The sequence below is a fragment of the Streptomyces sp. NPDC002640 genome (assembly GCF_053592575.1).
In genome coordinates this window covers 1-57,671 of record NZ_JBSFVZ010000035.1, presented here as the reverse complement: position 1 = coordinate 57,671, position 57,671 = coordinate 1, and the positions used below count along the sequence as shown (strand labels likewise).

Below are 57,671 nucleotides of genomic sequence, written 5' to 3'. Positions count from 1 at the left end.
ACGGCATACCCATGATCCCGGCGCTGCGCTGGGAGGAACCTCCGGAGGGGCCGGTTCTGGTGCTCCTCGACCAGACCCGGCTGCCGGCCGAGGAGTCGGAGCTGGTCTGCACGGACGCGTCCGCGCTGGTCGGCGCGATCCGTTCGCTGGCCGTGCGGGGGGCGCCGCTGCTGGGGATCGCGGGGGCGTACGGGGTGGCGCTGGCCGCGGCCCGCGGGTTCGACGTGGAGCAGGCGGCGGCGGCGCTGGCGGGGGCGCGGCCCACCGCGGCGAACCTGGAGACGGGGGTGCGGCGGGCCAAGGAGGCGTACGACGCGGCTCTGGCGGCGGGCGGCGACGCGGCGGCGGCCGCACTGGGGGCGGCGCGGGCGCTGCACCGGGAGGACGCGGAGGCGTCGGCGGTGATGGCGGAGCGCGGGCTGGCGCTGCTGGACGAGTGGCGGCCGGGTGGCGGGCACCGGATCCTGACCCACTGCAACACCGGGGAGCTGGTGTCGGGCGGTGAGGGGACGGCCTTCGCGGTGGCGCTGGCCGCGCACCGGGTGGGGCGGCTGCGGCGGCTGTGGGTGGACGAGACCCGGCCGCTGCTGCAGGGGGCGCGGCTGACCGCCTGGGAGGCGGCGCGGCAGCGGATGGCGTACACGCTGCTCGCCGACGACGCGGCGGGTTCGCTGTTCGCGGCCGGGGAGGTGGACGCCGTGGTGGTGGGCGCGGACCGGATCGCGGCGGACGGGTCGGTCGCCAACAAGGTGGGGACGTACCCGCTGGCGGTGCTGGCGCGGTACCACCACGTGCCGTTCGTGGTGGTGGCGCCGTGGACGACGGTGGACGTGGGCACGCCGGACGGGGCGTCGATCGAGGTGGAGCAGCGGGCCGGCCGTGAGGTGACGGAGATCGGGGGCGCGGTGGTCGCGCCGCTCGGCACGCAGGCGTACAACCCGGCGTTCGACGTGACGCCGCCGGAGCTGGTGACCGCGCTGGTGACGGAGCGGGGGGTGCTGTCGCCGGTGACGGCGGAGGGGGTCGCCAGGCTGGAGGGCCGGGCGTAGGGTCCCGCGAGGCGCCCCGGTACACCGGGCGCGCACGGTCCCGGAGCCGCTCGCGGAGGGCGCGGGTGCCCGCTCCGGGGGACCGACACACGTGACCTCGCTCACCAAGCGTCCCGGTCACCGTTATCGGAATGGGATGATGTGGTTTATGAAGGGACGAGTCCTTGTCGTCGATGACGACACCGCACTGGCCGAGATGCTCGGAATCGTGCTGCGAGGGGAAGGCTTCGAGCCTGCGTTCGTGGCCGACGGCGACAAGGCGCTGGCCGCTTTCCGGGAGGCGAAGCCCGATCTGGTGCTGCTGGATCTGATGCTGCCCGGCCGGGACGGCATCGAGGTCTGCCGCCAGATCCGGGCCGAGTCGGGCGTGCCGATCGTGATGCTGACCGCGAAGAGCGACACCGTCGACGTGGTGGTGGGCCTGGAGTCCGGGGCCGACGACTACGTGGTCAAGCCGTTCAAGCCGAAGGAGCTGGTGGCCCGTATCCGGGCGCGGCTGCGGAGGTCGGAGGAGCCCGCTCCGGAGCAGCTGACCATCGGCGACCTGGTGATCGACGTGGCCGGGCATTCGGTCAAGCGGGACGGTCAGGCGATCGCGCTGACGCCGCTGGAGTTCGACCTGCTGGTGGCGCTGGCGCGCAAGCCGTGGCAGGTGTTCACCCGTGAGGTGCTGCTGGAGCAGGTGTGGGGGTACCGGCACGCCGCCGACACGCGCCTGGTCAACGTGCACGTGCAGCGGCTGCGGTCCAAGGTCGAGAAGGACCCGGAGCACCCGGAGATCGTGGTGACCGTGCGTGGTGTCGGCTACAAGGCCGGACCCAGCTGACATGCCGAAGGCTCTGCTCGCGGGCGGACTGCTCCAGGGCGGCGTCCAGGGCAGTCCGGTCCTGAGGCTCGTGCTGCGCTGGGTGCGGAGGCCGCTGCTTCCGGTCATACGGCTGTGGCGGCGCAACATCCAGCTGAAGGTCATCGTCACCACGCTGCTCATGTCGCTGGGCGTGGTGCTGGTCCTGGGTTTCGTGGTGATCGGGCAGGTCCGCAACGGCCTGCTGGAAGCCAAGGTGAACGCGGCGCAGAGCCAGGCCGTGGGCGGTTTCGCCGCGGCCAAGCAGCGTGCCGACGAGGTGGCCGGCCTGGCGTCCGGCGCCGGGGCGGCGGAGGCCGCGGGCGAGGGGGAGACGGTCTCCCCGAGCCCCATCGAGTGGAACAGCAACCTGGTCGACTCGCTGTCCAGCGGCGGTCAGGGCGCGTTCGACGTGGTCACGCTGCCGGTCGCCGACGCGTTCGCGAGTCCGCGGTCCTCCGGGACCGTCGACCCCGACGCCTCCATACCCAAGGGCCTGCGGGAGCGTCTGGAGAGCAGCCCGCAGGCCGCGCAGAGCTACACGCGGGTGGTCTACGAGGCGGGGGACTCCCAGCCCGCGCTGGTCATCGGCAAGCAGATCAACGACCCGGACGGCGAGCCGTACCAGCTGTACTTCCTCTTCCCGCTCACCCAGGAGGAGAAGTCGCTGAGCCTGGTGAAGGTCTCGCTGGCGACCGCCGGGGTGTTCGTGGTGGGACTGCTCGGCGCCATCGCCTGGCTGGTGGTGCGTCAGGTGGTCACGCCGGTGCGGATGGCCGCCGGGGTCGCCGAGCGGCTGTCGGCCGGGCGGCTGCAAGAGCGGATGAAGGTCACCGGCGAGGACGACATCGCGCGGCTCGGCGAGGCCTTCAACAAGATGGCGCAGAACCTCCAGCTGAAGATCCAGCAGCTCGAGGACCTGTCGCGGATGCAGCGGCGGTTCGTCTCCGACGTCTCGCACGAGCTGCGCACCCCGCTGACCACCGTGCGGATGGCGGCGGACGTCATCCACGAGGCGCGGGCGGACTTCGACCCGATGACCGCGCGGTCCGCGGAACTCCTCGCCGATCAGCTCGACCGGTTCGAGTCGTTGCTGGCTGACCTGCTGGAGATCAGCCGGTTCGACGCGGGCGCGGCCGCGCTGGAGGCGGAGCCGACCGACCTGCGGGACGTGGTGCGGCGTGTGGTGGGCGGCGCGGCGCCGCTCGCCGAACGCAAGGGCACCCGGATACGGGTGGTCGGGGACCGGCAGCCGGTCGTCGCCGAGGTCGACGCGCGGCGGGTGGAGCGGGTGCTGCGGAACCTGGTCGTCAACGCGGTGGAGCACGGCGAGGGCAAGGACGTGGTGGTGCGGCTGGCCGCGGCGGGCGGCGCGGTCGCCGTCGCGGTGCGCGACTACGGCGTGGGGCTGAAGCCGGGCGAGGCGACCCGGGTGTTCAGCCGGTTCTGGCGGGCCGACCCGGCGCGGGCCAGGACCACCGGAGGCACCGGTCTGGGCCTGTCGATAGCTCTGGAGGACGCCCGGCTGCACGGCGGCTGGCTGCAGGCCTGGGGCGAGCCCGGCGGCGGTTCGCAGTTCCGTCTGACGCTGCCGCGCACCGCGGACGAGCCGCTGCGGGGTTCGCCGATACCGCTGGAGCCGCGCGACTCGCGGCAGTCCCGCCGCGCCCGTGAGACGGCGCGGGCCCGGCAGGCCGTGGACGCGGCCGGTGCGGCGTCGGCGTCGGCCGGTGCCGGCGGCGGTGCGGGGGTGCCCGTCCAGCCGGCCGGGGACCGGCTGCCGCCGCGGGGGGCGTCCGTGGTGCGGCAGCACGGCCCGGTGGCCGATCCGGCCGCCCTGCCCGGCAGCAGCGCGCGGGTGGTGTCCCGCCCGTCGGTCCCCGTCCAGCCGACCGGGGACCGGCCGGTGGGCGGGAGGCCGGGCGACGGCGAGGCCGGAGGGGAGCCCGGTGCCGGTGCGGGAGGCGCTTCCGGAGGCGGGTTCGCCGGTGGCTCCGCCGGGGGCTCCGGCGGCTCCGCCGGGGGCTCCGGCGGCTCCGCCGGTGGCTCTTTCGGTGGCTCCGCAGGTGGACCGGCCGGTGGTTCCGCCGGGGCCTCCGCCGGCGGACCGGCCGGTGGCTTCTCCGGGGGCCGGGCGGACGGCGGTACGGACACGGCGGGACCGCGGAGGCCGCAGGCCCGGCCGGACTCGGCGGCGGAGCAGGAAGAGGCGACTCGTGGGGGCTGAGAACGTGGGGAAGGGCCGCCGTCGCGGGGGGCGGACCGCCGTGGCCGCGGCGTGCGGGGTGGTGCTGCTCGCCGGGTGCGCCTCGATGCCGGACGGCGGGCACCTGCAGGACGTGGAGTCCACGCCGCGGCAGGACACGCAGGTCCGTGTCTTTGCCGTGCCCCCGCGTCCGGGGGCCACGCCCGAGCAGATCGTGGAGGGCTTCCTGGAGGCGCTGACCAGCGACGACCGGCAGTACCAGACGGCGCGGAAGTACCTGACGCCGCGCACCGCCCGGACCTGGCGGCCGGAGCGGTCGATCACCGTCCTGGCCAACGGGCCGACCCCGCTGCCCGGTCTGCCCGGCCCGCGGGAGAACTCCGACGAGCTCAACTACACGCTGGCCGGCACCCGGGTGGCGCTCGTGGACTCCCAGCAGGCGTTCCGGCAGGCCGACGGCGAGTACCAGGAGGTCGTCACTCTCCGCCGGGACGCCGAGAGCCGGGAGTGGCGCATCGACCAGGTGCCCGGGGGCGTCGTCATGGGCCAGTCCGACTTCGCCCGCAACTACACCTCGGTCAACCGGTACTACTTCCCGGCTGGTACCGAGGGCGGAGGCGGCCGTCCCGCCGCCGTGGCCGATCCGGTGTACGTGCGCAAGGTGGACCCGCTGACCGGGATCGTGCGCTCGCTGCTGGCCGGGCCCACCGACTGGCTGGCGCCGGCCGTGCGCACCGCGTTTCCCGCCGGGACCGGGCTGAGGCAGGGCGTGCGCTCGCTGACGCCGGACGACGAGGGGCGGCTGACCGTCCCCCTCGACAAGGACGCCGGGCGGGCGTCCCACAGCGGCTGCGAGGAGATGGCGGCGCAGATGCTGCTGACCCTCCAGGACTACACCCCCACCGGCGTGAAGTCGCTGGAGCTGACGTCGGGCGGGCAGCGGCTGTGCGGGGTCGACGAGCAGCGCGCCGAGCTGTACGCGCCGTACGGCAGGACCCATCAGCCGGACTACCTGTACTTCGTCGACGGAAAGCACCGCCTGGTGCGTATCCCCGCCGAGTACCAGCCCGTGCCGGAGCTCAAGGCGGAGAAGGACGAACCGGCCGACGAGGACGCCGGGCCCGACGGGCCCGGCGGGGGCGAGGCCGGCGACGGCCAGGACGCCGGAGCCTCCGCCTCGCCCGACGAGGACGACGCCGCCGCCGAGGACGCCGCGCGGGCCGAGGCGGCGGGCGTCGAACCGGTGCCGGGGGCGTTGGGCGAGGGGAAGACGCCGCTGCGGTCGGTGGCCGTCTCCCGCAACGAGCACAACGCCGCCGGGGTCCACCTGGACGGCAGCCGGCTGTACGTCGGACCGCTGACGGCGGACGGTGAAGGCGTCGGCGAAGGCGTCGGCGAGCCCGTGCTGAAGAGCGCGGGCGCGTCGGAGAGCGACCGGCTGACGGCGCCGAGCTGGGACGCGCGCGGTGACCTTTGGATCGCCGACCGCGACCCGGACGCGCCGCGGCTGCTGATGCTGCCGGGCGGGAAGGGCAAGCCCGTGGAGGTGGGGGTCCCGCAGCTCGACGGCCGGATCGAGGAGGTCCGGGTGGCCGGCGACGGCGTGCGGATCGCGCTGGTCGTCGCCAAGGGGAACAAGCGGTCGTTGTGGGTCGGGCGTATCGAGCGCGGCGGCACCCAGGACCGGCCGGTCGTGTCGGTGCTCGACCCGCGTGCCGTCGCGCCCCGCTTCCAGGACGTCACCGCCATGTCCTGGGCGGGCGCCGGCCGGCTGGTCGTCGCCGGACGCGAACAGGGCGGCGTGCAGCAGATGCGGTACGTGCGCGTCGACGGTTCGGCGGTCGTCGGTATGGCGCCGGCCGCGCTCTCCGGCGTGCGGGAGATCGCCGCGTCGGAGGACGAGGAGTCGCCGCTGACGGTGTACTCCGGGACCGACGGGCTGGTCCGGTTGCCGTCCGGGGCGCAGTGGAAGCAGATCGTCACCAAGGCCATGAGTCCGGTATATCCCGGCTGAGCGACGGGGCCGGAAGTTGTCCACAGGGGTGCGGGCGCGGGGTCGTCCTCACCCCTCCGGTTGTCCACAGGCCGGTTGTCCACAGGCCTGTTCGGAGACCGGTGTCCGGGCGCACAGTGGCGGCATGAGGGACTGGTGGCGAGCACTCGCCGAACTGATGCTGCCCGGCGAGTGCGCGGGCTGCGGGGCGCCGCGCACGGCGCTCTGCGAGGAGTGCCGACGGGCCGTGTGCCGCGGATCGCCCCGGCCGGTGCGGCCGGGCGGCGCCCCGGACGGTCTGCCGCCGGTGTGGGCCGCGGTGCCGTACGCCGACGCGGTGCGGTCGGTGCTGCTCGCGCACAAGGAGCGCGGGGCGCTGCCGTTGGCGGCCCCGCTGGGTGAGGCGCTGGCCGCGGCGGTGCGGGCCGCCCTCGCCGGGGCCGATGCGGGGGCCGGGGTGGGCATGGGCGCCGGGGGTGTCGCCGCCCGGGACGGGCCGGTGGTGCTGGTGCCGGTGCCGTCGGCGCGGCGTGCGGTGCGGCGGCGGGGGCACGATCCGGCGCGGCGGATCGCCCTCGCGGCGGCGGCCGCCCTGCGCGGTACGGGGACGCCCGCGCGGACCGCGGCGGTGCTGCGGCAGCGGCGGGCGGTGGCCGACCAGACGGGGCTGTCCGCCGCGGCGCGGCTGGCCAATCTGGGCGGCGCCCTCGAACTCAGACCCGGCGGGGCGGAACTGCTGCCCCCGAGCGGGCGCCTGCTGGTGGTCGACGACGTGACGACCACCGGTGCCTCGGTCGCCGAGGCGGCGCGCGTCCTGCGGACGGCCGCCGAAACGAAAGGAACACCCGTTCCCTTTGCCGCGGCGGTTGTCGCCGGGTCACCACCTTTCTTCGTCTGAAACCGGAATCGAATGAATTTCTCCGCATGCACGCCATTGGTTGAAGCACCAACGGAACACGGGGTGACCAGCGGATACGACAGGGTTAATTCGTCGGAACGGAGGTATGTGGCGGTAACGGGTGACGACATCAGGCCGGGCGAGATATGTTCGGTAGTGAGGGAAAAGGCGCAGGCCATGCCCCTCCTGTCGCAGTGCCGAGCCGCGGGAATCGAGTCCCGTCCCGGGTGACCCGGGATGGTCGACGCGCCTGCGGGGGAGGAGGAGGTGGAGTCACCGAGTCCGAGGTTCCGGTGACGATCCGGAACCTGGTGCGAATGGGAGATGTTCCGCCGGTGAGGCGGGCGATCCGGGAACGGAGTTCTGCGTGGACATCGTCGTCAAGGGCCGCAAGACCGAGGTGCCCGAGCGGTTCCGTAAGCACGTGGCCGAGAAGCTGAACCTGGAGAAGATCCAGAAGCTCGACGGCAAGGTGATGAGCCTCGACGTCGAGGTGTCCAAGGAGCACAACCCGCGTCAGGCGGACCGCAAGGACCGTGTGGAGATCACCCTCCGCTCCCGCGGGCCGGTCATCCGGGCGGAGGCGTCGGCCAGCGACCCCTACGCCGCTCTGGACCTGGCGGCGGAGAAGCTGGGGGCCCGGCTGCGCAAGGAGCACGACAAGCGGTACACGCGGCGCGGAGTGGGCCGGGTCTCGGCGGCCGAGGTGGCCAGCCACGTGCCGGACGCCGCGACCCTCGACCCCACCGGTGCGGTGGTGCCGTCCACCGAGGAGTCGGAGGCGGTGCCCACCAAGCGCATCGGCCCGCTGGAGGTCCAGGGCGAGGGCCCGCTGGTGGTGCGCGAGAAGACCCACATGGCCGCTCCGATGAGCCTCGACCAGGCGCTCTACGAGATGGAGCTGGTCGGCCACGACTTCTACCTCTTCGTCGACTCCGAGACCAAGGAACCCAGTGTCGTCTACCGGCGGCACGCCTACGACTACGGCGTGATCCACCTCCGCACCGACCCGATGCTCGGGGGCGGCGAGCCCTCCCCCGACGCGGGCGGGACGCTCGGCGGCTGACCGGCCGGCGGTGCCCGGTGTGCCCCTGGGGCGCGTGCGACGCGCCCTCAGGGGCACCGGTGTGCGCCCCCGTGCGACGGGCGCGGCGGTGCGACCGGACCGTCCGCCGGTCCGGGCATGGAATCATGGCCACACGGCCCAACGGGCTGTTCACCGCCGCAGATTGACGCGGCGGCGGGACGGACAGGCCTCAGCCTCATGGGGGAGGAACGATGGTGGACACCTTCGGACCGATGCGGGACGGGGGCGCCGGCGACAGCACGCCCGGCGGCGAACCGGCCGCGGAGGGAGGGCGTGCGGAGCCCATCCGGGTCCTGGTGGTGGACGACCACGCGCTCTTCCGGCGCGGCCTGGAGATCGTGCTCGCGGCCGAGGAGGACATCCAGGTCGTGGGCGAAGCCGGGGACGGCGCGGAGGCCGTCGACAAGGCCGCCGACCTGCTGCCCGACATCGTCCTGATGGACGTCCGCATGCCGCGCCGCGGCGGGATCGAGGCCTGCACCTCCATCAAGGAGGTCGCCCCCAGCGCCAAGATCATCATGCTGACGATAAGCGACGAGGAGGCCGACCTCTACGAGGCGATCAAGGCCGGCGCCACGGGCTACCTGCTCAAGGAGATCTCCACCGACGAGGTGGCCACCGCCATCCGCGCGGTCGCCGACGGGCAGTCCCAGATCAGCCCGTCGATGGCCTCGAAGCTGCTCACCGAGTTCAAGTCGATGATCCAGCGCACCGACGAGCGGCGGCTGGTGCCGGCGCCCCGGCTCACCGACCGGGAGCTGGAGGTCCTCAAGCTGGTCGCCACGGGGATGAACAACCGGGACATCGCCAAGGAGCTGTTCATCTCCGAGAACACGGTCAAGAACCACGTGCGGAACATCCTGGAGAAGCTGCAGCTGCACTCCCGGATGGAGGCCGTGGTGTACGCGATGCGGGAGAAGATCCTCGAGATCCGCTGACCCCCCGGGGTGAAGGTGCCGCCGAGGGGGCCGTGGACGGCTTCGGGGTTCGGCCCGGTCAGGCCGTGAGCGCGGCGAGTTCGGCGACCAGGGGGTCGCGGAGTTCCGGCGCGTCCACGCGTTCCACGCGGACGTCGGCGCAGTCCACCCAGCTCGCCGCCTCGACCAGGGCGCGGGCCACGTCCGGGACCGCGCGGCGGTCGGCCAGGGTCACCTGCCGCGCCACCAGCGTGCGGCCGGCCCGCGCCGGGTCCACCCGGCCCACCAGCCGCCCGCCCGCCAGCACCGGCATCGCGAAGTAGCCGTACACCCGCCGGGCCTTGGGCACGTAGGCCTCCAGCCGGTGGGTGAAGCCGAAGATCCGCTCCGTGCGCGGCCGTTCCCAGATCAACGAGTCGAACGGGGAGAGCAGCGTGGTGCGGTGGCGGCCGCGCGGCGCGGTCGCCAGGGCCGCCGGGTCGGCCCAGGCCGGGCGGCCCCAGCCCTCGACCTCGACCGGGACCAGACCCGAGTCGGCGAGTACCGCGTCGACCTGGTCGGCCCTCAGGCGGTGGTAGTCGGCGATGTCGGAGCGCGTGCCGACGCCCAGCGCCTGCCCGGCCTGAACGACCAGGCGGCGCACGCACTCGGTGTCGTCCACGTCGTCGTGGAGGAGGTCGCCGGGGATCGCGCGTTCGGCGAGGTCGTAGACCCGCTTCCAGCCGCGGCGCTCGACGCAGACCACCTCGCCGTACATCAGCGCGCGCTCCACCGCCACCTTGGAGGCGGACCAGTCCCACCACTCGCCGGTGCGCTTGGCGCCGCCGAGTTCGGTGGCGGTCAGCGGGCCCTCCGCGCGGAGCTGCTTGATCACCTGCTCGTAGGAGCCCTCGGGGAGGTCGTGGTTCCACTGCGGGCGGGCGCGGTAGGCGCGGCGGCGGAAGGCGAAGTGCGGCCACTCCTCCAGGGGAAGGATGCAGGCGGCGTGCGACCAGTACTCGAACGAGTGGGGACGGCCGTCGCGGTCCCTGTTCCAGTACGCCGCCTCCACGGCCCCCCGGCCGACGGCGCCCAGGCGGGCGTAGGGGACGAGTTCGTGGGAGCGGGCCAGGACGGAGATGGTGTCCAACTGGACCGCGCCCAGGTGCCGGAGCGTGCCGCGCACGCCGGAGCGTCGGTCGGGGGCGCCGAGCAGGCCCTGGGCGCGGAGGGCGATGCGGCGGGCCTCGTCGGCGGAGAGGGTGACGGTGGGGTGCGGACCGGTCATGGGGCGCCACGATAGAGGGTGACGCCGACAGCGGGGGGCGCCTTGGAGCGACTGCCGCGAGCGGAGCACCCCCACCGTGCCGCGCCCTGCGCCCCTGCCGTGCTGCGCCCCGCGCCTCCGGCGCGCACGCGCCCTGCGCCTGCCCCGCACCTCCGCGGGGCCTCGCCCGCCTGCTCCGCGTCCGGCGCCCCCGCCGTGCTGCGCCCCTGCCGTGCTGCGCCCCGCGTCCCCGCCGAGCCGTGCCCCGAGTGCGTCCCGCGGCGTCAGTGCCCGGTGTCCTGCGGCAGCAGGGAGGCGATCCAGGCGTCGTGGCGTGTGCCGCCGCTGACGAGCGCCTGGCGCAGCACGCCCTCCTGGACGAACCCGCAGCGTTCCGCGACCGCGCGGGAGGCGGTGTTGCCGACCCCGGCGCGCCACTCGACGCGGGCGGCGCCCAGGTCGGTGAAGGCCCACCGGCACAACGCGCGGGTGGCCTCGGTGACGTGACCGTGGCCGCGGTGTTCCCTCACGGCCCAGAAGCCGATCTCCACGGTGTCCTGGCCCCGCACCTTCAGGCCGAGCATCGCGACGAACGGCCCCTCCCGGCGCTCCGGTCCGCCCTCCGCGGTCTCCTCGGTGAGGAAGGCGCCGAAGACGTACTCGGTGTCGGCGGCCCAGGCCTCGGTCACGTATCCCCCGACGAAGGTGCGGGCGTGCTCCGGCAGGTAGGGCGAGGGGACGGCGGTCCAGCGCCGGATGTCGGGGTCCTGGCAGGCGGCGAGGACGGCGTGGGCGTCCCCCGGGGCCGGCGGGCGCAGGATCAGACGTTCGGTGGTGAGGATGACGGGTTCCATCCGCCCGAGGATGCGGGACGGGCGGGCGGGTGGCCAGAGCTTTTTCGCCATCGGTGACGCCCTCGGTGACATCCGTGCCGCGGACGGCGTTTTCCGGCAATTCGGTCGGCCGTCGCGGCACTATCGGCCACTCCCGCACGTTGTGTCCTGTGGGAAGCAGCTCGCGGCGGTCCCGTGCCGCGAGGTTCTCCGTTCCACGAGGGCGAGGCCAGACCTCCCGGCGTGGCGGGGTCCTCGCATACGATGGCCGTTGCTCACCAGTATCAGTAGGCCAGTACCAGCAAGCGACCGTCCCAGGCCCGACCGGCAAGGAGACCAGCCCCCGTGTCCGTCCTCTCGAAGATCATGCGTGCAGGCGAAGGCAAGATCCTGCGCAAACTGCACCGCATTGCGGACCAGGTCAACTCCATCGAAGAGGACTTCGTCAACCTCTCCGACGCCGAGCTGCGGGCCCTCACCGACGAGTACCGCCAGCGGTACCAGGACGGCGAGAGCCTGGACGACCTGCTCCCCGAGGCGTTCGCCACCGTCCGCGAGGCCGCCAAGCGCGTCCTCGGCCAGCGGCACTACGACGTGCAGCTCATGGGTGGCGCGGCCCTCCACCTCGGCTACGTCGCCGAGATGAAGACCGGTGAGGGCAAGACCCTCGTCGGTACCCTCCCCGCCTACCTCAACGCGCTCTCCGGCAAGGGCGTCCACCTGATCACGGTGAACGACTACCTCGCCGAGCGCGACTCCGAGATGATGGGCCGGGTCCACAAGTTCCTGGGCCTCGAGGTGGGTTGCATCCTGGCGAACATGACGCCGGCCCAGCGCCGCGCGCAGTACGCCTGCGACATCACCTACGGCACCAACAACGAGTTCGGCTTCGACTACCTGCGCGACAACATGGCGTGGTCGAAGGACGAACTGGTGCAGCGCGGCCACAACTTCGCCATCGTCGACGAGGTCGACTCGATCCTGGTCGACGAGGCCCGTACCCCGCTGATCATCTCCGGCCCGGCGGACCAGGCGACCAAGTGGTACGCCGACTTCGCCAAGCTGGTCACCCGCCTCAAGCGCGGTGAGCCCGGCAACCCGCTGAAGGGCGTCTCCGAGACCGGCGACTACGACGTCGACGAGAAGAAGCGCACGGTCGCGATCCACGAGTCCGGCGTCGCCAAGGTCGAGGACTGGCTGGGCATCGACAACCTCTACGAGTCGGTGAACACCCCGCTGGTCGGCTACCTGAACAACGCCATCAAGGCCAAGGAGCTCTTCAAGAAGGACAAGGACTACGTCGTCATCGACGGCGAAGTCATGATCGTCGACGAGCACACCGGCCGTATCCTCGCCGGCCGCCGCTACAACGAGGGCATGCACCAGGCGATCGAGGCGAAGGAAGGGGTGCCGATCAAGGACGAGAACCAGACCCTCGCCACGATCACGCTCCAGAACTTCTTCCGCCTCTACGACAAGCTCTCCGGCATGACCGGTACGGCCATGACCGAGGCCGCCGAGTTCCACCAGATCTACAAGCTCGGCGTGGTGCCGATCCCGACCAACCGGCCGATGGTCCGCAAGGACCAGTCCGACCTCATCTACCGCACCGAGGTCGCCAAGTTCGACGCGGTGGTCGACGACATCGCCGAGAAGCACGCCAAGGGTCAGCCGATCCTGGTCGGTACGACCTCGGTGGAGAAGTCCGAGTACCTGTCGCAGCAGCTCTCCAAGCGCGGCGTCCAGCACGAGGTGCTGAACGCCAAGCACCACGAGCGCGAGGCGGTGATCGTCGCGCAGGCCGGTCGCAAGGGCGCCGTCACGGTCGCCACCAACATGGCCGGCCGTGGTACCGACATCAAGCTCGGCGGCAACCCCGAGGACCTCGCCGAGGCCGAGCTGCGGCAGCAGGGCCTCGACCCCGAGGAGCACATCGAGGAGTGGGCCGCCGCCCTCCCGGCCGCCATGGAGCGCGCCGAGGCCGCGGTCAAGGCGGAGAAGGAGGAGGTGGAGCGCCTCGGCGGCCTCTACGTCCTCGGCACCGAGCGGCACGAGTCGCGGCGTATCGACAACCAGCTCCGCGGTCGTTCCGGCCGTCAGGGCGACCCGGGCGAGTCCCGTTTCTACCTGTCGCTGGGCGACGACCTGATGCGGCTGTTCAAGGCGCAGATGGTCGAGCGCGTGATGTCCATGGCGAACGTGCCGGACGACGTGCCGATCGAGAACAAGATGGTCACCCGCGCCATCGCCTCCGCGCAGTCCCAGGTCGAGCAGCAGAACTTCGAGGCGCGCAAGAACGTCCTCAAGTACGACGAGGTGCTCAACCGGCAGCGTGAGGTCATCTACGGCGAGCGCCGCCGTGTCCTGGAGGGCGAGGACCTGCGCGAGCAGATCCACCACTTCATGGACGACACCATCGACGCGTACGTCGCCGCGGAGACCGCCGAGGGCTTCCCGGAGGACTGGGACCTGGACCGCCTGTGGGGCGCGTTCCGCCAGCTGTACCCGGTGAAGGTCACCGTCGAGGAGCTGGAGGAGGCGGCCGGCGAGCGGGCCGGCCTGACCGCCGACTTCATCTCCGAGTCCGTCAAGGACGACATCCACGAGCAGTACGAGGCGCGTGAGACGCAGCTCGGCTCCGAGATCATGCGTGAGCTGGAGCGCCGGGTCGTGCTGTCGGTCCTGGACCGCAAGTGGCGCGAGCACCTCTACGAGATGGACTACCTCCAGGAGGGCATCGGCCTGCGGGCGATGGCCCAGAAGGACCCGCTGGTCGAGTACCAGCGCGAGGGCTTCGACATGTTCACCGCCATGATGGAGGGCATCAAGGAGGAGTCCGTCGGCTACCTGTTCAACCTGGAGGTCCAGGTCGAGCAGCAGGTCGAGGAGGTCCCGGTCTCCGACGCCGCGCCGTCGCTGTCCAAGGGCGACGCGGTTCCGGCGGGCGCCCGCCCGGAGATCCGCGCCAAGGGCCTGGAGGCGCCGCAGCGGCCGGACCGGCTGCACTTCTCGGCGCCGACGGTCGACGGCGAGGGCGGGGTCGTCGAGGGCGACTTCACCAGCGACGGCGAGCCGGTGCGGTCCGCCGCGGACGGTCTGACCCGCGCCGAGCGGCGCAAGCAGGCGAAGGCCTCGGGGCGTCGCCGCAAGAAGTGACGGCCGCCGGCCGGTGACGGGCGGGAGGTGACCGCAGGGGCCGGACGCGCGCAGCGTCCGGCCCCTGCGGCGTCCGTGGCCCCGGTGTCCGTTCGGGCCGGTGCGGTGGCGCTGTCCGTCCTCGCCCACCGGCGTGGGGTGCGGGGTTCGGCGGTGGGTCAGGACTCCGCGAGGCGTTCGACGAGGTGCTCGGCGAGGGTGACGGCCTCGGTGAGCGTGTCCACGACGGGGACGCCCGCCTCCTCCAGGCTGGCCCGGCTGTGCGAGCCGCCGGTGTAGAGCACCGCCCGGGCCCCGGCGCTCTCGGCGGCCAGCGCGTCGTCGACGGCGTCGCCGATCACCACCGTGGTCGCGGGGCGCACGCCGTGGTCTCCGAGGGCGGCCAGGTGGCGGACCATGTGCTCCGCCTTGGTGCCGCCGGAGGGGCCCTGGCGGCCGTCGACCCGCAGGAAGTGCGGCTCGATGCCGAAGCCGCGGACCAGCGGGAGCAGTTCCTCGTGACCGTGCATGCTGAGGATCGACTGGCTGCGCCCGGACGCGTTCCAGCCGTGCAGGAGTTCGCGGACGCCCTCGGTGAGGTCGCAGGCCGGCAGGTGGGTCTTGTAGTGCTCGTGGAACAGGCCGTCCATCACCTCCCACTCGCGTTCGGTGGGCAGGCGGCCCATCAGCCGTTCGTAGAAGCGGGGGACCGGGACGCGGTAGAGCGCGCGGTACTGCTCGAGGGTGACCGGTGACAGGCCCACCTCCGCGAAGGCGGCGTTGGTGGCCCGGATGACGGCGTCCATGTCGTGGAAGAGGGTGCCGTTCCAGTCCCAGACGATGTGCGGGAGCGGGACGGTGGAACCGGGGGCGGCCGGTGGCCGCGGGTCGGATATCGCGGTCATGCGCGCCCCTCCTTCCCGTCCTCGTCGCCGCCGACCAGGGCGGGGATCTCCTGGGTGGCGAACCACAGCAGGTTGTGCTCGTCGGCGAGGTCCACGGTGTTCATCGCCTCGGTGTCGTCCCGGTCGGCCGCGTCCAGGGCGTCCGCGGCGGCGGCCACGTCCTGCCGGGCCTCCTCCGCGTCGACGTGCACGGCGGCCGCCTTGGCGAGGCGGAGCGGGCCGGGGACGAGGGCCTCCCCCATCGCCTCGGGGGACAGGTCCACGACGCCGTCGGCGACGTCCACGGCCACGACCACCCGGCGGCGCGGCGCGGCGGGGTCCAGGGCCAGCAGACGCAGCGAGGCGTGGGCGGCGAGTCCGAGGGCGGCGTACTCCAGCTCCTCCTCGTCCTGGGACTCGTACCAGTCGGCCAGGAGGGGGGTGGCGGCGTACACGCTGACGCGGTCCGCGCCCAGCTCGCCCGTGCGGTGCGCCTCGGCGAGCCCGGGGAGGGTCAGGGGTACGTAGACGCGCATGCGGCCGCCGCTTTCGCTCGGGGACGGGTGGTCAGCTCAGGATACGTGCGGGGCGCGGGGGCGGTCCCCTTTCGGGGCGGGGGTGGGGCCGGGCGCGGGGGTGCGGGCGGGGCCGCCGGTGGCGCCCGGGGCGGTGCGGGGCGGGGGCCGTGCGGGGCGATTGGGCCTGATAGGTGAATCGCGGGGACGGGTGCGGGCGTCGTGTCGGTCTTTGCCCGGGGGCGTGGACGGCTCTACAAGATCCGCAACGGCGTGGTTACTCGCCGGTATCTCTCTCGCGGAACGGGGATCGCTGTGAACAAGGTCATGACGCGAATGCGGGGCGGCGGCGCCGGGGAACGGCCCGGGGCGGCGGGACGGAGAAGGCCGCCGGGCAGGCGGGACGCGCGGCGGCCCGGCGGTGGCGCCGGTGCGGGGACGGTGACGCGCAGGCCGTCGGCCCGGACGGCCCCGGCTCCGGCTCCGGTGCCGGCTTCGGCTCCCGCCCCGGCTCCGGTGCCGGTGCGGCCGACGGACGTGTTCGCGGAGCGGCTGGTGGGGGTCCTGAGCGGGCAGTCGCCGGTGCACTCGATGCTGCGGCACACCGTGGGCCGCGCCTACGACGACCTCGCGCTGCTGGCGGAGCGGGGGGTGCTCCGGACCCGGGGCGGGGTCCGGCCGGTGGTGCGGGACATCGGGTACTACGTGGCGCGGGCGGGGGCGCTCGAGGTGTTCGTGCGGGTGGGGGCGGGTGACCGGGTGCGGGCGCTCGCGTTCCGCCTGGAGCAGGGGGACGACCGGCGGTGGCGCTGCGTGGCCGTGGAGGCGGGTCCCTGACGCGGCGCGCCCGCCTCCACGGTGGCCTCCGGCGGGGCGGCTCCGGCTCCGGCTCCGCCTGGCCGGGGCCCGTCGGGGAGCGGGGCCCGCGCGGTGTGGGGCGGAGCTGCGGCTCCCGCGAGCGCGGGTTCGCGGGCCGGGCCGTCCCCCATGGCCGCTCGCGCGCGGTGGCCGGCGGGGGCACTGGGCAGCGCGGTCTCCGGGGTCGGGCTGGGCGGGGGCCACGGGAGCGGCTTCCCGCCGCTCCGGAGGGGCGGCCGACCGCTCGCCACGCCCGCGACTGTTGCGCGGGCCGGTTGCGCGGGCCTGGGGGTGGTGTCCTGGTGTCCGGGGTCGGCGGGTCCGGACCGGGCGGGCCCGGCGTGGGCCGGGGCGGAGGGGAGGAGGGCAGGGAGCCCCGCCGTCCCTGTGGTCCTTCCCGGGCGCCTTCCGGGCCCGCAGCCGCACAGAGGTCGTCGCCCCGCGCATTGCGGGGCGGTGTCGCCCCTGTGCGTGGCGGCGTTCGATGGCCGATGGCCGAGGGCGGCTGCGGGTTGCGGGCAACTGGGCTGGCCTGCGGCCCGAGGTGAAGCGGGGCCCGCGGCTTGCCGGAGGGGGCTGTGGCGCCCGTCGGGCCGGGGGTCGGTCGTGTCGGGGGTCGTGGGCCTGCGGGGGCCATCGTGCTCGCCGACAGCTGGGCGGTGTGGGGCGGGCGCCGGCCGTGGTCCAGGCCCCGCCGTGCCCCGGGGGCAACGGGACCGTGGCCGCGTGTGGCCGTGCCCGGGGGTTGCGCACCGTGCGCGGCGGTGGCCGTCGGTGGCGGGGGTCAGAGGGTTCTCAGGGCCGCGGTGGTGGCGCGGGTGAGGGTGGGGAGGTGGGTCTTGGGCAGGCGGGGCTGGCGGAGGATGACCGTGCGCCAGTACAGGGGGCCGGTGATGAGGTCGAGGGCGATGTCCTCGTCCAGCCCGCGCCGCAGCTCGCCGCGTTCGACCGCCGCCGCGATGATCCGCAGCGCCACGCTCTCCTGCCCGGACCGCACCGCCTTGCGCAGGGCCTCGTCGATCTCCGGGTTGCGGGCCGCCTCCGCCTGGAGGTCGGGGATGATCTGCGACGCCACCGGGTGCCGCAGCGCCCGTGACGTGAACTCGTAGAGCAAGCGCAGGTCCGTCTCCAGGGATCCCGTGTCGGGCGCCGGGAGGCCCTGCACGGCCAGCGCGGACACGATGTCCAGCACGAGGTGCAGCTTGCCGCGCCAGCGCCGGTAGACCGCCGTCTTGCCCACGCCCGCGCGGCGCGCGATCCCCTCGATCGAGGTCCGCGCGTACCCGACCGCCGCCAGCTCCTCCAGCACCGCCGCGCGGATGGCCTCCGTCACGTCGGGGCGCAGTACCGCAGCGCCCGCCGGGGCCCTCCGGCGCGCGGAACGGCCCGCGGAACGGCCCGCGGCCCCCGCGGCGGCATCGGCGGGTTCCGCGGCGGCTCCGGTTCCGGCGACCGCTCCGGCTTCGGCGTCAGTCATGCCGACCAGCATAGGGCGAACGGCGGCGTTACGACGGGACGGTTGCGTTCCGGCGTGCCCCGGCCTAGGCTCCGGGTGCAACGACGATACGGTTCCGTTCCGTCGTAACGTCGCCCCCCTCGCCCCCTCCCGCTCGACGAAAGGCCGCGGATGTGAGCCAGGTCCTCGACGCACCGCACGCCGGCCCGGCGGCCCCCGACCACGGGGACCTCTCGGCACTGGCCGCACGGCACGGCCTCACGGTCAGCGGGGCCCGCCCCGGCCTGGCCGCCTACGTCCGGCAGCTCATGGCCCGCCGGCACTTCATCACCGCCTTCGCCACCGCCAAGCTCACCTCCCAGTACAGCCAGGCCAAGCTGGGCCAGCTCTGGCAGGTGCTCACGCCGGTGCTGAACGCCGCGGTGTACTTCTTCATCTTCGGCATCCTGATGGGCACCTCCCGCGGGGTGCCGGACTTCGTGCCGTTCCTGGTCACCGGCGTCTTCGTGTGGACGTTCACCCAGACCTCGCTGATGACCGGCACCCGCTCCATCGCCGGCAACATCGGCCTGGTGCGCGCCCTGCACTTCCCGCGGGCCTCGCTGCCGATCTCGTACTGCCTCCAGCAGCTCCAGCAGCTGCTGTTCTCGATGGCGGCGCTGGTGGTGATCCTGCTGGTCTTCGGCGTGCCGGTGGCCTGGTCGTGGCTGCTGGTGGTGCCCGCGCTGATCCTGCAGTTCGTGTTCAACACCGGACTGGCGATGGTCCTCGCCCGGCTCGGCGCGCACACCCCGGACCTCGCGCAGCTGATGCCGTTCGTCCTGCGCACCTGGATGTACGCCTCCGGCGTCATGTTCAGTCTCGCGCAGGTGGCGCAGCGCACCGACCTGCCGCAGTGGGTCTTCAACCTCCTGCAGTGGAACCCCGCGGCCATCTACATCGACCTGATGCGGTTCGCGCTGATCGACAGCTTCACCGCGAGCCAGCTCCCCGACCACGTGTGGATGATCGCCACCGGGTGGGCGCTGCTCGCCGGCGTCGGGGGCTTCGTTTTCTTCTGGAAGGCTGAGGAGACCTACGGCCGTGGCTGAGCAGCGGATGGACCTCGCGAGCGGGGAGGCGGTCCCCACGGTCGTCGTCGACCACGTGGACATCGTCTACAAGGTCAACGGCGCGGGCGGCGGACGGGGCGCGGCCACGGCGGCGCTGAGCCGGATGGTGCGCCGCAAGGAGAAGGTCGAACGCGCCTCCGGGGTGCGGCGGGTGCACGCCGTGCGGAACGTGACGTTCGTGGCGCACCGCGGCGAGGCGATCGGGCTGATCGGCACCAACGGGTCCGGCAAGTCCACGCTGCTGAAGGCGGTGGCGGGGTTGCTGCCGGTGGAGAACGGCCGCATCTACACCGACGGCCAGCCCTCGCTCCTCGGCGTCAACGCCGCGCTGATGAAGGACCTCACCGGCGAGCGGAACGTGTACCTGGGCGGGCTGGCCATGGGCATGTCGCGGGAGCAGGTCGCGGAGCGGTACGGGTCGATCGTGGACTTCTCCGGGATCAACGAGAAGGGCGACTTCATCAGCCTGCCGATGCGGACGTACTCCTCCGGCATGTCGGCGCGGCTGCGGTTCTCGATCGCGGCGGCCAAGGACCACGACGTGCTGCTCATCGACGAGGCGCTGGCCACGGGGGACAAGAAGTTCCAGAGGCGGTCCGAGGCGCGGATCCGGGAGCTGCGGAAGCAGGCGGGGACCGTGTTCCTGGTCAGCCACAACAACAAGTCGATCCGGGACACGTGTGACCGGGTGCTGTGGCTGGAGCGGGGGGAATTGCGGATGGACGGGCCGACGGAGGACGTCATGCGGGAGTACGAGAAGTTCACGAGCAAGTAACCCGACGCGACGGAGGGGCGGCCCGGTTTCCCGGACCGCCCCTTCCGCCTTTTCCCCTTCCCCCAGGGGGGTGGGGTCAGGAGCGGAGGAGGGTGCGCATGGTGCGCATGGCGACGGAGAGGTTGGCCAGGTCGAAGGACTCCGAGCCGTGGATCTCCTCCAGCGTCGTGCGGGCCCGGCCGAGGATCGCCGCGTGCCGCTGCTCCCACGCCTCGAACCGCTGCTCCGGCGTGGCCGCGTCCCCGCCGGCCGCGAGGATCTCCGCGGTCAGCGCGGCGTGCGCGGCGTACAGGTCCTCGCGGATGGAGGCGCGGGCCATGGACTGCCACCGGTCGGCGCGCGGCAGTTCCAGGATGCGGTCCATCAGCTGGGTGATGCGGAGCCGGTCGGCGAGGTCGTAGTACACCTCGGCGACCTCCAGCGCGTCCTTGCCGGTGCGGTCGGCCACCGTGACGATGTCCAGCGTCGGGAAGGCGGAGGAGAAGCCGGCCACGTGGGTGGCGAGTTCCTCCGGCACGCCGGCGCCCGACAGCTCGTCGTGGACGTGCTGGTACCAGGCCTGGTCCGCGCCGCGCAGCAGCTTGGGGAGGTGGCCCCAGACCTGCTCGACGCCCTCGGCGAAGAAGTCGACCGTCTCGGAGATGGCGAGCGGCTGCGGCCGGTTGTTGAGCAGCCAGCGGGTGGCGCGCTCGACCAGGCGGCGCGAGTGCAGCCGGATCCGGGTGAGGACGGCCGCCTCGACCTGGTTGTCCAGGTCCTCGACGGCGTCCCAGACCCGCCCGCAGTGGAAGATCTCGCGGGCCACGGTGTGCGCCCGCACCACCTCCTCCAGCGAGGCCCCGGTCTCCTCCCGCAGCCGGTGCAGGAAGGTCGTGCCGCCGGTGTTGACGGTGTCGTTGACCAGGACGGTGGTGATGATCTCCCGCCGCAGCGGGTGGCTGTCGATCTGGTCCTCGAAGCGCTCGCGCAGCGCCTCCGGGAAGTAGGCGTGCAGCAGGCGGCGCAGGTACGGGTCGTCGGGCAGGCCGGTGGTCACCAGCTCCTCGGCCGCGGTGATCTTGGTGTAGGCCAGCAGGACGGCGGTCTCGGGGCCGGTGAGGCCCAGCCCGTGCTGCAGGCGCTCGCGGATCTGGCGGTCGGTGGGCAGGAACTCGATGGCCCGGTCCAGACGGCCGGAGCGCACCAGGTGGCGCATGAAGCGCTGCTGTGCCGGGAGCATGTCGTGCGCCTGGACGGCCGCGTTGGCCAGCGCGGTGTTCTGCGCGTAGTTGTTGCGCAGCACCAGGGTGCCGACCTCGTCGGTCATCTCGGCGAGCAGCTTGTTGCGCTGCTTGACCGTCATGTCGTCCGCGGAGACCAGCCCGTTGAGCAGGATCTTGATGTTCACCTCGTGGTCGGAGGTGTCCACGCCCGCGCTGTTGTCGATGGCGTCGGTGTTGACCTTGCCGCCCGCGCCGCCGTTGCCGGCCGTCGCGAACTCGATGCGGCCCAGCTGGGTCAGGCCCAGGTTGCCGCCCTCGCCGACGACCTTGACCCGCAGGTCCTGGCCGTCGACGCGGATGGCGTCGTTGGCCTTGTCGCCGACGTCCGCGTGGGACTCGGTGGACGCCTTGGCGTAGGTGCCGATGCCGCCGTTCCACAGCAGGTCCACGGGGGCGGTGAGGACCGCCTTCATCAGCTCGGCCGGGGTCATCTTGGTGACGCCCGCGTCGATGCCGAGGGCCTCGCGGATGTGCTGGTTGAGCGGGATCGACTTCGCGGTGCGGGGGAAGACGCCGCCGCCCGCGGAGAGGAGCCGGGTGTCGTAGTCGGCCCACGAGGAGCGCGGCAGCTCGAACAGGCGGCGGCGCTCCGCGTAGGAGACGGCGGCGTCCGGGTCCGGGTCGACGAAGATGTGCCGGTGGTCGAAGGCGGCCACCAGGCGGATGTGCTCGCTCAGCAGCATGCCGTTGCCGAACACGTCGCCCGACATGTCGCCGACGCCGACGACCGTGAAGTCCTGCGTCTGGGTGTCCACGCCCAGCTCGCGGAAGTGCCGCTTCACGGACTCCCAGGCGCCGCGGGCGGTGATGCCCATGCCCTTGTGGTCGTAGCCCGCGGAGCCGCCGGAGGCGAAGGCGTCGCCCAACCAGAAGCCGTACGCCTGGGCGACCTCGTTGGCGATGTCGGAGAACGTCGCGGTGCCCTTGTCGGCGGCGACCACCAGGTAGGTGTCGTCGCTGTCGTGGCGCACCACGCCCTCGGGCGGGACGACCTCGCCGCCGACCAGGTTGTCGGTGATGTCGAGCAGCGCGGAGATGAAGGTGCGGTAGCAGGCGATGCCCTCGGCCATCCAGGCGTCGCGGTCCACCGACGGGTCGGGCAGCTGCTTGGCGACGAAGCCGCCCTTGGCGCCGACCGGCACGATCACGGTGTTCTTCACCATCTGCGCCTTGACCAGGCCGAGAACCTCCGTGCGGAAGTCCTCGCGCCGGTCCGACCAGCGCAGACCGCCGCGGGCGACCTTGCCGAACCGCAGGTGGACGCCCTCCACGCGCGGCGAGTACACCCAGATCTCGAAGGCGGGGCGCGGCGCCGGCAGGTCGGGGATGGCCTGCGGGTCGAACTTCATCGACACGTAGTCGTGCGGCCGGCCGTCCTCGGTCAGCTGGAAGAAGTTGGTCCGCAGGGTCGCCTTCACGACCGTGAGGAAGGAGCGCAGGATGCGGTCCTCGTCCAGCGAGGCCACCTGGTCCAGGGCGCCGTCCAGCTCCTCCAGCAGGCCCTCGACGATCTCCAGGCCGGCGCTCTGCCGCTCCGGGGACAGTCGCGCCTCGAAGAGGGAGACCAGCAGGCGGGTGGTGTGGACGTTGTCGCGGAGGGTGTCCTCCATGTAGTCCTGCGAGAACGTCGACCCGGCCTGGCGCAGGTACTTGGCGTAGGCGCGCAGCATCATCGCCTCGCGCCAGGTCAGACCGGCGCTCAGGACGAGGGAGTTGAAGCCGTCGTTCTCGGCGCGGCCGGTCCAGGTCGCGGCGAACGCGTCCTGGAAGCGCTCGCGGGCGTCGTCGCCGCCGAGGAACTCGCCGCTCGCGGTGAGCGCGGTGCGCGGCAGGCGCAGACCGAAGTCGTAGATCCACGCGCCGTCGCCCTCGCCGCAGCGCAGCTCGTACGGGCGCTCGTCGGTGACCTCGACGCCGAGCCGGGTGAGGACCGGCAGCACCGCGGAGAGGGAGACCGGGGCGCCGTGGCGGTAGATCTTGAAGCGGCGCTCGCCGGGGGCGGCGCCCACCGGCTCGTAGAGGCTGAGCGCGAACTCCTCCTCGGCGCCCCCGGTGAGCAGGTGCTCGAGCCGGGCGATGTCGGAGACCGCGGCGCGCGGCGTGTGGTCGGCCTTGTAGCCCTCGGGGAAGGCGTTGCCGTAGCGGCGCAGCAGTTCGGCGGCGCGCTCCTCGCCGAACTCGGCGTGCAGCGCCTCGGCGAAGCCGTCGGCCCAGGAACGGGCGGCCTCGGCGAGCCGGCTCTCGATGCGCTCCTTGTCCGCGTCGGACAGGTGCGGCAGTTCGGTGCCCAGCGGCACCCGGACCACGAAGTGCAGCCGGGAGAGGATCGACTCGGTGTTCCAGGCGGTGAAGTCGACGCTGATGCCGCCGAGTTCCTCCTTGAGGATGTCGATGATCCGCAGCCGGACCGCGGTGGTGTAGCGGTCGCGGGGCAGGTAGACCAGCGCCGAGTAGTAGCGGCCGTACTCGTCCTTCCGCAGGTAGAGCCGCAGCCGGCGGCGTTCCTGCAGGTAGAGGACGGAGGTGACGATGGAGCGCAGCTCCTCGGCGGGGGTCTGGAACAGCTCGTCGCGCGGGTAGGTCTCCATGATCTGGAGCAGGTCGCGCCCGCCGTGGCTGTTGGCCGAGAACCCGGTGCCGGCCAGCACCTCGGCCACCTTGCGGCGGATCACCGGCACGCGGCGCACCGACTCGGTGTACGCGGCGGAGGAGAACAGGCCGAGGAAGCGGCGCTCGCCGATCACCTCGCCGTTCTCGTCGAACTTCTTGACGCCGATGTAGTCCAGGTAGCTCGGCCGGTGCACGGTGGCGCGGCTGTTGGCCTTGGTGAGGACCAGCATCCGGTGCTCGCGGGCCTTGGCGCGGGCGTCGGCGGGCAGCCGCTCGAAGGTCGGGCCGGCCGGGTGGGCGCCGCGGTCGCCGTGGTCGGAGCCCATGGAGCCGTGCGAGTCCTGCTGGGGGTCGGAGCGCAGGATGCCGAGCCCGGTGCCGGGGACGGCGGCCAGGGTGTCGTCGTCGACCAGCCGGTACTCGCGGTAGCCGAGGAAGGTGAAGGCGTCGGCGGCCAGCCAGCGCAGCAGCTCGCGGGCCTCGTCGATCTCCTCCTGCGGCAGGTCGGAGGCGAGCGGCTCGTCGGGAAGGTCGTCGGCGATGCGCACGGCGGTGTCGCGCATCTTCTCCCAGTCCTCGACGGCCTCGCGGACGTCGGACAGGATGCGCTGCAGGTCGGCGGTGATCTGCTTGAGGTCGTCGCGGTCGGTCTCGCGGTCCATCTCGACGTGGATCCACGACTCGACGTGCGCGTCGTGCGGCAGGTCGGCGTCGCCGGCCGGCGCGTCGAGCACCTCCAGGAGCTTGCCGGTGACGTCCCGGCGGACCACGAACTGCGGGTGGACCACGACGTGGATGCCGCGGCCCTGCCGGGAGAGCTCGTTGGTCACCGAGTCGACCAGGAACGGCATGTCGTCGGTGACGACCTCGACCACCGAGTGGCTGCTGGTCCAGCCGTTCTCCTCGACGGTCGGCGTGTGCACCCGCACCGCCGCCGTGCCCTGCGGCCGGTTCCCGGCCAGCCGGTAGTGCGAGTAGGCCGCGCCGAGCACGTCGACCGGGTCACGGTCGGTGAGGTCCTCGGGCGCCGTGTGCAGGTAGTAGCGCTGGAGGAACGACAGCACCGCGGCCCGGTCCGGGCTCCTCCCGCCGTCGTCCGTCGCCCCCGCCGGAAGTCGTCCTCCGGCAGGGCTGTTCTCAGCTACCCGGGCGGCCCTCTCGAGCAGCTCGGCCTTGGCTTCGTCCAGCTTGGTCTGCATTGTTCTCTGGCTCCTGTCGCGCGCCGTTGCGTGACGTCGAAGGGAAGTCGGCCGGTGCGGCCGTGATGATTCCCGTGGCACGTCGTGATGGTGACGCCGAGTGTCCGGTTCGTTCCGACGCTATGCCTGGGGAGGAGGCGGGTGCGGGGAATCCGGCCACGCGCGACACCGGTGTCGCGGCCCCCCTCGCCGACCCCTCGGAAATATCAGCGAGCGGCGCCCGGTCCCGGCTGTCCTCCGGGTGCTCCGGGCGCGTCGCGAGGGCTGGTACGCCCACGCCGGCTATCGCGCTGATCACGGCACAAGGCTATATCCCGGTGTGAGGGGGCCGTCATGAGCCGTATGTGTACAAAACAGGGGGTGGAACTTTGCCGGTCCGCACAGCACCGGGGTGGGGCGGAGAGGGGTATGGGGGGGCCGGGTTCAGCCGCCCAGCGGGCTGCGGGACCTCGGCGCCGGCGGTCCGTCCTCGTCCCGTGCCGCCCGCGTGCCGCCGTGCGTGCCGCTGCCCCGCGTGCCGTCGTGCGTGCCGCCGCCCCGCGTGCCGCCGCCGTGCGCGTCCGGGGCCGAGGAGAACCGGGTGAGCCGGTGCAGCCGGGTGCACGAGAGCACGGTGGCGGCCACCAGCAGGCCGTTGCGGACGGTCATCACCAGGCAGCCGGTCCAGGAGCGGGCCACCACCTCGTCGTACAGCACGGGGTACGCCAGCGCGCTGACCGCTGCGGCCGCCGTGACCAGGAGGGCGACCGGGCGCTGCGTGGTGTCGCGGCGGGTCAGGCAGACGGCGGCCAGCCCCAGCAGCCAGACCATGTACTGGGGGCTGATCACCCGGCTGGTGACGGTCAGCAGCAGCACGGCGGCCAGTGCCGCGTCGTACGGGAGGACCGCGGGCCAGTGCCCGTGCCGCAGCGCCGCGCGGACCGCGCGCAGCCGCCACAGGGCGATCAGCGCGAACGCCGCCGCCGTCAGCGCCAGCGCGGCCGCGGCCACCGCCCCGACGCCCGGCCCGACGAGCTCCATCGCGCCGTACCGGTAGCTCACCTGTCCCGGCCAGCCGGCCCGGGTGGCCAGCGACAGCAGCGTGCCGCCGAGCGACTCGATCTGCACGCCCCGTTCCCCCTGCTGCCGCAGGAACGACAGCACGCCGGTGAACAGCGAGGCCAGCAGCGCCAGCAGGGTGACGGCGGTCAGCGCGGCCGACGTCCAGGCCCGGCGGGTGGTCCGCCCCGGCCCGGTGCCGATCAGGACCAGCACCGGCCACGCCTTGGCCAGCGCGCCGAAGGCGGCCAGCGCGCCGCCGAGCCGCGGCAGCCGGGCCGTCACCAGCAGCGCGCCCACGGCGAGCGCGGTGACCTGCACGTCGAAGCGGGCCAGCGGGAGGTGGAGCAGCAGGGGCAGGCCGCCCGTCCACAGCAGCGCGCCGCGCGGGCTGCGGTCCCGTGCCCGTCCGGCGCGGTTCAGGCCGGCCGCGGCGAGGGCGGCCGTGATCGCCGCGTCGGCGGCCAGGGTGAGCGCGGTGAACGCCCACGGGTAGGGCAGCCGGGGCATCAGCAGCCCGGGCAGCAGCAGGGCCGCTCCGGCGCCCGGCGGGTACTGCCACAGCGGGTCGCCGGCCGGGTAGGCGCCCTGGTCGAGGATGTCCCGCCAGCGGGTGTAGAGCCGCTCCGGCTCGTGGGAGACGGCGCCCGCGCCGAGCCACGGCAGGTCGTCGTGGGCCAGCAGCCAGAGCATGGCGGCGCGGGTGACCAGCCAGCCGAGGGCCACGGCGGTCAGGAGGGCGGCGCGCGTCCGCGGCGTCGCCGTCACGGTCCCACCCGGGCGAGCACTTCGCCCGTCTCCCGGCTCCAGGCCACCACCACGGCCTCCTCCGGCGCCTTCTTCCAGCGGGTCAGCAGCACCCAGCGGACCTCGTAGCGGCGGGCGATCGCCTCCCGCGCGGCACGTCCGGTGGCCGGGTCCAGGTAGCGGGCGGTGGCCGCCAGCCGCCGCCCGCGCTCCGCTTCGCCGAGCACCGGGTCCGGCCAGGGCGGCGCGAGGAGGTCGACGCCGTACCCCGGCAGCAGGCGGGGCGCGAAGTAGCCGTCCGACAGCAGGGTCTCGCCGCGGCCGACGTGCCCCGCGGCCCAGTCGTACGACGGCCAGCGCGGCGGCCGGTCGAAGCGGTCGGAGGTGACCAGGGCCCCGGCGTGCACGGTCAGCAGCCCGGTCACCGCGCCCGCCGCCGCGGCGACGCCCAGGACGCGGCGCGCGGGCCGCCAGGGACGCGGGGCGGCCAGTTCGACGGCGAGGGCGAGCTGGAGCGGGAGCAGCGCCGGGCCGAGGAGGCGGGCGTAGGTCCAGTGGCCGCTGAACCAGCCGTACGCGAGCACCGCGCAGTCGAGCAGGAACAGCAGCACCAGCGGGTCGCGCCAGGGACGCCCGGCCCGCCGGGCGCGCACCCACAGGGCGGGGAGGCCGAGGACCACGGCGAGCCAGAAACGCTCCGGGAGGCGGTCGTAGAGCTGGCGGTGCATCACGTCGAGGCTGGTGTTCCCGGCCAGCGCGAGGACGTCCGCGTAGGGCCAGGCCGCCGCGGCGGTCGCGGCGACGGCGGCGGCGAGGGCCCAGCGGGCGAGGAGCGCGGGCGCCGGGCGGCGCCGGGGGAGGGCGACGGCGAAGGAGAGGGCGCCGAGGGCGGCGGCGACGAAGGTGACGGGGTGGGTGAGCAGGATCAGCCCGTACAGGAGCCCCAGGGCGGCGTACCCGGCGAGTCCGGGCAGGCCGGTGGGGCCGGTGAAGCGGACGGACCAGGCGCGCCCGCCGCCCGCGCCGTCCGCGCCGTCCGCGCCGCCCACGCCGCCCGCGCCGTCCGCGGCGCGGACCCGGTCGGCGGTGAGGGCCCACGCCCAGAGCGTGGCGCCGAGGGCGAAGGCCGACGGGTAGCCGAGGTGCCCCGTCATGGAGATCAGGTTGAGGAACCCGCTCCACCAGGCCCGCTCGGTGCCCCACAGGAGGGTGACCGCGCCGAGCGCCCACACCGGCGCCCAGGGGCGGTCGGTGAGGACGCGCACCAGCCGGCCCAGGCCGGTCAGCAGCACGGCCAGGTTGAACGGGGTGGCCAGGCGGACCGTCTCGATGCCGTTCAGGCCGGTCAGGCGGGCGAAGACGCCCTGGGCGAGGGCGTACGGCGAGAAGTACGGGTTGCCGTCGCCCGGCAGGTCGGCCAGCGGGTGGCGGGGGTCGAGCAAGGACTCCCGCAGGCGCTCGACGACGGCGGCGTGCTGCCCGTAGTCGCAGCACATGGGCACGCGCCAGGAGGCCAGGGTCAGCACCAGCCAGGCGAGGCCGCCGAACACGAGGTAGGGGGACGGGTGGCGGGGGCGGAAGCGGCGCAGGGCCGTGGAGCCCTGCGCCGCCCTGCGGGTACGGGTGGCCGTGACGGTCACGTCGCCGGGACCTCCGGCGCGGGATCCCCGCCGTCCGCCGCCGGAGGCGGGACCGAGCCCTCCGCGAGGTACGCGAGGTGGGCCGGGGGACGGTGGGGCGCCCGGGTGACGGCACGGCGCGGGACGGCGGCGGTCCCGGCCGGAACCGCGGCGTTCTCGGCCGGCGGGGTGTGGTGCGGGGTGGTCGGCGCGGCGGGGGGTTCGGCGGGCGCCGGTGCCGCTGTCGCCGCCGGGTCCGGGTCTGGGTCCGGGTCCGGGGTGACCGCCGAAGCGGCGGCTGCGGTGCGGGTACCGGGCGCGGCGGCGGTGTCGGGGCCGGTCGCGGTGGGCGCCGTCGTGGAGAGCTGGGCCGGGTCCTCGGCGACGGCCCGCAGGGTGGCCGCCGGAGCTTCGCCGACCGCGTGGGCGGCGTCCCCGGGGGCACCGGAACCGGCGGGCGGGGGCCATGACGCCGCTTCGGCGGACGGGGCGGGCCCGGCGGACAGGGCGGCGGACACGGCTGCGGGGGCGGCGACCTGGGCCGGAGCCTGAGCCTGGGACGCGGCCTGGGCCTGGGCCGAAGCCGGGGTCTGAGCCGGAGCCGAAGCCGGGGTCTGAGCCGGAGCCGAAGCCGGGGTCTGAGCCGGAGCCGGGGTCGGGGTCGGGGCCTGAGCCTGGGCTTGGGCCTGGGAAGGAGCCGAGGTCTGAGCCAGAGCCGTAACCGGAGCCTGGGCCCGGCCCTGGCCCTGGGCCGGAGCTGGGGTCTGAGCCGGAGCCGGGGTCGGGGCCTGAGCTTGCGCTTGGGCCTGGGAAGGAGCCGGGGCCTGAGCCAGAGCCGTAGCCGGAGCCTGGGTCCGGCCCTGGGCCGGAGCCGGGGTCTGAGCCAGAGTTGAAGCCGGAGCCGGAGCCGGGGTCTGAGCCGGGGCCGGGGCCGGGGCCGAAGCCGGAGCCTGGGCCTGGGCCGGGGCCTCGGCCCGGGAGGCGCGGGCCCCCAGGGAGCGGCGCGGGGACGGGGTGGTGCCGGACGGGGCGGAGCCGGTGAGGGCGGCCAGGTCCGCCACGGCGGTCGGGGCGCGGCGCGGGGACGGGGTGACCGGGAGCCGCTCCACCGACGTGGCCGGGACCGGGAAGCGGACCGGGACGCTGGCCGGGGAGAACGGGCCCTGGCGGGTCGTCAGGCACTCCAGCAGCAGCGGCAGCCCCAGCACCGGCAGCACCCAGGCCAGGACGATGAGACGGCCGCCCCAGATGGCCATGTCCGGGTGCGCGGCCTGGGTCAGCATCCCCGTCGCCGCGGCGCCGACGAGGAAGACGCCGAACGCGGGCCGCCGCCGCAGCGCACCCCACGCCCCCGCGGCCAGCGCGGCGGCGAACAGCGGCTCCCACAGCTGGCGGCGGGTCCACTCCACCCAGAAGTTGAGCTCCAGGTGGAGGAACTCCCGCCACGGGTGGGCCCGGTCGGGCCGCTGGAAGTGGTCGGTGAGCAGGTCCTGCACGCTGTCCGTGGTCGTCGGGTGGTTGAGCGCCCAGGCGGCCACCACGGTGGCCAGCGCCCCGTACGCGGAGGCGGCCGCCACCGCGACCACCCCGCGCCCCGCGGGCCGGGCCCGCCGCAGCCGCCGCAGGGCGACGACGGTGCCCGCCGCGGCCAGGCACACCCCGAGGAACAGGGCCTGCGAGTGCTTCACGGTGAACAGCGCCGCCATCGACAGGGACACCAGCACCGCCCCCGTCCAGTCCCGGCCGCGCAGCACCAGGGCGCAGCCCCACAGGGCGGTGAGGGTGAACAGGAGCAGCAGCCCCTCCGTCATCGGCCGCATCGCCGTCGCGCCGGTGGGCAGCACGTAGAACAGCGCCTGCCCGGTGAGCGCGAGGGCGGGCCGGACCCGCAGGGTGCGCAGCACCAGGAAGGCCAGCACCCCGCAGGAGGAGGCGACGACCACGCCCGCCGCCCACAGGCCCCACTTCACGCCGAGCAGCGCGACGAAGGGCGCCAGGAAGGCCGGGTAGCCGGGCCGCACCTCGAAGATCCGCTGGAACCGCTCCGACATGAAGGGCGTGGTGTGCCCGCCGGTCTGGCCCGCCTTCAGCCGCTCGTCGACCGTCTTCCAGTGGTCGGAGCGGCAGGACGAGACGACCTCCTTGGCGGGCGAGGCGCGGTGGAAGCGCTCCACGTCGACCTTCTGGTCGCGGCGGGCCACCGAGGCCCGCCCGGCGCAGGCGTACTCGATGGTGACGCCGGCCGCCTGCCGCTTGTCCTGGCCGAGCAGGCTGAGCGTGTACGACAGGTAGTTCTTGGTGTCCGGGGTGTCCCGGCCGCTGACGTTGGCGAGCTGGAGGACGGCGAAGACGGCGGCCAGCAGCAGCACCCAGCCGCGGGTCCGGCGTGGTCGCAGGGCCGTCCGCAGCGAGGGCGCCGGCGCGGTCCTCGCCCCTCCGCGGGGCAGGGCGGCGGCGCTCATGACCGCTGCAGGAGGTCGTCGCGGCCGGCGGCCGGGGCGGGCAGGGCGGCGGTGGCGGGGCCGGACGCCGCGGGCGGCGCCGGCTCGCCCAGCATCAGCGTGCGCACCACCCGCTCGGCGGCCCGCCCGTCGTCGAACTCCCCGTACACGGCGCGGAACCGGGCCCGCAGCCGGGAGGACTCCTCGTCCCGCCAGGCGTCCGACGCGAAGAGTTCCGCCAGCTCCGCGTAGGAGCGCGTCACCCGGCCGGGGGGTTCGGCGGTGACGTCGAGGTAGAGGCCGCGGCTCGCCGCGACCGCGGCCAGGTCGTCGGCGTGGACGACGACCGGCCGGTCCAGGTTGACGTAGTCGAACATCAGCGACGAGTGGTCGGTGACCAGGACGTCGGAGGCGAGCATCAGATCCTCCACATGGAGTTCGTCGGTGGCGTCGACGAGGACGCCCCGCCGGTGCAGTTCGGCGAGACCGAGGCCGCGGGCCGGGCCGTCGGCGAGCGAGGGGTGGAGGCGGACCAGCAGGGTCCGCCCGGGGCCGAGGTCGGCGGCGAAACGCGCCGGGTCGACCGGCTCGGTGTGGCCGCCGCGGACGTGGTCGCGGCGGGCCGGTGCGTAGAGCACCACGGTGTGACCCGCGGGAATGCCCAGGCGGGCCCGGGTGGCCGCGCCGCGGGCCGCGTCGCCGCGCACCAGCACGTCGTTGCGGGGGCTGCCGGTGCGGACCGAGGTGAAGTGGCAGGGGAAGGCGCGGTCCCAGATCCGTTCGGAGTGCCGGTTGGCGACCAGGCTGTAGTCCCAGACGTCGGCGCGCCGGAGCATCCGCGGCACGTCCAGCCCCTGCCGGGCGCCCGGCTTGGTCAGCAGGTCGGCGCCCTGGTACTTCAACGGCGTGCCGCGGTGGGTGTGGATGAACGTGCTGCCGGGCCGCTTCACCGGCATCCAGGGCCAGTTGACGTCGTTGACGAACCAGGCGGCGCGGGCCTGCAGCGCCAGGTGCCGGCGGGATCCGGGTGCGACGTGCTCGATGCCCTCCGGGACCTGGTGGGCGTGCTCGGGCCGCACCACCCACACGCCCCGGATGTGCGGGGCGAGTTCGCGCGCCGCCGCGTGGATCGCCGCAGGGTCGCCGAGGACGCCGCGGTGGTGGAACGACGAGTACAGCGCGAGTTCGCGGTCCAGGGCACGGCGGCGGTGCGCGAACTGCCGCAGACGGCCCGCGCGTTCACCGGCGAGGCGGCGGGCCCGGGCGGTGGTGGACGCCGCGCGCTGCCGAGTGGCGGCCGCCTTGCGCTCCAACCGGTAGGCCGCGTAGGGCCGTTCCAGCACGCGCAGGGCCGGGTCGCGGCGGATCCCCTCCGGGCGGAACTCGCGGAAGAGCCGCGCGGTGGCCCGGAAGAACTCCCCCTTCGCGGAGGGCGGGAGACGGTCCGGCTTGCCCAGCACGTCGAGGCAGTGCTCGCCCATCTTGCGGTGCAGGTACGGCTTCCACGGGGCGAGCTCGGGGTGCTCGTCGACGAAGGCGAACACCCGCCGGTACTGGGCGTGCAGGTCGAAGTGCCTGCGGCTGGTGGTGGAGAGGATGGAGCCGGAGGGGCGCTGCCGGTAGCCGAGGCAGACCCGGTCCAGGGCGGCGATCCGGCCCGCGGTCAGCAGGACCGGGAAGGTCCAGGGGGTGTCCTCGTAGTAGCCGGGCGGGAAGCGGAAGCCGTGCCGCTCGACGAACTCGCGGCGGTAGGTCTTGTTCCAGACCACCATCAGCAGGTCGAGGATCTCGGGGTGCTCCGCCGCGGTGAACACGCCGCCGGGGGCGGACGCCGCCCCGGCGAGGACGTGCGCCAGCGCGTTGCGGCGGACACCGCCCCACCAGTGGGCGCGGACGTAGTCGAAGACCAGGACGTCCGGGTCGTCGGTCTCGTCGAGGCGGTCGGCGATCGCCTGGAGGGCGCCGGGGGTGAGGGTGTCGTCGCTGTCCAGGAAGAGCAGGTATTCGCCCGTGGCGTGCGGGAGCGCGGCGTTGCGGGCGCGGCCGAGGCCGACGTTCTCCGGCAGGTGCAGCACGGTGATCCGCGGGTCGCGGGCGGCGTACTCGTCGAGGATCTCGCCGCTGCGGTCGGGGGAGTGGTCGTCGACGGCGATCAGCTCCCAGTCGGGGAACGACTGGGAGCGGACCGAGTCCAGGCACGCGCGGAGGAAGCCCTGCACGCGGTGCGCGGGCACGACGACGCTGAAGCGGGGGTGCGGCACGGGGATCAGCTCCTCACCGGACGGTCGGGATCGGTCACCGCGCCGGCCCGCGCGGGCGGGGCACCGGTCTGTGCGGGGGCGCCGCCAGCCTGCGTGGGTGGGCCGCCGGTCTGGGCGGGGGCGCTGCCGGTCTGTGCGGGTGGGCCGCCGGTTTGCGCGGGGGCGCTGCCGGGGGCGAGGCCGTCGCCCGGGGCGGGGTGGGGGAGCCGCTCGCCGCGGCGGCCGGTGGTCGCGGCCGTCGCCGGGGCGGAGGGGTGGGCCGGCGAAGGGGCCGAGGGCGGGCCCGCCGGAGGGGGCGTGGGCGGGGCCGCCGACGGGGCGGGGGTGCGGGCGGCGAGGGGGACGACCGGGGGGAGGGACTCGGGGGGTTCGCCGAGGAGGACGTGGCGGACCACGCGTTCCGCGGCGCGGCCGTCGTCCCACGGGCAGAACCGCTCGCGGAACGCGGCCCGGCGGCGGGCCTGCTCGGGGGCGGCGTGAGCGCCCTCGGCGAGGAGGCGGTACAGCTCCTCCGGGGTGCGGGAGACGGGCCCCGGCGGCTCGGCGAGGAGGTCGAAGGTGACGCCGCGCGTGGCGCGGTACACCTCCCAGTCGGCCGCGTGGATCACCATCGGCCGGTCCAGGTTGGCGTAGTCGAACATGATCGACGAGTAGTCGGTGACCAGCACGTCCGCCGCCAGGCACACCTCCTCCGCGGAACGGTGCGAGGTCACGTCGATCACCCGCGGGGACGCGGCGGCCCGTTCCCGCCCGGCCCGGTCGTAGAAGTAGTGCGCCCGCAGCAGCACCACCGCGTTCTCCCCCGCCGCCTCGGCCAGCCGCACCGGATCGACGCCCGCGGGGTCGAAGCCCTCCGCGTGGTCCCGGTGCGTGGGGGCGTAGAGCACGGCCGTCGCCCCCTCGGGGACGCCCAGTTCGCGGCGGATCCGCGCCACGTCCCGCGCCGTCGCCGTGAGGTGGACGTCGTTGCGGGGATAGCCGTACTCCAGCGTCCGGTGGCCGCCGGGGAAGACCCGCTCCCAGGTCTCGGTGGAGTGCGGGTTGGAGGACAGGTTGTGGTCCCAGCGCGCCACCCGGGCCAGCAGCCTGGCGAAGCTGCCGGTGGCGGCGGCCACCACCGGATGGGCGGCCTGGTCGAGCCCCATCCGCTTGAGCGGCGTGCCGTGCTGGGTCTGGAGGTGGACCGTGCCGGGCCGCTTCACGACCGCGTCGGGGAGGTTGGCGTTGGAGACCAGGTAGGTGGCGCGGGCCAGCAGGTCCCAGTACTCCCGGGTGCCGATCACCGCGTGCTCCACGCCCGGCGGCAGCGTCGGCACCGCCTCCGGCTCCACCAGGAACACCCCGCGCAGGTGCGGCGCGAGCTCGCGGGCCCTGGCGTGGATCGCCGCCGGGTTGCAGGCGTAGCCGCGGCCCCAGTAGGCGCAGTACACGACCAGGTGGGGGTCGAGCGGGCGGCGCAGCGCCCGGCGGTAGTACAGGCGGGTCCGCAGTCCGCGCAGCGGACGGGGCGGTGCCGCCGCCGCGCTCAGCCGCCCCGCGCCCCTGCGGACCGCCCGCAGCAGGCGGAACGCCGGGTGGGCGTTCCGGGCCAGCAGCCGGTGCTGCGCGCCCAGGCTGCCGGCGGGCGGACGGTAGCCGGCCGGACGGTACCGGCGGTACAGGTCCGCGGCGCCGCGGAAGAAGGCGCGCCGGTCGGCGGCGGGCAGCCGGCGCGGGTCGGCGGCGGTGCGCAGGACCAGCGTGAACACGTCGGTGAAGACCACCTCCCGCCGCGCGGCGGGCAGCGGGGCCGTGCGGTGGAGCAGGTCCTCGGCCCGGTCCAGCAGGTCCAGGTGGTGCGGTCCCGGCTCGTTGAGACGGCTGCCCTGCCGCCGCACCCGGTGCTCGACGACGCCGCGGCGCAGCACGGCGACCCGGTCCGCGGCGAGGAGCGCGGCCGGGGTCCAGGACAGGTCGGTGTACCAGCCCTCCGCGAAGGCGAGGCGGTGCTCGAGCAGGAAGGCGCGGCGGTAGGCGGCGCTCCACGCGGGGAGCCGGACACCGGTGAGGCGGGGCGCCTCGCACGGGCGGAACGGCCAGTCGGGCGCGGCGTCCTCCGGCTGCCGCGGCCCCGGCCCGGGCGGGCGTGCGGGCGGCTGCGCGGGCGGCCACCAGGGGACGCGCTCGTGGCCCACCACCAGCACGTCGGGGTCGCCGGTGGCGGCGAGCCGGCCGGCGACGGCGGCCCGCGCGCCCGGCGCCAGGGTGTCGTCGCCGTCGAGGAACAGCACGTAGTCGCCGCGCGCCGCGGCCAGCCCGGCGTTGCGGGCCGCGCCCAGCCCGGCGGAGGGCGGCGAGACGACGGTGCGGATCCGCGGGTCGTCGCCGGGGCGGCCGGCCAGGACGTCGGCGGCCGGTGTGTCCCGGCCGTCCAGCACGCAGATCACCTCCACGTCGCCGCCGTCGCCGCGAGGACCGTCACCGAGGTCGTCGCAGGGTCGGCCGACGACGCTGTCCAGGGCGTCCGCCAGGCGGTGGGCGGTGCCGTGGGTGGGGATCACGACGGAGAACCGGGGCATGGTTCGCGCGCCTCCTCTTCGCGTTCTTCGCGTGCTTCGCGGGCGGGCGTCTTCTCTCGGCGGGCGGGCGTCCCCGCGCGCCGGGCGGGCGTCTTTCCGCGGCGGTGCAGCGGCGGTGCAGCGGCGGTGCTGCAGCGGGTCGCGGTGTGCCGCGGTGGTCGGCGGTCGGTCAGCGGCCGTGGCGCGCCCCGGGGCGGTGCCCGTACGGCCCGGGCGGGCGGCCGGGCGGGCGCCAGGTGGAGGGCCGGGTCGGAGTGGGGCGTGACGTGGGCATGGGTGACGCTCCCTCAGCGCTGTTCCGCCAGGCCGTATCCCGCGGCCGGTCGCGCGGCCGGCCGCGCGGCGGGCAGCGCGGTCGGGGCGGAACCGGGCGGCGCGGCCGGGGCGGTGCCGGCCGCGGTGACCGGCGCGGTGACCGGCGCGGCCGCGGGCGCCGGGCGGCGCTCGGCGGGCGCGGTCACCGGAGGCAGGCCGGATCTCTCGCCCAGGACCACGCGCCGCACCACCCGCTCGGCGACCCGCCCGTCGTCGTAGGGGCAGTGGCGCTCCCGGAAGGCGGCGCGCAGCTCGGCGGCGGCGGGGCCGTCGCAGGCGCCGGTGACCAGCAGCCGGGCCAGCTCCGCCGCGTCCCCGGCCACCGCCCCCGGCACCGGCACGGGGTACAGCCCGCGCACGGCGTCCAGGGCGGCGCGGTCCGGGCCCCAGGCGATCACCGGGCGGTCCAGGGCGGCGAAGTCGGCGATCAGCGGGGAGCAGTCGGTGAGCAGCACGTCCGAGGCCAGGCAGAGGGCGGTCCGGTCGGCCCGCGGGGCGGCCGTGGCGGACACGTCGAGCACCCGGCCGGGCGGGTAGGTCCCCGGGTCCGGGACGGTGGTCAGCAGCACGAAGCCCTCGCCCAGCCGGCGTGCCAGGTCCTCCAGGTCCAGCGAGGGCACCGGGACCCGGCGCGCGGCCGGGGCGTACAGGACCGCCGTGCGGCCGGCCGGGATCCCCAGGCCGGCGCGGGCGCGGGCCACGTCGGCGGCGGTGGCCCGCTGGTAGGCGTCGGTGCGGGGGCGGCCGAACTCCAGCGTGGTGTACCGGCCGGGGAAGCCGCGTTCGTGGACCAGCGTCGTGTGGAGGTCGCCGGAGAGGCAGAGGTCGCGGGCGTCGGCGTCGGCGAGGACGGCGGCGACGTCCGGCCGGGGCGCGTCCAGCCCCTCGCGGGTGAGCGGGAGGCCGTCGAGGGTGTGCAGCAGGACCTGCCCCGCGCGGGGGCGCACCGGCACGCCGAAACCGGTGTCGGTGACCAGGTGGCGGGCGCGGGCCAGCGCCGCCCACCAGGCGGCGCCGTACGGGGTGAGGCGGAGGGTGCCGGCCGGAACGGTGTCCGCGAGGTCGCGCGGCGCGGCCCAGGCGGTGCGGGTCCGCGGCGACCACACCCGGAACGCGGCCTCCAGCGCCCCCGGGTCGCCGCCGTACGCGCCGCCGCCGTGTGCCGTGAAGAGGGCGAGGTCCCGGAGCGGCAGGCGCCGCTGCACGGCGAAGTGGAGCCGCAGCAGCCCCGTCCGGGCGGCGCGTGCGGCGGCGCGGGCGGCCCGGGCGGCGCGGCGCGCGGTGAGGAGGACCAGGCGCAGGGCGTGCCAGAGCCGGGGGCTGCCGCTGCGGATCACCAGGTGCCGGCCGCGTGCGCGGAGCCCGGCGGGCGGCGGGCAGGAGACCCGGTGGCGGCGGTGGAGGTCGCGGGCCCGCCGCAGGAACTCCCGGTGCGCGCGGGGCGGCAGCCGGTCGGCGCGGCCGAGGACGGTGAAGCAGTGGTCCGTCATCCGGTGGAACAGCGGCCCCCGCCAGTGCGCCAGGTCGGGGCGGGTGTCGAGGAAGGCGAAGACGCGGTCGTACTGGGCGAACACGTCGAAGTGCTGGGGTCCCGGGGTGCCGAGGATGTTGCCGTGACGGCGCTGGCGGTAGTGGACGCAGACCCGGTCCAGGGTGGCCAGCGACCGGGCGGCCAGCAGCGCCGGATAGGTGAACGGGGTGTCCTCGTAGCAGCCCGGCGGGAAGCGCAGTCCCCGGCGCTCCAGGTAGGCCCGCCGGTAGGCCTTGTTCCAGACGACCATCAGCAGGTTCAGCAGCCCGGGCCGGTCGTCCGGCCGGAACGGGGCGGGCCCGTCCTCGCGCAGTTCGGCGGCGAGCCGGTTGCGGACGGTGGTGCCGTCCAGGTGGAGGCGGGCGTAGTCGTAGACCAGGACGTCCGGGTCGCCGGTCCGTTCCAGCCGCTCGGCGACGGCCCGCAGGGCGTGCGGGGTGAGGGCGTCGTCGCCGTCGAGGAAGATCAGGTAGTCGCCGGACGCCTGCTCCATCCCGGCGTTGCGGGCCGGGCCGAGCCCGGTGTTCCGCTCCAGGTGGACGGCGCGGACGCGGGGGTCGCGGGCGGCGAACTCGTCGATGATCGCCCCGCACCGGTCCGGGGAGCCGTCGTCGACCGCGATCAGTTCCAGGTCCGTGTACGACTGCCCCAGCACCGACTCCAGGCAGGAGTGCAGGTAGGCCTGGACCTGGTACGCGGGCACGATGACGCTGAACCTGGGCAACGGCACATCCAGGGGGTGACGGGGGTGGTCGGCCGGGGCGGGAACATCCGACGGTGTGACATGGATACGCCCCGCCGCCCTGCCCGCCGGCCAGCCCGCACGCGTGTCGGGGCGGCCCGTTGACCGGACCGCCCCTTCAGGTGAACGGATTCGCCCGCTTGACGGACGCTTCTCCGCGGGCCGCTACTTCACCGCGCCCGCCATCACCCCGGAGACGAACTGCCGCTGGAAGGCGAAGAACACCGCCAGCGGGATCGCCATGGACAGGAACGCCCCCGGCGCCAGCACGTCGATGTTGTTGCCGAACTGCCGTACCTGGGTCTGCAGCGCGACCGTGATCGGCTGGCTGCCGGAGTCGGCGAAGACCAGGGCGACCAGCATGTCGTTCCACACCCACAGGAACTGGAAGATGCCGAGGCTGGCCACAGCCGGACCGCCCAGCGGCAGCACCACCCGGGTGAACAGGCGCAGTTCGCCCGCCCCGTCCAGCCGGGCCGCCTCCAGCAGCTCCCGCGGGATCTCCGCGAAGAAGTTCCGCAGCAGGAACACCGCGAACGGCAGGCCGAACCCGGTGTGGAAGAGCACCACGCCCGCGATCGACCCGAACAGCCCCAGGTCGCCGAAGAGTTCCGCGATCGGCAGCAGCGCCACCTGCACCGGCACCACGATCAGCCCGACCACGCCCAGGAACCACCAGTCCCGGCCCGGGAACTCCAGCCAGGCGAAGGCGTACCCGGCGAGCGCGCCGATCACCACCACCAGCACCGTGGCCGGCACGGTGATCAGCAGGGTGTTCACCAGCGAGCCGGTGATGTCGCCGTTGCCCAGCAGGTTGGCGTAGGACTCGAAGGTGAGCCGGGAGGGCTCGGTGAGCACCGTCCACCAGCCGCTCTCCGCCATGTCCTGCGGCGAGCGCAGCGAGGAGAGCAGCAGGCCGATGGTGGGGAACAGCCAGAACAGGCCGACCACCACCAGGAACAGCTGGACCAGTGTCCCGCCCAGCCCGGAGACCAGCCGGGAGGCGAGGGAGGGCTTCCTGCCTCCGGGGCCCGCCGTGCCCGCGGTGCCCGCCGGGCCCGCCGTGCCCCCCGTGTCCTTCGTGACCGTCGTCGACGTCATCGCTGTCGGCCCTCCTGCCGGATCCGCCGGACGTTGAACCACATCACCGGGACGACCAGCAGCAGCAGGAAGACGGAGATGGCGCTGGCCACACCCGGCTGGTCCTCGGCGAAGCCCTTCCGGTAGAGCTCCAGGGCGAGCACGTTGGCGTCGTCCTGGGCCGAGCCCGGCGGAATGATGAAGACCAGGTCGAAGATCTTCAGCACGTTGATCATCAGGGTGACCAGCACCACCCCCAGCACGGGTGCCAGCAGCGGCACGGTGATCCGGCGGAACACCTGCCACTCGGTGGCCCCGTCGACCCGGGCCGCCTCCATCAGCTCCCGTGGCACCCCGGCGAGGCCCGCCGCGATCAGCACCATCGCGAACCCGGCCCACATCCACACGTACGCCCCGATCACCGCCGGCGTGACCAGGGACGGGCCCAGCCACTCCAGCCCGTTGTAGGGCTCCCGGAAGTTCTCCGCCGGCAGGCGCAGCACCGCGCCGTCGGCCTCGGCCGGCAGGCTGAACGAGCCGTCGGAGGCCGCGGTTGTGGTCGCCACCACCGTGCCGTCCCTGACCGCCTCGATCCGCATGCCCGGATAACCGACCTCGGTGGCGTCGGGCCGGTTGAGCGTGCCCACGCCCTTGCCGCGGGTGAAGTCCTGCCAGGTCACCCCGGTGATGCGCCCCGGATCGGCCTCGGCGGCCCTCGCCGGGGCGGCGTCCTCGGGCATCACGTCGGGCGCGACGCCCACCAGCGGCAGTGCCACGGGTGTACCCGCCCGCACCGGGTCGGTGGTGACGAACGCGCCGCCGCCGGCCGGTTCGAGGGGCGACTCGCGGCCGGGGTGCGCCTTCGGGAAGGCCGAGGACTCGGCGAAGGTGTCGTGCACCCCCACCCAGACCGCGTTGGCGACGCCCTTGTCGGGGTCCTGGTCGTAGACCAGGCGGAAGATGATGCCCGCCGCCAGCATGGAGATCGCCATCGGCATGAAGACGACGAGTTTGAACGCCGTCCCCCAGCGCACCCGTTCGGTGAGCACCGCGAAGACCAGACCGAGCGCGGTGGCCACGGCGGGCGCCACCACCACCCAGATCAGGTTGTTCGTCAGCGCCTTCAGGATGCCGTCGTCGGTGAAGAGTTCCGCGTAGTTGTCGAAGCCGACGAAGCTGTCGCCGGTGCGGTCGAAGAGGCTGCGCAGCAGCGAGTACCCGATGGGGTACAGCACCAGCGCGCCCAGCAGCACCAGGGCGGGCAGCAGGAACAGGAACGGGAGCGCGGACGTCCGCCTGCTCGACGTCCGGCCCGTCACGGGCGCTTCGGCGGGGGGCGCCCCGGCGGGCTCGGCCGCCGGGGTCCCCTCCTTGGTCACGGCCGGTTCCATGGGGCCTCAGTCCCCGTAGGCCTTGGCCGCCTCGGCCTCCAGCTTCTTCTGGGCGCCCTCGACGTCCTTCGGGTTCTTCAGGAAGTCCTGGAGGATCTTCCACTCACCCTTGCCGGGCGTGCCGCCGAACGCCTGGGGCGCCTGGTCGGACATGTCGAACCGGAAGTCGTCGCCCGCCTGGATCAGCGCCTCGGCCATCTTCCGCTGGACGTCGTTCGGGTACAGGGCCGCGTCCACCGCCTTGTTCGGCGAGAGGTAGCCGCCCAGCTTCGCCTGGATGCCGGCGGCGTCCGGCGAGGCCAGGAAGGTGGCCAGGGCCTGCGCGGCCTTCGAGTCCTCCAGGATCACCGCGGCGTCGCCGCCGGAGACCACCGGCGGGGTGTCGCCCACCGCCGGGAACGGGAACACCTTCGCGTCGGTGCCCACCTCGGCGTCCGTCTCGCCGATGTTGACCTGGACGAAGTCGCCCTCGTAGACCATGCCGGCCTTCGGCTGGTCGCCACCGGTGAAGGTCTGGGTCACCGAGGCCGGGAACTCCGTCTGCAGCGCGCCGTCCGCGCCGCCCGCGACGTAGTCGGCCTTGCCCCAGACCTGCGCCAGCGAGGTCAGCGCCTCCTTGACCGAGGGGTCGGTCCACGGGATCTCGTGGCGCGCGAGCTGGTCGTACTTCTCCGGGCCGGCCTGCGAGAGGTAGACGTTCTCGAACCAGTCGGTGAGCGTCCAGCCGTCCGCGCCGCCCACCGAGAAGGGCGTCACGCCGGAGTCGTAGACGGTCTGCGCGGTCGTCAGCAGCTCGTCCCAGGTCTTGGGCTCGCTCGCCCCCGCGTTCTCGAAGACCTGGGTGTTGTACCAGATCAGGGACTTGTTGGCGGCCTTGTAGTAGACGCCGTACTGCTTGCCGTCCACGGTGCCGAGGTCCTGCCAGCCCTTGCTGTAGTTCTTGGCGAGCTGCTCCTGCGCCTCCGGGCCGAGGGGCTTGGCCCAGCCCTTCTCCACGGCCTGGTGGATCGCTCCCACCTGCGGCAGCATCGCGATGTCCGGCGGGGCGCCGCCGGCGATCTTCGAGCCGAGGAAGTTGATGATCGGGTCCTGGGCGGGGACGAAGGTGACCTTGGCGCCCGTCCGCTTCTCGAACTCGGCGAGGACCTTCTTGAAGTTCTCCTGCTCCGTGCCGGTCCAGACGGCCGCGACCTCCAGGGTCTCCCCGTCCAGCTTGGGCAGGTCGACGGTCTGCGCGGTGGCGCCGTCGTCGCCCGAGGTGCCCTTGCCGGTCTTCCCGTCCCCGCCGTCCCCGCCGTCTCCGCCGCCGCAGGCCGCGAGGGCGAGGGCGAGGCCGGTGGCCAGGAGGGCGGTGGGGATCCGTGAGTGCCTGAGCGTGCTGGGTATGCGCATCGTTGCCCCGTTCTTCGTTCGTCCTTGAACGTGTCGGTGGACCCTTTCGCGCCAAGCGCCTTCCCATGGGCGGGGCGGTCTACGCCCGTCACGCTCCCAGGCAGGGGGTGTACGCCCCCCGAACACCCCGATTGTTGCCTCGCCGTGACCGTTTCGCCGTTCCACGGGGGCGAGTTGACGCCATTCCGGGCACTCCGGCCGGCCCCTCGCCCGGTCCGGGCGAGGGGGGACGGGACCCGCCCGGCACGGCCACCGGGGTTGCCCCCGCACCACTGCGGGGCGGTGACATCCCGTCAGGCCGCGCACCGCCAGGCACCGCCGTCGCGTCCGCCGGACGCCTGCCGGGTCGTCCCGCTCGGCGCCTGGGCCCGGCACCGGCGTTCGCCCGGTCCGTCCGCCCGGGCGGCGGGGCGCTGTCCGCCGGCGCTTGACGGCCCTCCCGCTCGGCCACCGCCCCGCAACCGCCTCCCGCTCGGCCACCGCCCCGGCACCGCGACGCCTGCCGGCGGATCCGCCCAAGGGCGCCGGCCTTCCGTGTGGTCCGCGCCTGCCGGTCCGCCTCCGGTCGACGGTGACGTCCCGGCCCGCCGCCCCCGGACCGGGAGCGGGGGTTACCGGGTGGCGGGGGAGGCGGTGCGGGTGGGGTGTTGGTCGGCGGCGCGGGTGAGGGCGCTGGTGAGCAGGGCGAGGTCGGTGGGGCCGTTGCCGAGTTCGCGGACGGGCCGGCGGGTGGGCGGGTCGCCCATGCGGGCCCAGTCGAGGGGCTGGACCGTCGGGCGGAGGGTGGCGGTGCGGGGGATGCGGCCCGTGACCCGGCCGGCCTGGAAGGGGACGACCCCCGCCCCGGCCCCGGCGTGGGGCGCGAGGAGACGGCCGCGGCCGGGCTGCGCGCTGTCGTCCAGGACCGCCCGCGGCGAGGCCTGGTGGACGGTCGCGGAACCCTCCGCGGAGACCGCGGCCGCGACCAGGTGGACGCCCAGCCGCTCACCGTCCCGCGCGACTGCCTCCAGCGCCCGGACCACCGACCCCGCGGCCGGCCGCCCCGGCGCCCCCAGCGGGGGCCGCAGCAGCGCGTCGAGGTCGTCCACCACGACGACCAGCCGCGGCAGCGGCGCCGGTCCCGGCTCGTCGGCGGCCGCCGACGCCGACCCGCGCTGCGGGACGATCCGCGCCGGCATCCTTCCCGCGTGCCAGGACGCGAAGTCCAGCAGCCCCAGCACCTCCCCGCGCCGCTTCAGCTCCGCGCTGAGCCGCTGCGCGAACTCCCGCATGACCAGCGGGTCGTTGGCGAGCAGCCGCTCGGTGACGTGCGGGATCTCCGCGCACGGCTCGAGCCCCTGGGCCCGGAGCGTGCCGGCGCCGTCGACCAGCAGGAGGGAGAGCCGCCCGGGGCGTTCCGCGGACGCCAGCGAGGCCGTCACGGCCCGCAGCAGCTCGGTGCGGCCGCTGCCGGGCGGTCCCTCGACGAGCAGGTGCGGGCCCTCCGCGGCGAGGTCCACCGCGAGCGGCCCGTGCGGCCCCGCGCCCAGGACGACCACCGCGCGGCCGCCGGGGGAGTCCGGGTCGTCCGCCGCGTCGGCCCAGCGGGCCAGCAGCGAGGACGGGGTGGCGCGGGCCAGCCCCAGCTCGTCCAGCAGCCGCGCCGCGTCCGGCAGCGGCACCGCCGGCCCCGTACGGCGTCCGCGCAGGCCCCCCGCCACCGGCGGGGGCGGCGCGTCCGCCCGCAGCGGCGCCAGCGCGCGGGCGAACCGCTCGGCCCACTCCAGCGACACCGCGTCGACCGTGCCCACCGTGCCGTGCCCCACCGGAGCCGTCCGCGGCAGCACCGGAGCGGCGCCCTGGACGGCCGACCCGGGCCCCGACCGCGGCGCCGGGACCCCCGTCACCGGGGCGATCCGCAGCAGCCGCAGCGCCGTGGCGACGTCGCCGCTGAGCAGCGCCACCGCCCCGCAGGCGCGGAAGGCGGGCACCGTCGAGCAGGCCGCCTCGTAGGTCTCGGTCACCGGGGAGGCGGGGGAGGCGGCGGCGGTCTCGGCGAGGCACAGCACGTGGACCCCGGCCCGCGGGCCGGTGAGCGCCAGCCGGGACACCGCGTCCCGCACGTCCGCGCCCCCGGGGTCGCCGTCGACCACCAGGACCGTGGACCGGACGGGGCGTGCCCGGCCCGCGTCCGGGTCGTGCGCGGCCGCGGCGGCGGCGTCGGCCACCCGGCGCAGCAGCTCGTCGGTGCGGGCGGCGGCCTGGTCGCGGTCGTGGGCGAGCAGCAGCCGGCAGTCCTGGCCCTGGGTGGGGCGGACGTGCGGGAGCAGGCCGAACCAGGCCCACTCCGCGGTCCGCTCCTCCAGGGACCGCGACCGGTCCGCGCTGATCAGCACCAGCTCCAGGGTGTCCGGGGAGTGCAGCGCGGCGAGCTGCGCCAGCACCGCGCGGGCCAGCCCGGACAGCCGGGGACGGGGCCCGGCCAGCCCCAGCGAACCCGCCTCGCGCAGCGCGGCGGTCACCGGCACGGCGGGCAGCAGACCCTCCCCGGCCGGGGACGGCCGGTCGGCGGTGCCCAGGCGGACGGTCAGCGCCTCCGGATGGTCGTGGGGCCGCTCCCAGAGGCGGGGGCCGGGGACGAGGGCGGTGAGCAGCAGCTCCGACGGGTCGGGCCAGGTGTCGGGGCGGCGGGTGACGGCGGCCCACCCGTCGGTGTGCGCGGTCGGGCCGGGCGGCCCGGTCTCCGGCCCCGGGGCGGCGCCCCGGCCGGTGGCCAGCCGCCGCGCCCAGGCGGTTATGCCCCGCCGTCGCACGGGCTCCCCGGCGTCGGCGGTGAGCGCCGGCCCCGCGCCGTCCTGGGCGACGGTGGGCCCGGCGGGTCCACCGGGCCCCGGGGCTCCGGCCGCGGCGGACGCCCCGTGCCCGGCGTCCGGCTCCCGGCCCGCCTCCGGCCGCGGGGACAGCCGCAGGCACCCCTCGCCGTCCGGGGTCACCGGCGACGGCGAGGCGGGGGTGGCGGGCAGCGTCAGCCGCAGCGTGGACTCGCCGACCCGCAGCAGCGCCCCCGGCGGCAGCGGGACGAGCCCGCCCTCGACCGGGCGGCCGTCGAGCCGGGTGCCGTTGGTGGAACGCAGGTCGGCGACGGTCACCGACCCGTCCGGGGCGACGGTGACCTCGCAGTGCAGACGGGAGACGTCCGGGTCGTCGAGCGGGATCTCGGCGTCCACGGACCGGCCGACGCGGATCGCGCCGCCGTGCAGCAGGTGGACGCCGCCCGCGTCCGGCCCGGCGACGACGTGCAGCTCGGCGACGGCCGCGGGCCCGATGCCGTCCTCCGCGCCGAGGTGGGCGTCGAGGTCGGCGGGCCCGCCCACGGACAGCACCGCGCCGTCCACCAGCGGGGGTTCGCCCAGCACCCGGCGCAGCGGATCGAGCCGCTCGGCCCCGGCGTAGAGGACGGCCCCGCCCCCGTCGCCCCCGGCGACCGCCGCCGCCAGGTCCGCCGCCACGGCCGCCAGCGCGGTGCCGGCGGGGGCGGTGACCAGCACGTCACGGCTCGCGGCGGGCGGGTTCAGCGGGTCTACGACGGTCAGCCGGATCTGCATCGCCGTCAGCGATCCCTTCCGCTCGGGCGCCCGGGCAGCGGTCGATGCGCCTCACGGTCCCCCACCGCGCCGTCCCCACCGCCCGCCCGAGCACGTCGGCCTGTAGCTGTAGCAGCCTGTAGCTGTAGCAGGGTGCATCCTCGCACCTGACCCCGGGACCGCGCCTGCGGGCCACCCTCAAGTGATCTTGATTGGTCGCCTCTGCCCGGGAAAGTGGCCCATTCGACACCTGTTCGTGACCGATATCGCTCGCTGCCGGAAACCAAGCGACCGGGAAGCACGTCTTTTCTTCTGGGACCCGGGTGGGGACCCCGGTGGGGACCCGGGCGGGACCTGCGCCGGAAGCCGGACCCGGAACCGGGCCGGGAGCCGGGCCGGGACCCCCGCCGGACACCCCGGGGCGCGCCCGCCCCGGGCCGTGTCCGGACCGAGACGCATCCGGCCCCGCGGACACCCGCCGCCACCGGGCCTCGCGGCACTACAGTGGGCAGGACCGGTCATCAGCGCCGGTGCGAGTGATCACGACCAGCAGGGAGCGCATGACGTGCGGCCGGTAGGCAGCAAGTACCTGCTCGAGGAGCCGATCGGACGCGGCGCCACGGGCACCGTCTGGCGAGCCCGCCAGCGCGAGACCGCGGGGGCCGAGGCCGCCGTCCCGGGCCAGCCCGGGGAGACCGTCGCCATCAAGGTCCTCAAGGAGGAGCTGGCGAACGACCCGGACGTGGTGATGCGGTTCCTCCGCGAGCGCTCCGTCCTGCTCCGGCTCACCCACGACAACATCGTGCGGGTCCGCGACCTGGTCGTCGAGGGCGACCTGCTCGCCCTGGTGATGGACCTGATCGAGGGCCCCGACCTGCACCGCTACCTGCGGGAGAACGGCCCCTTCAGCCCCGTCGCCGCCTCGCTGCTGACCGCGCAGATCTCCGACGCGCTGGCCGCCAGCCACGCCGACGGCGTGGTCCACCGCGACCTCAAGCCCGCCAACGTCCTGCTGCGGCAGACCGGCGGCGAGCTGCACCCGATGCTGACCGACTTCGGCATCGCCCGCCTCGCCGACTCCCCGGGCCTCACCCGCACCAGCGAGTTCGTCGGCACGCCGTCCTACGTGGCGCCGGAGTCCGCCGAGGGCCGCCCGCAGACCTCCGCGGTCGACATCTACGGCGCCGGCATCCTGCTCTACGAGCTGGTCACCGGCCGTCCGCCGTTCGCCGGCGGCAGCGCCCTGGAGGTGCTCCAGCAGCACCTGAACGCCGAGCCGCGCCGCCCCTCCACGCTGCCCGAGCCGCTGTGGACGGTCATCGAGCGCTGCCTGCGCAAGAACCCCGACGAGCGCCCCAGCGCCGTCAGCCTGTCCCGCGCGCTGCGCGTGGTCGCCGACGGGGTGGGCCTGCGGGCGAGCTCCGCGCAGATCGTCGCGGCGGAGAACGTCGGCGCGCTGCTCGCGCCCGACCCGGCCCCCGCGCCGGTCCCGGGCTCCCCCGAGGCCCCCGGCGCCTCCGAGCCCACCCAGGTCCTCCCGCAGGGCCAGGGAGGCCAGGGCTTCGGCCAGGGCGGCGCCTACGACCCCAACGCGGCCACCACCGTGATGCAGCACCCCCCGGGCGGCCAGGGCGGCCCGGGCGGCGCCGACCCGACCCGGGCGATGCCGCAGGGCGGCGGGCCCGAGCAGCCGCACCCGTGGCAGAACCAGCTCAGCGCCGCCCGCGAGCGCAACGAGCAGACCCAGGTCCAGAGCTACGCGGACCCGGACCAGGACCCGCTGCGCCGCCGCCGGCCGCAGCGGCAGGTCGCCCCGCGCCCGCAGCAGCCGCCGCGGCCCCAGCAGGGGCAGGGCTACGGCTACCCGCAGCAGCAGCAGCAGCAGCAGCACCAGCAGCAGCACCAGCAGCAGGTGCAGCGGCCCGTGCAGCGACCGGTCCAGCGGCCGGTGCAGCGCCCCGTCCAGCCGCCGCCGCAGCACTACGCGCCCCCGCAGCAGCCGCCGGCCGCCCCGCCCGAGCGGCGGCGCAGCGCCAACCCGGTGCGCATCCCGGGCCTGGGGTGCCTCAAGGGCTGCCTGATCGTGGTCCTGGTCTTCTTCGTGGCCGGCTGGATGGTCTGGGAGCTCTCCCCGCTCCAGGAGTGGATCGGCACCACCAAGGGCTGGTGGGACCAGCTGACCACCTGGATCGGCGACATCTCCGACTGGATCACCAGCATCGGCGACACCGCCCAGGACGTGCAGAACGGCGTGGAGGACGTGCAGCAGGGCGTCGAGGACGCCCAGGACTCGCTGCCGTCGGGAGGGTGATTTCACCGGCTGCCGTGAGGGAGGCCCCCCGGGGCGCGTAGGTTGGGGCCAACACGCGTTCACAGGAGCTCTCTTGGCACGGAAGATCGGCAGCCGGTACACCGCCCACCAGATCCTCGGACGGGGCAGCGCCGGCACGGTGTGGCTCGGTGAGGGGCCCGAGGGGCCCGTGGCGATCAAGCTCCTGCGCGAGGACCTGTCCTCCGACGAGGAGCTGGTCGGCCGGTTCGTCGGCGAGCGGACCGCGCTGCTCGGACTGGAGCACCCCCGGATCGTCTCGGTCCGCGACCTCGTCGTCGACGGCAACGACCTCGCGCTGGTCATGGACCTGGTGCGCGGCACCGACCTGCGCACCCGCCTGGAGCGGGAGCGCCGCCTCGCCCCGGAGGCCGCGGTCGCCGTGGTCGCGGACGTCGCCGACGCGCTGGCCGCGGCGCACGCGGCGGGCGTCGTCCACCGGGACGTCAAGCCCGAGAACGTGCTGCTCGACATGGACGGCCCGCTGGGGCCCGGCAACGCCCACCCGGCGCTGCTGACCGACTTCGGCGTCGCCAAGCTGATCGACGCGCCGCGGCGGAGCCGCGCCACGAAGATCATCGGAACGCCGGACTACCTCGCCCCGGAGATCGTCGAGGGGCTGCCGCCGCGGGCCGCGGTCGACATCTACGCGCTGGCCACGGTGCTGTACGAACTCCTCGCCGGGTTCACGCCGTTCGGCGGCGGCCACCCGGGCGCGGTGCTCCGGCGGCACGTCACGGAGACGGTGGTGCCGCTGCCGGGGATCCCCGAGGAGCTGTGGCGGCTGATCGTGCAGTGCCTGTCCAAGGCGCCGGCCTCGCGGCTGCGCGCCGCCGAACTGGCCGAGCGGCTGCGGGAGGTGCTGCCGCTGCTGGCCGGGATGCCGGCCCTGGACGTCGAGGACGTCGAGCTGGAGGAGGAGCCGGAGGGCTCCGAGGGGGCGGACGGCCCGGCCGACCCGGTGCCGCCCGCGCCCGCCTCCGCGCGGCGGGGCGTGGTGCCGCTGGTCCGCGGGTCGCGGCCGGACCCGAACCGGGACACCCACACCTCGATGCGGGTGCCGGAGCCGGACGAGCTGGCCGGGGGCGCGCTGGGGACGGCGCGGGCACCGCGGGCCGCGGGGGCGCGGCGGCCCGGGTCGGCGCGGAACCGGCCGGCGGCGGCCCGGCGCCGGGCGTTCACGGCGGTGGGGCTGGCGCTCGCCGCGGCCGCCGCCGCGACCGCCTGGTGGCTCGCCGCCCCCGAGGCCACCCCGGCCCCCCTCCTCCCGTCCCCGGCCGCCCCCCGCTGACCCTCGCCGCCCCTCCCGGCGGGTGCACGGCCCGGGCGGGGCCCGGCGCCCGGGGGAAGGGGCGTGGCCCTGGCCGGGCGGGGGAGCCGTTACGCTGGAGGGCGTGGCAGTCGTCGACGTATCCGAAGAGCTGAAGTCCCTCTCCTCGACCATGGAGTCGATCGAGGCCGTTTTGGACCTCGACAGGCTGAGGGCAGACATCGCCGTGCTCGAGGAGCAGGCGGCAGCGCCCTCCCTCTGGGACAACCCGGAGGAGGCGCAGAAGATCACCAGCAAGCTGTCGCACCTCCAGGCGGAGGTGCGCAAGGCGGAGACCCTCCGCGGCCGCATCGACGACCTCGCCGTCCTCTTCGAGATGGCCGAGGAGGAGGACGACCCGGACACCCGTGCCGAGGCCGAGACCGAGCTGGTCGCGGTGAGGAAGGCGCTGGACGAGATGGAGGTCCGTACCCTCCTGTCCGGCGAGTACGACTCCCGTGAGGCGCTGGTCAACATCCGCGCCGAGGCCGGCGGCGTCGACGCCGCGGACTTCGCCGAGCAGCTCCAGCGCATGTACCTGCGCTGGGCCGAGCGCCACGGCTACAAGACGGAGATCTACGAGACCTCCTACGCGGAGGAGGCCGGCATCAAGTCGACCACCTTCGCCGTCCAGGTCCCCTACGCCTACGGCAACCTCTCCGTCGAGCAGGGCACCCACCGCCTGGTCCGCATCTCCCCGTTCGACAACCAGGGCCGCCGCCAGACCTCCTTCGCGGGCGTCGAGGTGCTGCCGGTCGTCGAGCAGACCGACCACATCGAGATCGACGAGTCCGAGCTCCGCGTGGACGTCTACAGGTCCTCCGGTCCCGGCGGCCAGGGCGTCAACACGACCGACTCCGCGGTCCGCCTGACCCACATCCCTACCGGCATCGTCGTCTCCTGCCAGAACGAGCGGTCGCAGATCCAGAACAAGGCGACGGCGATGAACGTCCTCCAGGCCAAGCTGCTCGAGCGGCGTCGCCAGGAGGAGCAGGCCAAGATGGACGCCCTCAAGGGCGACAGCGGCAACAGCTGGGGCAACCAGATGCGGTCGTACGTCCTGCACCCGTACCAGATGGTCAAGGACCTCCGGACGGAGTTCGAGGTCGGCAACCCGCAGTCCGTCCTGGACGGCGAGATCGACGGCTTCCTCGAGGCGGGCATCCGCTGGCGCAAGCAGCAGGAGAAGTAACCGCCGGTCATCCCGGGTTTCGAACAACTGCCGCCTTTAGGGCGGCAGTTGTCGTTTTGTGCATGTGACGTGAAGCAACTTGACGATGACTTGGTTTGTCGGAAGGGTTGGATCCGGCATGCGTATGACTGGGGCGCATGTGAACCGGGGGGCCAGTCTCACGGCGCCCCCCGTCGATCACCTCCCCCAGGCGCGCGGCCTCCCTGACGACAGCTACTGGGGGTAGCAGACACATGACCAAGAGAACACGGGTTCGCATCGCGCGGATCGCCGCGGGTGCGGTGATAGCGGCCGGTGCGTCCCTGACGGCCGCGGGCGTGGCTTCGGCCTTCGACGGTTCCGGCGCGTCCGAGGTCACCACCACGGAGACCGACGGCGGCGCGTCCGAGGGCGGCGACAACGGCGGTGGCGGCGGTGACGACGGCGGTCTGGCGGCCGGCGGAGTCATCGCCGGTGGCGAAGGCGGCGTGATCGCGGGCGGCGACGGCGGCCTCATCGCGGGCGGTGACGGCGGCGGTGACGTCGGCGGCGGTGACGTGGGCGGCGGCGATGTCGGCGGCGGTGACGTGGGCGGCGGTGACGTCGGCGGTGGCGATGTCGGCGGCGGTGACGTCGGTGGCGGCGATGTCGGCGGCGGTGACGTCGGTGGCGGCGATGTCGGCGGCGGTGACGTGGGCGGCGGCGATGTCGGCGGCGGTGACGTCGGTGGCGGCGACGGCGGCAACGGCAACGGCGGGAACGGCAACGGCGGCAACGGCGGCGGTGGCAACGGCGGCGGCGACGACGGCGGCCTCGGCCCCGACGGTGGCCAGGCGCCCCAGGGCGGTGACGGCAACCTCGTCGACACCGGCTCGGACTCCACCAGCCCGCAGGGCGGCGGCGACGAGCTCGCCGAGACCGGTGCGGCGGAGACCACGTTCCTGCTGATCGGTGCCGCGACGATGATCGCCGGCGGCATCGGCTTCCGGGTCCTCCCGCGCCTGATGGAGGGCCGCGGCGGCGCCGCCGCCTGACGGACGGCGACCCGCATGACGAAGGGCGGGGCGGGACGGCACCAGCCGTCCCGCCCCGCCCCTTGTCGTCCGCTCCAGGGAATCGCTCCCTCGGTCCCGGTTCCCGCCGGGCGGGCCGCCCACACGCGGCCCGGGCGCCCTCGAAGCGCCCTCAGCGCGCCAGCAGCGCCGCGGCCGTGGCCAGCACCAGCAGGAGCGCCACCAGGGCCGCCGGCGTCAGCCCGCCGAACGGCTGCTGCATCCGCTCGCGGTTCGCGCGGCAGACGGGGCAGCGCCCCTCGGCGACCGGCGCGGCACAGTTCGCGCACACCAATCGGTCATAGGTCATGCGCCCGCCCTCCTCGCGCCGCTTCCGCCTTGCCCAACGTTCACGGGAACGATGCTGTTCCCTCTTCCACTGTGCCAGGTCCGGCGCGAGGCGGTCGCCCCGTTACCCCCGCATCGCTTCCACAAACTGCCCCCAAAGCGACGACAAAAGGGGCAAGGAGCGCGCAACCAGGTTCGGCGACTGCGGCCGGTACCCGCATTCGCGTATGGTCACGCACATCTACCCCCGGCGACTCGTGGTGTTTCCGTGATCCGATTCGACAACGTCACCAAGGTCTACCCCAAGCAGAACCGCCCCGCCCTGAGGGACATCACCCTCGAGGTCGAGCGCGGCGAGTTCGTGTTCCTGGTGGGCTCCTCAGGCTCCGGAAAGTCCACCTTCCTGAGGCTGATCCTCCGCGAGGAGCGGGCCACCCAGGGACAGGTCCACGTGCTGGGCAAGGACCTCGCACGCCTCTCCAACTGGAAGGTGCCCCAGATGCGCCGCCAGCTGGGGAACGTGTTCCAGGACTTCCGTCTCCTGCCGAACAAGACGGTGGGCGAGAACGTCGCCTTCGCGCAGGAGGTGATCGGCAAGACCCGCGGCGAGATCCGCAAGTCCGTCCCCCAGGTGCTCGACCTGGTCGGTCTGGGCGGCAAGGAGGACCGCATGCCGGGCGAGCTGTCCGGCGGTGAGCAGCAGCGCGTGGCGATCGCCCGGGCCTTCGTCAACCGGCCCAAGCTGCTCATCTGCGACGAGCCCACCGGCAACCTCGACCCGCAGACCTCCGTCGGCATCATGAAGCTGCTCGACCGGATCAACCGGACGGGCACCACCGTGGTGATGGCGACGCACGACCAGAACATCGTGGACCAGATGCGCAAGCGCGTCATCGAGCTGGAGAAGGGCCGCCTCGTCCGCGACCAGGCACGCGGCGTCTACGGATACCAGCACTGATCCCCGTCCACGGAAAGGCCTGACAAGAGCCATGCGGCTTCAGTTCGTCATGTCGGAGATCCGTGTGGGTCTCCGCCGCAACCTCACGATGACCTTCGCGGTCGTCGTGTCCGTCGCCCTCTCCCTCACCCTCCTCGGCGGCGCGATCCTGCTGCGCGACCAGGTGAGCGCCATGAAGGGCTACTGGTACGACAAGGTCAACGTCTCGATCTTCCTCTGCAACAAGAGCGACGCCGAGTCGGACCCGAACTGCGCCAAGGGGGCCGTCACGGCCGACCAGAAGCAGCAGATCGAGGCCGACCTCAAGGACATGCAGATCGTCGACAACGTGGTGCACGAGACGCAGGACCAGGCGTACAAGCACTACAAGGAGCAGTTCGGCGACTCGCCCCTGGCGGCCACCCTCACCCCGGACCAGATGCAGGAGTCCTACCGCATCAAGCTGTCGGACCCGGAGAAGTACGAGGTGATCGCGACCGCCTTCGACGGCCGTGAGGGCGTCCAGTCGGTGCAGGACCAGAAGGGCATCCTGGACAACCTCTTCTCCCTGCTCGGCATGCTCTCCTCGGCGGCGCTGCTGCTGATGGCGGTCATGCTGGTGGTCGCCATGCTGCTGATCGTCAACACGGTCCGCGTCTCGGCGTTCAGCCGGCGGCGGGAGACCGGGATCATGCGCCTGGTGGGCGCCTCCGGCTTCTACATCCAGGCGCCGTTCATCATGGAGGCCGCGGTCGCCGGCCTGATCGGCGGCGCGCTCGCCTGCGTCTTCCTGGTGCTGGGCCGCTTCTTCACCATCGACAGCGGAATGGCGCTCTCCGAGCGGCTCACGCTGATCAACTTCGTCGGCTGGGACGCCCTCCTGACGAAGCTTCCGCTGATCCTCGCGATCAGCTTCCTGATGCCCGCGCTGGCCGCGTTCTTCGCCCTGCGCAAGTACCTGAAGGTGTGACGCATCCCAAGAGGGCCGCCGGGGCAACCGCCCCTGCGGCCCTCTCGCGTTGTCCTAGACTCCCCCTCATGTCAGGCCCGGACCCGTTCTGTCAGACCCGCACCACCCGCCCGATTCGTCGCGGGGCGGCCCTGACGTCGCTGGCCCTCACCGGTGTCCTGGTGGCCTCCGCCGCCGCCGGCGCGTTCCCCGAGGGGCACGGCGGGACGCAGGCGCCCCTGTCCGGCCGGCACGGCGGGGCCGCGGACGACGCCGCGGTGGCGGCCCGGGAGGCCGCGGCCGAGGCGCTGATCGACGGCAAGTCCCCCGAGGAGGCCGCCGAGCGCGCCGTGAGCCGCAGCGGGGACCGCTGGGGCGTCGTCTACACGCCGGGGGAGTACCAGGAGTTCGAGGAGGCGCTGGACGGCCGCTACACGGGCGTAGGCGTCTGGGCGGCCCTGCAGGAGGGCGAGGTCACCCTCACCCGGGTGCGGAGCGGTTCGCCCGCCGCCGAGGCCGGGCTGATGGCCGGGGACCGGGTGCTCGACGTCGACGGGGAGACCACCGAGGGCGTGCCCGTCACCGAGGTCCTGGCCCGGCTGCGCGGCGCCACGCCCGGAGCGGAGCCGGCGCCGGCCGGCAGCACCGTACGGGTCGGCCTGGAGCGGGACGGGCGCCGCTGGACCGAGACGCTGCGCCGGGCCCGCCTGTCCACCGACCCGGTGACCGTGCGCCGGACCGCCGGCGGGGCGACGCTGATCAAGGTCAGCGCCTTCACCAAGGGCGCCGGCGACAAGGTCCGCGCCGCCGCCTCCGGGGAGCCGGGCGGCGGCATACTGCTCGACCTGCGGGGCAACTCCGGCGGCCTGGTCACCGAGGCCGTCGAGGCGGCCTCCGCCTTCCTCGACGGCGGCCTGGTCGCCACCTACGACCTGCGGGGCGAACAGCGCGCGCTGCACGCCGAGCCGGGCCGCAGCACCGCACGGCCGCTGGTGGTGCTGGTCGACTCCGGCACCATGAGCGCGGCGGAACTGGTCACGGGGGCGCTGCAGGACCGCGGCCGCGCGGTGGTCGTCGGTTCCCGCACCTTCGGCAAGGGCGCCGTGCAGATGCCGACCGAGCTGCCCGGCGGCTCGGTGGCCGAACTCACCGTCGGCCACTACCGCACGCCCTCCGGCCAGAGCGTCGACGGCAAGGGCATCACGCCGGACCTGGTGGCCGAGGAGAACGCCGAGCAGCGGGCCGAGAAGGTATTGACTGGCCTCGGGGGCCCCTCCTAGTGCCAAAATGGTCGGCACTATGGCCAAGGAAAAAGGGCGCAAGCTCATCGCGCAGAACAAGAAGGCGCGGCACGACTACCTCATCATCGACACCTACGAGGCGGGCCTGGTCCTGACCGGCACGGAGGTGAAGTCGCTGCGCCAGGGGCGGGCGTCCCTGGTCGACGGCTTCGTCCAGCTCGACGGCGGCGAGGCGTGGCTGCACAACGTGCACGTGCCGGAGTACAGCCAGGGCACGTGGACCAACCACTCGGCGCGCCGCAAGCGGAAGCTGCTGCTGCACCGGGAGGAGATCGACAAGCTCGCCGCGAAGTCGCAGGAGACCGGGCACACCATCGTGCCGCTCGTCCTGTACTTCAAGGACGGCCGGGCGAAGGTCGAGATCGCGCTGGCGAAGGGCAAGAAGGAGTACGACAAGCGCCAGACGCTGCGGGAGAAGCAGGACCGCCGCGAGACGGAGCGGGCGATCTCGGCGGTGCGCCGCAAGCAGCGGGCGTGACCCCGCTCTCCTCGCGGCGCCGCGTCGCGGGGAACAAGGTGGCGTCCGGCGGCGTTGCTCAGTACGATGGCACTTGCCTCCCCACGCGGGGGGCACTGATTGAAAAAACAACATGGGGATGATCGGTTTCGACAGCGGCTGTCGAAGCAGGGGAAGCGTGTCGAGGAAGCGGCCATGATCTCGTAAACCACAGGCCGAAAAAAATAATCGCCAATTCCAAGCGCGATATCTCCCAGAGCCAGCTCGCTCTCGCCGCCTGATCTTCAGGTAGCGTGAAGCAGCTCTCTACTTAGGGGAGTGTCAGCCCGGGGGTGTTCCCGACCCGGATCCTGGCATCAGCTAGGGGACTAAACCTTGATCCCGGTCACGGGGTGAAGAGGGAAACCACACAGTGACTGAGCCCGTCGGAGACTTGTCCGCGTGATCTCCGGGGCCGAGAAAAGCGAAGCGGACTGCACACGGAGAAGCCCTGGTTCTGCACCGTTGGACGCGGGTTCGATTCCCGCCATCTCCACCAACCCCATGAGCGCAAGCCCTCGACCACACAGGTCGGGGGCTTTCGTGCGTCCTGCGTCGGTCCGTCAACCAGAGACACGCTGCCCCTCGTAGGGGTCAACCGAGGAGGATCCGCAGGTGGCCGAGCGGACGCCCCGCCTAGCGTCGGACGCAGACGCCGTCGGAAGGGAGGCGCATCGTGAGTGCTCAGCCCGTCGAGTACTTCGCGCCGGCCGATGCCTGGGCCATGCTGGCGCACCTCGACCGCGATCCTGCCCTGGAGTGCTGGCGTGCCGAGCTCGTCGAAGGACAGATTTCCTTGACCCCGCCTCCCGAGCCGGAACACGTGCGCATCGTCTCCGGTGTGATCAAGCAGCTGGTCCGGAAGGACACCTCCGACAGTCTGACCTTCTGGGCAGGCGGCACAGGCCTGCGCACCGGGGGGCGGACAGGTGTGAAGCCGGACATCGTCGTCACCGATGCCGATGCGTTCTGCGACAGCGAGGCGGAGTACACGCCCGTGGAAGGCGAGCCGATCCACCTGGTCGTCGAGGTCACCTCGACGAGCACGCGGGACCGTGACTACCACGAGAAGATGCGCGCGTACGCGGCTGCCCGGATCCCCCACTACCTGATCGTCGACCGGGAGGAGCGGATCTGCCGGCTGTACGGGATGGCGCCGGGGGCGGATTCCTACGGACCGCCCTGCGCCAAGGCGGACTTCGGCGAGGCCCTGCCGTTGCCCGATCCGATCGGCTTCGAGCTGGACACGTCGCGTTTCGGCTGAGCGGAAAGGGGCGGCGCCCCCGACGTGGTGTCGGGGGCGCCGCCCCTTTGTCGTGTGCGGGGAGGGTCACTGTGCGGGGTCCGCGTTGAACCGCTTGGTGGCCCAGACGTAGCCCAGCGCGGTGAGGGCGACGCTCCAGGCGAGGGTGAGCCAGCCGTGGTGGCCGATCCCGGTGCCGAGGAGCAGGCCGCGCAGGGTCTCGATGGCCGGGGTGAAGGGCTGGTACTCGGCGACGGGCCGGAACCAGCCGGGCATGGACTCGACCGGGACGAAGGCGCTGGAGAACAGCGGGAGCAGGACCAGCGGCTGCGCGCTGTTGGCGGCGGCCTCCGCGTTGGGGCTGACCAGGCCCATACCGACGGCGATCCAGGTGAGCGCCAGGGAGAACAGGGCCAGGACACCGAAGGCGGCCAGCCACTCCAGTGCCGTGGCGTCGCTCGACCGGAAGCCGATGGCGAGGGCGACCAGGCCCACCAGGACCACGCTGGCCACGCACTTCACGATGCTGCCGGCGACGTGTCCCACGATCACCGATCCGCGGTGGATGGCCATGGTGCGGAAGCGGGCGATGATCCCCTCGTTCATGTCCGTCGCCACCGAGACCGCCGTGCCCACGACCGTGCCGCCGATGGTCATCAGGAGGATGCCGGAGACGAGGTAGGCGATGTAGGCGGAGCGGTCGGCGCCGCCGATGCCGGTGCTCATGACGTCTCCGAAGAGGTAGACGAAGAGGAGCAGCAGCATGATCGGGGTGAGGAGGAGGTTGAGGGTGAGGGAGGGGTAGCGGCGGGCGTGGAGGAGGTTGCGGCGGAGCATGGTGCGGCTGTCGCGGACGGCGAGGGCGAGGGTGCTGCTGCTCATCGCGTGGCCTCCTTGGCCTGGTCGGTGGTGGTGGCGCCGGTGGTGGTGTCGTCGGTGAGGGCGAAGAAGACGTCGTCGAGGTCGGGGGTGTGGACGGTGAGTTCGGTGGCTTCGATGCCGGCGGTGTCGAGGCGGTCGAGGAGGGTGCGCAGGGCGC

Annotated in this window: 37 protein-coding genes, 1 other RNA gene and 2 pseudogenes (1 of these 40 running past the window's edge); 21 read left to right on the top strand and 19 right to left on the bottom strand. The window is 74.2% G+C overall.

The window, feature by feature from the left end; genetic code table 11:
• From mtnA to ACWD3O_RS31910, 7 genes are all read left to right on the top strand, one after another.
• Positions 1 to 1,049, top strand: partial view of an S-methyl-5-thioribose-1-phosphate isomerase gene (gene mtnA / locus ACWD3O_RS31940; RefSeq protein ID WP_451413713.1) — the 3' portion only. Its footprint begins 43 nt before the window's first position; only the last 1,049 of its 1,092 coding nucleotides appear in the window; its start codon lies beyond the left edge, outside the window; its stop codon occupies positions 1,047 to 1,049.
• A 136-nt stretch (positions 1,050 to 1,185) separates the two neighbouring features.
• Complete coding sequence (gene mtrA, locus ACWD3O_RS31935) at positions 1,186 to 1,875, top strand: two-component system response regulator MtrA (RefSeq protein ID WP_277350888.1); 690 nt, start codon at positions 1,186 to 1,188, stop codon at positions 1,873 to 1,875.
• Position 1,876: 1 nt separating this feature from the next.
• Positions 1,877 to 4,120 (top strand): MtrAB system histidine kinase MtrB, encoded by a 2,244-nt coding sequence (gene mtrB / locus ACWD3O_RS31930; RefSeq protein WP_451418277.1) that lies wholly within the window; start codon positions 1,877 to 1,879, stop codon positions 4,118 to 4,120.
• Entirely contained in the window at positions 4,110 to 6,113 is a 2,004-nt protein-coding gene (locus tag ACWD3O_RS31925; protein WP_451418276.1) for an LpqB family beta-propeller domain-containing protein, read from the top strand. The genes mtrB and ACWD3O_RS31925 overlap by 11 nt, the downstream gene beginning before the upstream one ends.
• Positions 6,114 to 6,237: 124 nt before the next feature.
• The gene (locus ACWD3O_RS31920) at positions 6,238 to 6,990 is read left to right on the top strand and encodes a ComF family protein (protein ID WP_451418275.1); all 753 of its coding nucleotides are present in this window, start codon (positions 6,238 to 6,240) and stop codon (positions 6,988 to 6,990) included.
• Between the two features lie 367 nt (positions 6,991 to 7,357).
• On the top strand, positions 7,358 to 8,056 hold the full coding sequence (gene hpf, locus ACWD3O_RS31915; RefSeq protein WP_451418274.1) for a ribosome hibernation-promoting factor, HPF/YfiA family: 699 nt from the start codon (positions 7,358 to 7,360) through the stop codon (positions 8,054 to 8,056).
• Positions 8,057 to 8,268: 212 nt separating this feature from the next.
• Positions 8,269 to 9,015 (top strand): response regulator, encoded by a 747-nt coding sequence (locus tag ACWD3O_RS31910; RefSeq protein ID WP_451413718.1) that lies wholly within the window; start codon positions 8,269 to 8,271, stop codon positions 9,013 to 9,015.
• A gap of 58 nt (positions 9,016 to 9,073) precedes the next feature.
• Here the strand turns inward: ACWD3O_RS31910 and ACWD3O_RS31905 are convergent, their stop codons facing one another.
• Together ACWD3O_RS31905 and ACWD3O_RS31900 are read right to left on the bottom strand one after the other, a co-directional pair.
• Positions 9,074 to 10,261, bottom strand: coding sequence for a winged helix-turn-helix domain-containing protein (locus tag ACWD3O_RS31905; protein WP_451418273.1), 1,188 nt, complete (start codon positions 10,259 to 10,261; stop codon positions 9,074 to 9,076).
• 263 nt (positions 10,262 to 10,524) lie between these two features.
• Positions 10,525 to 11,094 carry a GNAT family N-acetyltransferase gene (locus ACWD3O_RS31900; protein ID WP_451418272.1) on the bottom strand — a complete coding sequence of 190 codons (570 nt, stop codon included), beginning with the start codon at positions 11,092 to 11,094 and terminating at the stop codon, positions 10,525 to 10,527.
• 324 nt (positions 11,095 to 11,418) lie between these two features.
• Here ACWD3O_RS31900 and secA point away from each other — a divergent pair, with 324 nt between their 5' ends.
• The gene (secA, locus tag ACWD3O_RS31895; protein WP_451413721.1) at positions 11,419 to 14,229 is read left to right on the top strand and encodes a preprotein translocase subunit SecA; all 2,811 of its coding nucleotides are present in this window, start codon (positions 11,419 to 11,421) and stop codon (positions 14,227 to 14,229) included.
• Between the two features lie 158 nt (positions 14,230 to 14,387).
• Here the strand turns inward: secA and ACWD3O_RS31890 are convergent, their stop codons facing one another.
• Positions 14,388 to 15,113 (bottom strand): HAD family hydrolase, encoded by a 726-nt coding sequence (locus tag ACWD3O_RS31890; RefSeq protein WP_451418271.1) that lies wholly within the window; start codon positions 15,111 to 15,113, stop codon positions 14,388 to 14,390.
• Positions 15,110 to 15,628: a DUF6912 family protein gene (locus tag ACWD3O_RS31885; RefSeq protein WP_451418270.1), complete on the bottom strand. Its 519-nt coding sequence runs from the start codon at positions 15,626 to 15,628 to the stop codon at positions 15,110 to 15,112. Before ACWD3O_RS31885 ends, ACWD3O_RS31890 begins: the two co-directional genes overlap by 4 nt.
• A 294-nt stretch (positions 15,629 to 15,922) precedes the next feature.
• Between ACWD3O_RS31885 and ACWD3O_RS31880 the strand changes: the two genes are divergently transcribed.
• Positions 15,923 to 16,444, top strand: coding sequence for an Rv3235 family protein (locus ACWD3O_RS31880; RefSeq protein WP_451418269.1), 522 nt, complete (start codon positions 15,923 to 15,925; stop codon positions 16,442 to 16,444).
• A gap of 805 nt (positions 16,445 to 17,249) precedes the next feature.
• On the opposite strand, the gene ACWD3O_RS31875 is transcribed toward ACWD3O_RS31880, so the two are convergent.
• Positions 17,250 to 17,942: a TetR/AcrR family transcriptional regulator gene (locus ACWD3O_RS31875; protein WP_451413725.1), complete on the bottom strand. Its 693-nt coding sequence runs from the start codon at positions 17,940 to 17,942 to the stop codon at positions 17,250 to 17,252.
• Positions 17,943 to 18,094: 152 nt separating this feature from the next.
• Here ACWD3O_RS31875 and ACWD3O_RS31870 point away from each other — a divergent pair, with 152 nt between their 5' ends.
• Both ACWD3O_RS31870 and ACWD3O_RS31865 read left to right on the top strand, forming a co-directional pair.
• Positions 18,095 to 19,012: an ABC transporter permease gene (locus ACWD3O_RS31870; RefSeq protein ID WP_451413726.1), complete on the top strand. Its 918-nt coding sequence runs from the start codon at positions 18,095 to 18,097 to the stop codon at positions 19,010 to 19,012.
• A 7-nt stretch (positions 19,013 to 19,019) separates the two neighbouring features.
• Positions 19,020 to 19,808, top strand: coding sequence for an ABC transporter ATP-binding protein (locus tag ACWD3O_RS31865; protein ID WP_451413741.1), 789 nt, complete (start codon positions 19,020 to 19,022; stop codon positions 19,806 to 19,808).
• A 76-nt stretch (positions 19,809 to 19,884) separates the two neighbouring features.
• Here the strand turns inward: ACWD3O_RS31865 and ACWD3O_RS31860 are convergent, their stop codons facing one another.
• From ACWD3O_RS31860 to ACWD3O_RS31810, 11 genes and pseudogenes are all read right to left on the bottom strand, one after another.
• The gene (locus ACWD3O_RS31860; RefSeq protein WP_451418268.1) at positions 19,885 to 24,879 is read right to left on the bottom strand and encodes an NAD-glutamate dehydrogenase; all 4,995 of its coding nucleotides are present in this window, start codon (positions 24,877 to 24,879) and stop codon (positions 19,885 to 19,887) included.
• Between the two features lie 423 nt (positions 24,880 to 25,302).
• Positions 25,303 to 26,685 carry a glycosyltransferase 87 family protein gene (locus tag ACWD3O_RS31855; RefSeq protein ID WP_451413728.1) on the bottom strand — a complete coding sequence of 461 codons (1,383 nt, stop codon included), beginning with the start codon at positions 26,683 to 26,685 and terminating at the stop codon, positions 25,303 to 25,305.
• Entirely contained in the window at positions 26,682 to 28,304 is a 1,623-nt protein-coding gene (locus ACWD3O_RS31850; protein WP_451413729.1) for a hypothetical protein, read from the bottom strand. Before ACWD3O_RS31850 ends, ACWD3O_RS31855 begins: the two co-directional genes overlap by 4 nt.
• Positions 28,305 to 29,464: 1,160 nt before the next feature.
• Positions 29,465 to 30,652, bottom strand: a pseudogene (locus ACWD3O_RS31845) (hypothetical protein); the annotation flags it as partial.
• An 89-nt stretch (positions 30,653 to 30,741) separates the two neighbouring features.
• Complete coding sequence (locus ACWD3O_RS31840) at positions 30,742 to 32,985, bottom strand: bifunctional glycosyltransferase/CDP-glycerol:glycerophosphate glycerophosphotransferase (protein WP_451418267.1); 2,244 nt, start codon at positions 32,983 to 32,985, stop codon at positions 30,742 to 30,744.
• A gap of 5 nt (positions 32,986 to 32,990) precedes the next feature.
• A complete protein-coding gene (locus ACWD3O_RS31835; protein WP_451418266.1) occupies positions 32,991 to 35,543 on the bottom strand; it encodes a CDP-glycerol glycerophosphotransferase family protein in 2,553 nt (850 codons plus the stop codon).
• Between the two features lie 287 nt (positions 35,544 to 35,830).
• Positions 35,831 to 38,119 carry a bifunctional glycosyltransferase/CDP-glycerol:glycerophosphate glycerophosphotransferase gene (locus ACWD3O_RS31830; RefSeq protein WP_451418265.1) on the bottom strand — a complete coding sequence of 763 codons (2,289 nt, stop codon included), beginning with the start codon at positions 38,117 to 38,119 and terminating at the stop codon, positions 35,831 to 35,833.
• A gap of 177 nt (positions 38,120 to 38,296) precedes the next feature.
• On the bottom strand, positions 38,297 to 39,232 hold the full coding sequence (locus tag ACWD3O_RS31825; protein ID WP_451418264.1) for a carbohydrate ABC transporter permease: 936 nt from the start codon (positions 39,230 to 39,232) through the stop codon (positions 38,297 to 38,299).
• Positions 39,229 to 40,602: a carbohydrate ABC transporter permease gene (locus ACWD3O_RS31820; RefSeq protein WP_451418263.1), complete on the bottom strand. Its 1,374-nt coding sequence runs from the start codon at positions 40,600 to 40,602 to the stop codon at positions 39,229 to 39,231. The genes ACWD3O_RS31825 and ACWD3O_RS31820 overlap by 4 nt, the downstream gene beginning before the upstream one ends.
• 6 nt (positions 40,603 to 40,608) lie before the next feature.
• Entirely contained in the window at positions 40,609 to 41,994 is a 1,386-nt protein-coding gene (locus ACWD3O_RS31815) for an ABC transporter substrate-binding protein (RefSeq protein WP_451418262.1), read from the bottom strand.
• Between the two features lie 611 nt (positions 41,995 to 42,605).
• Positions 42,606 to 45,578 carry an FHA domain-containing protein gene (locus ACWD3O_RS31810; RefSeq protein ID WP_451418261.1) on the bottom strand — a complete coding sequence of 991 codons (2,973 nt, stop codon included), beginning with the start codon at positions 45,576 to 45,578 and terminating at the stop codon, positions 42,606 to 42,608.
• A 544-nt stretch (positions 45,579 to 46,122) separates the two neighbouring features.
• On the opposite strand from ACWD3O_RS31810, the gene ACWD3O_RS31805 reads away from it, so the two are divergent.
• The 4 genes from ACWD3O_RS31805 to ACWD3O_RS31790 all read left to right on the top strand — a co-directional run bounded on the left by ACWD3O_RS31805 (position 46,123) and on the right by ACWD3O_RS31790 (position 51,400).
• Positions 46,123 to 47,868, top strand: coding sequence for a serine/threonine-protein kinase (locus ACWD3O_RS31805; protein ID WP_451418260.1), 1,746 nt, complete (start codon positions 46,123 to 46,125; stop codon positions 47,866 to 47,868).
• 73 nt (positions 47,869 to 47,941) lie between these two features.
• Complete coding sequence (locus ACWD3O_RS31800) at positions 47,942 to 49,177, top strand: serine/threonine-protein kinase (protein ID WP_451413738.1); 1,236 nt, start codon at positions 47,942 to 47,944, stop codon at positions 49,175 to 49,177.
• A gap of 103 nt (positions 49,178 to 49,280) precedes the next feature.
• Positions 49,281 to 50,387 (top strand): peptide chain release factor 2, encoded by a 1,107-nt coding sequence (prfB, locus tag ACWD3O_RS31795; RefSeq protein ID WP_451413739.1) that lies wholly within the window; start codon positions 49,281 to 49,283, stop codon positions 50,385 to 50,387.
• 233 nt (positions 50,388 to 50,620) lie between these two features.
• Entirely contained in the window at positions 50,621 to 51,400 is a 780-nt protein-coding gene (locus tag ACWD3O_RS31790; protein ID WP_451418259.1) for a hypothetical protein, read from the top strand.
• Positions 51,401 to 51,551: 151 nt separating this feature from the next.
• On the opposite strand, the gene ACWD3O_RS31785 is transcribed toward ACWD3O_RS31790, so the two are convergent.
• A complete protein-coding gene (locus tag ACWD3O_RS31785; protein WP_451413534.1) occupies positions 51,552 to 51,728 on the bottom strand; it encodes a hypothetical protein in 177 nt (58 codons plus the stop codon).
• A 246-nt stretch (positions 51,729 to 51,974) separates the two neighbouring features.
• On the opposite strand from ACWD3O_RS31785, the gene ftsE reads away from it, so the two are divergent.
• The 6 genes from ftsE to ACWD3O_RS31755 all read left to right on the top strand — a co-directional run bounded on the left by ftsE (position 51,975) and on the right by ACWD3O_RS31755 (position 56,653).
• Complete coding sequence (gene ftsE, locus ACWD3O_RS31780; protein WP_451413533.1) at positions 51,975 to 52,664, top strand: cell division ATP-binding protein FtsE; 690 nt, start codon at positions 51,975 to 51,977, stop codon at positions 52,662 to 52,664.
• A gap of 31 nt (positions 52,665 to 52,695) precedes the next feature.
• On the top strand, positions 52,696 to 53,613 hold the full coding sequence (ftsX, locus tag ACWD3O_RS31775) for a permease-like cell division protein FtsX (RefSeq protein WP_451413532.1): 918 nt from the start codon (positions 52,696 to 52,698) through the stop codon (positions 53,611 to 53,613).
• Positions 53,614 to 53,681: 68 nt separating this feature from the next.
• The gene (locus ACWD3O_RS31770; protein ID WP_451418258.1) at positions 53,682 to 54,872 is read left to right on the top strand and encodes a S41 family peptidase; all 1,191 of its coding nucleotides are present in this window, start codon (positions 53,682 to 53,684) and stop codon (positions 54,870 to 54,872) included.
• A gap of 19 nt (positions 54,873 to 54,891) precedes the next feature.
• Positions 54,892 to 55,371, top strand: coding sequence for an SsrA-binding protein SmpB (smpB, locus tag ACWD3O_RS31765; RefSeq protein WP_356134187.1), 480 nt, complete (start codon positions 54,892 to 54,894; stop codon positions 55,369 to 55,371).
• 114 nt (positions 55,372 to 55,485) lie between these two features.
• Positions 55,486 to 55,888, top strand: a transfer-messenger RNA (tmRNA) gene (ssrA, locus tag ACWD3O_RS31760).
• Between the two features lie 177 nt (positions 55,889 to 56,065).
• The gene (locus tag ACWD3O_RS31755; protein ID WP_451418257.1) at positions 56,066 to 56,653 is read left to right on the top strand and encodes a Uma2 family endonuclease; all 588 of its coding nucleotides are present in this window, start codon (positions 56,066 to 56,068) and stop codon (positions 56,651 to 56,653) included.
• Positions 56,654 to 56,719: 66 nt separating this feature from the next.
• Here ACWD3O_RS31755 and ACWD3O_RS31750 read toward each other — a convergent pair whose 3' ends face one another.
• Positions 56,720 to 57,514, bottom strand: coding sequence for an ABC transporter permease (locus tag ACWD3O_RS31750; protein WP_451418256.1), 795 nt, complete (start codon positions 57,512 to 57,514; stop codon positions 56,720 to 56,722).
• A pseudogene (locus ACWD3O_RS31745) lies at positions 57,511 to 57,671 on the bottom strand (ABC transporter); the annotation flags it as partial. The gene ACWD3O_RS31750 and the pseudogene ACWD3O_RS31745, both read right to left, overlap by 4 nt.

What these genes read in the sequence shown, in the direction of transcription:
- mtrA (WP_277350888.1), top strand. Translation starts at nt 1,186, where the DNA reads ATGATGTGGTTTATGAAGGGACGAGTCCTTGTCGTCGATGACGACACC.
- mtrB (WP_451418277.1), top strand. Translation starts at nt 1,877, where the DNA reads ATGCCGAAGGCTCTGCTCGCGGGCGGACTGCTCCAGGGCGGCGTCCAG.
- ACWD3O_RS31920 (WP_451418275.1), top strand. Translation starts at nt 6,238, where the DNA reads ATGAGGGACTGGTGGCGAGCACTCGCCGAACTGATGCTGCCCGGCGAG.
- ACWD3O_RS31910 (WP_451413718.1), top strand. Translation starts at nt 8,269, where the DNA reads ATGGTGGACACCTTCGGACCGATGCGGGACGGGGGCGCCGGCGACAGC.
- ACWD3O_RS31905 (WP_451418273.1), bottom strand. Translation starts at nt 10,261, where the DNA reads ATGACCGGTCCGCACCCCACCGTCACCCTCTCCGCCGACGAGGCCCGC.
- ACWD3O_RS31900 (WP_451418272.1), bottom strand. Translation starts at nt 11,094, where the DNA reads ATGGAACCCGTCATCCTCACCACCGAACGTCTGATCCTGCGCCCGCCG.
- ACWD3O_RS31890 (WP_451418271.1), bottom strand. Translation starts at nt 15,113, where the DNA reads ATGACCGCGATATCCGACCCGCGGCCACCGGCCGCCCCCGGTTCCACC.
- ACWD3O_RS31885 (WP_451418270.1), bottom strand. Translation starts at nt 15,628, where the DNA reads ATGCGCGTCTACGTACCCCTGACCCTCCCCGGGCTCGCCGAGGCGCAC.
- ACWD3O_RS31875 (WP_451413725.1), bottom strand. Translation starts at nt 17,942, where the DNA reads ATGACTGACGCCGAAGCCGGAGCGGTCGCCGGAACCGGAGCCGCCGCG.
- ACWD3O_RS31865 (WP_451413741.1), top strand. Translation starts at nt 19,020, where the DNA reads ATGGACCTCGCGAGCGGGGAGGCGGTCCCCACGGTCGTCGTCGACCAC.
- ACWD3O_RS31860 (WP_451418268.1), bottom strand. Translation starts at nt 24,879, where the DNA reads ATGCAGACCAAGCTGGACGAAGCCAAGGCCGAGCTGCTCGAGAGGGCC.
- ACWD3O_RS31835 (WP_451418266.1), bottom strand. Translation starts at nt 35,543, where the DNA reads ATGCCCCGGTTCTCCGTCGTGATCCCCACCCACGGCACCGCCCACCGC.
- ACWD3O_RS31825 (WP_451418264.1), bottom strand. Translation starts at nt 39,232, where the DNA reads ATGACGTCGACGACGGTCACGAAGGACACGGGGGGCACGGCGGGCCCG.
- ACWD3O_RS31820 (WP_451418263.1), bottom strand. Translation starts at nt 40,602, where the DNA reads ATGGAACCGGCCGTGACCAAGGAGGGGACCCCGGCGGCCGAGCCCGCC.
- ACWD3O_RS31815 (WP_451418262.1), bottom strand. Translation starts at nt 41,994, where the DNA reads ATGCGCATACCCAGCACGCTCAGGCACTCACGGATCCCCACCGCCCTC.
- ACWD3O_RS31810 (WP_451418261.1), bottom strand. Translation starts at nt 45,578, where the DNA reads ATGCAGATCCGGCTGACCGTCGTAGACCCGCTGAACCCGCCCGCCGCG.
- ACWD3O_RS31790 (WP_451418259.1), top strand. Translation starts at nt 50,621, where the DNA reads ATGACCAAGAGAACACGGGTTCGCATCGCGCGGATCGCCGCGGGTGCG.
- ACWD3O_RS31785 (WP_451413534.1), bottom strand. Translation starts at nt 51,728, where the DNA reads ATGACCTATGACCGATTGGTGTGCGCGAACTGTGCCGCGCCGGTCGCC.
- ftsX (WP_451413532.1), top strand. Translation starts at nt 52,696, where the DNA reads ATGCGGCTTCAGTTCGTCATGTCGGAGATCCGTGTGGGTCTCCGCCGC.
- ACWD3O_RS31770 (WP_451418258.1), top strand. Translation starts at nt 53,682, where the DNA reads ATGTCAGGCCCGGACCCGTTCTGTCAGACCCGCACCACCCGCCCGATT.
- smpB (WP_356134187.1), top strand. Translation starts at nt 54,892, where the DNA reads ATGGCCAAGGAAAAAGGGCGCAAGCTCATCGCGCAGAACAAGAAGGCG.
- ACWD3O_RS31750 (WP_451418256.1), bottom strand. Translation starts at nt 57,514, where the DNA reads ATGAGCAGCAGCACCCTCGCCCTCGCCGTCCGCGACAGCCGCACCATG.